Origin of the sequence: Paenibacillus filicis, from assembly GCF_038070315.1 — a bacterium.
GTDB lineage: Bacteria > Bacillota > Bacilli > Paenibacillales > NBRC-103111 > Paenibacillus_G > Paenibacillus_G filicis.
In genome coordinates, this window is sequence record NZ_JBBPCC010000001.1 from 689,762 (window position 1) to 747,432 (window position 57,671).

Sequence of the window (57,671 nt, forward strand, 5' to 3'; positions counted from 1 at the left end):
CATCAAATTCGGGAGTACTTGCAAATATTGATGCAACTCCTTGAAATGAATCACGACCAGTTAGTATAGGAAAAAAAACTACTACAAAACAAACGAATCCAATATATACAATAAGTAATTTTTTCGAGATTTTTCTTGATAATGAAAAAGAAATGATAAGTATTATTAGTGGCTCTATAAAACTAGCACGTGATCCGTAGATCATTGTAAACAATGTAGCAGGCACAAGATGTAAAGCTATAAACCAATTTATCCTTGTTTTTGTAATTATGAATGCACAAAGAAAGAAAATTACAATATATAGATATATAGTGGACATAATTGCCCAGTAACCAATACCATTGAGTGCAGACATCCTACTCAACCATAAATACTCAAATCCAATAGTTTGTAGTATGTGAATAACCCCAAAAAGATTAATAATAAAAAATAAAAGTAATAACATTCTTGTTTTCAAACAAATTACTATTTGTTTTTTTTTGTTATCAATTACTTCGAAGTTAGCATTGGATTTTAAGATTCCTCTTACCAACACATACAGGACACCAACAACTAGTGTCCAAGCACAAACATAAAGATTAGACAAGATAAAACCTTCTTCAGTACCCATATATCTAGAGTTAATAATGTTATATTTTATTGCTATTCCTCTTCCACTATAGGATAGAATAATTGAAAGCATAAATGTAAACATTAAAATACTCTTGTATTTATAACTAACAATGATAACAAATAATAAGATATTTAGGAAAAAAAGAGAGGTTAGTAATTCCGTCAACTCGAACCTCCCCTAACTACTTCAACTAAAAAATCTACATATGATTGATAAACTTTACTAACCTCTAATCTATTTGCGAGATTTAGAGCATTTTTCTTCATTTTATTTTGAAGATCTACTGAGCTTAACAAGCTGCTTAGCTTTGAAGTTAAGTCCTGAGAACTACCCGCTTCATATACAATACCAGCTTTTTCTTCAATTAATATTTCTCCAACTTCCCCCTCAATACTACATACAATAGGTATACCTACACTCAAATAATCATTGACTTTGTATGGCCAACTTACGATAGTATCTTTTCGAAATGGTATTATTCCAATGCTGCATTCACTAAGACATTTTAACAAACTATTATGGGGAACAATACCAGTAACAGTTAAGTCTACTCCATGTTCCTTTGCCTTTTTTAAAAGTTCTTCTCTTCTTTCTCCATCACCAATTAATTTCAGATGTATCTTATTCTGTGAATTCCTATTAAGCTTAGCTATAGCCTCAAGAACAGTATCAAAATCATAGCTCCAACCAAGATTACCAGCATAACCTATAGTAATTATACTACTATGATCTTTTGTTTCCTCTGCTACATTTTCGGATGGATAGCAGCCAAGTGGGATGTGTCTTGTTAAAATCTTCGATTCAGTTAATTTATTCAAATAGCTCAAATAATTTTTAGAATGTGAGACCAATCCTGATGCATTCTTGTATACATTCTCATTATGCTTATACCAAATTTTGAGTATTGGCTGTAAAACTGTCGTAAGTCTTTTTGGTATAGGCAATGCTTGTGGCCATAAATCTAGAACATCCATAATTAGAGGAAAGCTCTTTTTTTTTGCTATTTTTGATAACTTTTTAGCACTTATAGCAGTTGGTACTGTAACCACTGCTGCATCAAATCCTATTGATTTATTTAATACCTTGTTTATTTTTTTAGCAAAAATATAATTTGATAAGACTCTCATTAACCCTAAGGTTTTTCTGTAACCGAGTACTTCTATTTTAATACAATTGACCCCATGGAAATAACTTAAATCCAAGTTTCTTTTCTTTGCACTATGATCAAAATTGGCTGTAACTAATGTTACATCATGTCCGCTTTCAATTAATTGATTTAATAACCTACCTACACGTGTGTGTACAGAAACATATTGCGCTACTACTAATACTTTCATTTTCCATCTCCTAGATTAAATGTTTCAATAACCCTATTTGAGAAAAATGATTCTTTAAAACTCTCTCTAGCTTTTGTGGTGTTTACCCTAATCATATTTTTCATCGTTGCTTTATCTGTCAGTAATTTTAACAGAGCAGCAGTAACCTCAGATGGACAGTTAGCACTGACAAATATAGCACCTTGATCAGTTACTACTTCAGGTATACCTCTGTAGTTTGTAGTAATAACTGCACAACCAGACCACATTGCTTCTAGCAACGATATCGGTAATCCCTCTTCAACAAAATAAGTTGGTAAAACCCATACATCTGCCCATTCCAATAGATCCTTTTTGTTCTCTCCTCGCACAACGCCTTCATATGTACAATTTCTTAAGTCTTTTGTTTTTTCACTAAACCAAACTTTATCATGTACACTTCCCCATTGCCCAGCGAATCTAAATACAAAATGCTCACCATAACTTTTGTTCAATTCTAGTGCACTATTGACTAAATCTTTATATCCCTTTTCCTCAATTAAATTGCTTAAATACACTACATTTAATTTTTTTGATGATCTTTTTAATTTGCCTTCTACCATTTCAATATTGCAAACCTCATTCTCTTTAACAGCATTATAAATAGTAATAACATTTGTTAAACCGACATTAGTGATACTCCGCCGTTGGTCGTCAGTCAATGCAATAACACACCTGGATTTATTCAATAAGCTAATATATCTATTCTTTAAATACTTAGGCAGGTTATTAATGCTTTCAGCCAATCGTCCTCCATGAACATGAATAACGATGGGCACTTTGTTTAAAACACAAAAACTAATTTTAATCATATCAGCAATTATGCCTACAGTACTTTGTCCAGCAGACATGTACATGCAGTCAATATCAACTTTCCATAATGTCCAGGCTATTTTAAAAATTTCGTTAAAAGTTTGAGCAACCCGGTTAATTGATACTTTACCATCCCAAGTTAAAAATTTACTATTGCCGCTCCCTCTTCTAATTTTAATTACATTAACGTTCCTTTTTTCTAATTCTTCAATGATAATTTCATTAGCAACTCCAACACCAGTTGGAGGAAAAGATAGTGCACCATGCAATAAAATATTCCTCATTTTATTTCAACCTTTTCTTTAATTCTAAAAGGTAGTTGATTAAGTTCCTTTTGAATTAATTCTATTTTTTGCTGACTAACTTCAATAATTTCATGACGATTCTCTTGTAGAACTTCTAATTTTTTCCATAATACTTCTGCTGTCACAACTTCAATATTCACTGAATATTGTTCTAGTCCTAGTAATTTCATTGCACCTACAGTTTTTGGTTGGTAGGCTATAGTTATAGTCGGAACATTTCCTACAATAGCAAATAATCCTGAATGTAATCTACTTGCAATAAAAAATTCACAGCTTCTTATTTCTTCAATATATGCTTTTAAAGAAATGTCAGAAGGAACAAAATTAATAGTAATATTTTTCTTATTTAGAATTTCTGATAATTGTCTAATTGCAGTTGTATCACCTGGAACTCCTCGTTGTTCCTTTACTTGTTCAAAAAGAAAAATTTCGTATTTATCTTTTACACAATCAATAAAATTAGCAATTTCCATTATATATCTCTTCTGATTTTCTTCTCTATTTACCCCTGGCCATTCCCAATTTATCACAGTAATTCCTAATTTATTTTTCTTGAAAACATTTTTTTTCAACTCTGGCAAATCTCCAAACATTAAATCAGGAATCTCTATGATGTTATTCCCATGCATTTTCAAGTCTTGCAAACATGTTTCAACACTTGGTTGATCTCGTGCGACAACAAGATGCACGTTATTAAGTAACTTAGCCACCAAATACTTCCGAAAATTTGTTCTAAAAGGCCCTATACTCTGAGGTAATAATATGACTTTTTTCTTCAATCTTAATGCAAGTAATATTTCAGCACATGCTGCAATAAACCCTGTTGATGCATCATTTAGATAGCCACCTGCACAACTTAATACGACATCAGCTTTTTTTACCGCCCTGAAAGTCCTTTCTTTCCCTAAAAAAGGTATTTCTTTCAAAGTAAATAACACAATCAAAAACCATAAAACGTTCAAAATTAATAAAAATCTCCTTTTAACACCTGAACTATTAATACCTCCTAATATATGCGGCACAACTTCTTTTGCACCAAAAAAGGAAGGATCTTCATCTTGTGGATATAATACCGAAGCAGTAACATCACTATCTGTTCCAAATGCTTTTCGAGCATGGTCTATGGATAAGCTCAATAGTGCATGATCACCACGATTCATCGTACCATACCCATTAATTATAATCACTCTTGTCTGCTTGCTCACAATAACAACCTCCAAACCCTACATCTATAAATATGGAATATCCGTTAAAAATGAAACTATAAGCTACACCCAGATTTCAATCAACTATAAACTAATGGATGAGGAAGCAATGCTACTAATCATATTACGTATCCGTCAATAATTCATTAATGTTGGTACTTAAGGACCTGTTTAGAACATATCACATCAAGTCGATATTCAATCGCTACTAGATGTAGATTTGCTCAACTGCAATGTCTAACTATAATGTGGTCTCTACGATCACCATAACAGAAAGTCACATTTAATAGCTTAAAAAACAAGCTAACGGATCTAATGATAATCATATGGTTTAATAAATTATTTCCATCTAAATAGCGATCGTATACAAATTAAATTTCGTTACCCCTTAATTCTTTTCCTCATTGTTACTAAAATCTGTTTTTTATAAATCATCGCTAGAGGAATTAAACAAACTAATGTATAAAAAGAGATTCCTAACAATAAATGCAAAAATACATTCTCTATAACAAAGTAATAACTAATAAGTTTTACAACTGCAATAGCAAAAACTGCACTGCATAAGGTTACTACTGGCAATTTCCACTTCACACTCCAATTTAAGAGCTTTCTCCCAGATAGATAACCAAATATGCTATATAAAAAATAGCAGATCAATGTTGTCCAGGCAGCTATTTTATAACCAAAAAAAGGAACAAGTAATACATTTAAGATAATATTAATCAAAGCTATAAAGATAATGAGCAACATGATATTAGTCGTTTTTTCATAAAATTCAAACGGCTTATGTGCATAATGAGCAAATGACATAAATACCATACCTGCTAAGGCAACTGGCATTATTGAAGATCCCACCCTAAAATTTTCTCCTAAAAAAATTTCAGCTATATCAACATAAAACAACCAACACCCCCCCAGTAACACAATACCAGAGGATAGAATCATTGCAGAGACAGTTCCCAACCAATGGACAACTTCGCCCTTATGCCCTTTTGACCATGCACTCATTAGAAATGGGTATGCTGCTATTGAGACTGGCATTGAAATGAGTCCGATTGTACCACTAACCAGATTATAACTTGCAGAGTAAATACCAACTTCTTCTGACCCTCTAAAAATATTTATTATTATTCTATCGCTGATGCTTAAGACACTAGAAGCCAAAAACCAAATCATCATAGGTGTTCCGTACATTAGCATTTTCCTGCTACTATGCAGTAATTCTTTAACCTTATACATCTTAACTCTAACTGTAAGCACTACATCAGACTTTAATCTTCTCAACAAAGGAAAGAAAAGCAACATCCATGCTGCAATCGCTCCCCAAAGTAAAGCTACAGGAGATTTTGATAAAGAAAATGCAAATAAAACACTAAAAATAAACTTAAAAACATTATTAAGAACTTCTATTTTTGAATAATAAGCTGATTGTAATTGCGATTGTAATATAGCACTCATAATAGAAAAAGTTATACTTAAAATCCCAAATATCCCGGAAGGTATTAAATATTCACGGTAATCAAGGAAAAACTTATTATTGAATAGTAATAATATAACTGTTGTTATCAACACACTAACCAAAATAAGCCCATAGAATGTTAATGTTAGTATTTTTTCAATTTCCTCTTCTTTTCCTCCAGAAGCATATCTTACAATTGGTTGTTTAAACAACTGACTTAGTACTGTTGTGACTATCCCAACAATAGAAAAGACGCTAGCATAAATACCATATTCATTTATCTCAAACAGACGAGTGAAAATCGCTGAAGAAAGTAGTGATATTAATGCTGGAATAGCAACTGCAATTGAGTAGTGCTTGATTTGAGTAACAAGCCCTCTCATTGACTCTCTTCTTTCATTCTTTTTACTCTGAATAAGTTCATCCGCTGACATTCTATCACACTCAATATATTTTGTATTAGTTTAGCAATAAAACTTAGTATCATAATAAAGTAGTTTGTATAAGATGTATATTTTATTCAAGACACATTTAAAAATGTCGGTACCATACTCTTCAAACTCTCCCTAATCTCAGCCCGATCCCCGCTCAAGCTCTTCTCCAGCATCTTCAACTCCAACTCGAACTGAGCCTGGTTCACCAACGTCGGCTTTCCGATAAATATCCGGTCATGCACCGTTGATCCAATGCCTTCCTCATCCGTCAAAAGCTCCTCATACAGCTTCTCTCCCGGGCGAATGCCGCTGAATTCAATCTCCATCTCCTCATACGGCTCGAAGCCGGACAAGCGGATCAAGTCTTCAGCCAGCTTCACAATCCGCACCGGCTCGCCCATATCCAGGATGAAGATCTCGCCACCCTTGGCAAAGGCACCGGCCTGGATCACAAGTTGTACAGCCTCCGGGATGGTCATGAAGTAGCGGATCATCTCCGGATGGGTAACGGTCACCGGACCGCCTAAGGCGATCTGGCGCTTGAAGTGTGGAATAACGCTTCCACGGCTGCCGAGAACGTTGCCGAATCGCACCGCTACGAACTTGGTCTTGCTGGTCTTGCCCAGTGATTGGACGATCATCTCGGCAATCCGCTTCGTGGTCCCCATAATACTCGTCGGGTTCACCGCCTTATCGGTCGAGATCATCACGAACCGTTCGCTACCATAACGATCTGCGGCTTCCGCGACGTTTTTCGTGCCGAACACGTTGTTCTTGATCGCCTCCGCAGGGTTACGTTCCATCAGAGGTACGTGCTTGTGGGCAGCTGCATGGAAGACGACCTCAGGTCGGTACATCTGGAACACTTCATCGATTCTTTCTCTATCCTGTATATCAGCGATAACGGTCTCGATCGGGATTTCCGGAAATTTCGTACGCATTTCCATCTCGATATTGTAAATACTGTTCTCACCATGCCCGAGAAGTACCAAGCATTTGGGCTGGAAGGGTGCGATTTGTCGGCATAGCTCGGAGCCGATAGAGCCTCCGGCTCCCGTGACGAGGACCGTTTTGTTTTCAACGTAATTAGCGATTCCCTCCAGATCCACATTGACAGGATCACGCCCCAGCAAGTCTTCGACTTCTACATCGCGAATTTGCTTGACGGTTACTTTTCCATGGATCAGATCCGTGAGGTTCGGAATGATTCTTAGCTTGGCCTTCGTGCCCTTGCATACTTCAATGATCTCAGCTGTCGCTTTCCTTGATACGGAGGGCATTGCGATAATAATTTCTTTTATTTCCAAAGAAGTTGCCGCTGCAACTATATGTTCACGTGAACCTACAACGGGAAGATTATGTATATGCTGTCTATGCTTCATTGGGTCATCATCGATGAATGCTACGGGATAGATCGTTGCGTCCAACTGGCTGAGCATTTCTTTCGCTATCAGTGCTCCGCAATCCCCTGCGCCGAAGATCAGCGCGTTTTTATGGACTGGCTTCTTCTTAACCAAATAACGGTCCCGCAATACCCGCCACAGAAAGCGCGATCCTCCTACACAAAGCAGAAGTGTTTCATAATGTCTTAGCAGGATGGACAACGGCACTCTTTCCATCGTAATCAGGTATGTTACGAGGTAGGAGAGAATGACCCCGATCGTGACGGACTTGAAGATCGCGACGATCTCCCCGATACTGGCATACTGCCAGACCCGGTTATACAGCTTGAAGTATCGCATCGTCAGGAAGCAAATAACGCAGGATACGGTCCCATAAATCAAAGCCTGAACAGTGAAGGAGGATGGGATACTGCCGTCAAAGCGAAGTACATATGCGGTTAAAATGCTGAACCATACAATCGCCATGTCCAGTATAACGAGCAGCGAATGTCTTTTTTCGTAACTCATGTCCATCCTCCATTACATGCCGAGCTGTTATTTTTGGGACTCACTGGTCCCGTAGTAATAATAGTAATAGGATTCCGCATTCTTACGGTCCATGTTATTCAGAACGACCCCCAGGATACGGGCTTTGACATGATCCAGGTTGGCCTTGGCCTTGATTGCCATATCGCGTTTCACCTTGCCTGAGTCTACGACGAGAATGACACCGTCACACTTGGTCGCTACGATCTGGGAATCGGTTACGGCCAAGGTCGGAGGAGCATCGACCAGGATAATATCGAAAGATTGCTTCAAATCCTCCAGCAAAGCAGTCATGCGCTTGGAAGCGAGCATTTCGGAGGGATTGGGAGGAATCGGCCCCGATGTGATCAAGGACAGATTGTCCACATACGTCTGCTGTACAACCTCATTCAGCTTGGCTTGGCCGGATATAATCGAAGTCAGTCCCCATCGGTTCGTTACGGAAAACGTGTGATGCATCGTAGGCTTGCGTAAATCCGCGTCGATCACAACAACCTTCATATCGGTCTGGGCGTAAGCCACGGCCAGGTTCGTTAAGGTGGTCGACTTGCCCTCGCCCGGACCTGCCGAGGTTACCATGATGACCCGCAGTTCTTCGTCGATAGCCGAGAACTGGATGTTGGTCCGCAGCGTCCGGTAGGCCTCGGAAATCGGGGATTTCGGATTCTCATGTGTAATGATCGGCCGGCGGTTATTGGTTGATGGAAGCACGGGTCGGTTCACCTACTTGTCCAGGTTTGGATGACGAAGTCGCTTTTGTCGCAAGCATATCTTCGTCCTTGATCTTGGCAATCATCGCCATCGTAGGAAGATCCAGATACTGTTTGATATCTTCCTCTGTCTTAATGGAGTCATCCAAATACTCCATCAGGAAGGCAAGCCCGATCGCAAGCATCAGGGAAACGACAAAGCTAATGGCGATATTCAGATTCGGATTAGGCTTGACTGGAGTTGGATTCTCCAGATAAGTCGCTTCATTAAGCAGGGACACATTGTCTACCTTCATAATGGAAGGAATCTGATCCTGAAACACCTTGGACACCGCATTCACGATGTCTGCCGCTTTATTGTAGGAGTTGTCCTGGACAATCAGGGTCATGACCTGCGTGTTGTTCACAGAACTAACTCGTACCTTCTTGATCAGCTCATCGGCGCTGAGGTTAAACTGCGGGTAATCCTTGGCTACTTTATCCATAATACGAGGCGTCTTGATGACTTCTTTATACGTATCGATCAGCCGGATGTTCAAGTTGACCGAGTTGATGTCCACCTGCTGCATACCCTGCTGTTCATTGGATTTATTCACGATCAGCTTCGTGGATGCCTCATAGACAGGCTCCATGAAGAAGTAGCTGACAACTCCTGTAGCGAGTGTGCAGAGTAAAACAAAGGCAAGGATTAGCCAGATCCGCTTGCGAATGATCTTGATATAATCCTTCAAATCGAGTTCCATTATGTTCCTCCATCCATAGAAAGGCAGCATTGAGTGCGTGAGTAATCGTGAACAATCAAAACCGATACCTCCCCCCGCGAGGAGAGGAGGTATCCGATTGTAAGACAGATTACTTATTCAGCAAACGGTAGATCACTACAGCTGCTTGAGCACGTGTAGAGTTAGCATTCGGATTGAACTTGTCGCCTTCTTCTCCGACGATGATGCCTGCGGAAGCAGACAAGGCAACGCCCGATTTCAGAGACTCATTGACATCTGCTGCGTCTACGAAGCCCTTCAGTGCAGCATCGGCATCCTTCACGGCAGCCAGATCTTTGACCGAAGTCAACGCTCTTGCAGCGATCGTTGCCATCTCAGCGCGAGTGATCTTGCCGTTTGGCTCAAACTTGCCCTCGGAACGGCCATTCACAAGTCCGTGCTTGACAGCGGAAGCGACATAAGGCTGGAACCAATCGCTATCGTTCACATCGTCGAAGCTTTCGGATGCATTTGCAGCCTGCAGGCCAAATGTGTTGACGATCATCTTGGCGAACTCGGCACGCGTTACGTTGTCATTCGGCACGAACTGCTTGTCTCCACGGCCTTCCACGATGCCTTTGGCCGCAGTAACTTCGATCTGGCGTCCGGCCCATGCTTGTACGGAAAGCGTGTCGTCGAACGTTACGTTGTTTTCAACAACCGTATAGGACGAGAACGAGCTGCGATTTTGCGACAGTTGCTTCGTCGCTGCATTGTACAAGCCGCCATAGTACTCCAGCTTGCCGCCAACAATCTTAGCAAGCGTCAGCTTTTCTTTGTCGAACTTGGATACATCATCTACCGGCAAGCTCAGGACGATCGGAGCGGAGAAGGTAGAGACCGTTTTACCGTCAACCGTGATGGTAAATTCATATACTTTGGAAGCAACCGGCAGGTCAGTAACGTCCTTAATGGCCGAAGCATCCTGAGTTTGAATAGCCAACGTCGTATCTGCATTGAAAGCAGAAGGTTGAAGAGCAACACCAACGCCGTTCACTTGAATCGCAACGTTAGCGAAATTTCCGTTCTTTGCTGCTTCCAGCACGGATTTGGCGAGAGGGAGAGAGATTGCAGTTGCATTGACCGTACCCAAGTTAAGTTTAAGCTCCAGCTTCTTGCTCAAGTCAGCTTTCGCACCCAGCTTGTCCAGCTTGTCGCCAAGCAGCTTCACTTGGTCAAGTACATTTTTGATTTGCTTCACCAAATCAGCCGCATCAAGCTTCAGCTCCGCTTTGCCATCAGTTACGACGATTTTGTTGGAAAGATCCAAGTTCGCCGCTTTCGCTACAGCTTCCGCTGCTTTTGTAACCAGACCGTCCAGGTAAGCTTGCTTGGCATTTCCCTCCAGCTTCGCCAGCTCTGCTGCCGCATTGTCGAGCTCTTTGCTTACAGCGTCAACGGCAGGGTCGTTGCTGCTGGAGAAACCACCACCACCGCCACCACCACCGCCGGAGCTCTTCTCTTCTTCCTTGGAGACAGTCACGGTTTTCTTAACAATGAGCTTCTTATCCAATTCCGTAGCGCCAAGCTTCAGACGGCCGTATACTTCGCCCGTTACAGAGGCTCCAGCTTGAGTTACTTTAGCTGTAATTATCCCCGAATTATAGCTAACAGCAACCCCTCTATCAGAAGGAGTAAATCCTACTTCAAGCAGGGAATCGGGAATTTTAATTCCTTTTACATCAAAGCTGATACTATATGTACCACTGGAAGTCGAATATGAAGAATTACTGGATTGAGCAATTTTATAACGAAGCGCTGCCAAACCCAAGCTGTAAACAGCTGCGTTCTCAGGATCTACTTCTTTAATAAAGTTTAAAGAAGTTTGTGCAAGCTCTTCAGCACCGATTTCGAGTCCTTTAAGCAGATCGTTGAACTTATTGTCTCGATCTAAAACAGCCTGAGCCGATTCCTTGACGATTTTTTTCAATTCTTCTTTGTCATTGGTTGCCAGCTTAGCCAGGCTCTCAATATCTGCTGTCGCAAGTCTAGTCAAGAGCTCCGACTGGAACAAGCTTACATAGTTCAACACATCATCTGTAGTAACTTCAGATTGCAGCAAATCAACATCCGCTGCTTCTTGAAGCTTGGTTAAAGTTGCGCGAACCTCTTTGTTGTTCAAATAAGCTACCAAGGAAGCCTTATTCGTTTTAAAGAACGGATCAAGCTGGGTGAACAGCTTAAGCACAGCCTTTTTATCACCATCGTCTACCAGCTTCTTAGTAAGCAACTCGACAAGTGCAGGATCAGTCAACGTCTTCAGCTTAGCATCAGCCGCTTCTACCGCCGCCTTCTCTCCTTCTTCCCAATCCAGATACGATTGCAGCAATTTAAGTTTAGCCTCTACATCATCCAGCGTAGCAGCATGCGCCGTACTGCCGAACCCGGCTTTCTCAAACAATCCTTTTTGGCTAAGCGGCAATCCTGCGAAGGATGCCACTGTCAAACTGGCGGCTACGGTGGTGGCAAGTATTTTTTTCTTCACTAGTTACATTCCTCTCCTTATCAAACCATATATTTTATAAAGAACATATAGAAGAGAGGCGGCCTCTCTGTGCTGACTGTAGTATATAACGAACACGGCCCTATCTCTTCTATGTCTTTATCTTCAGGTTAAAGATCTTTGTATAGATCTTGTATAGATCTTCCACGTACAAAATGAAATGTTACAGGAAGATCAAGAAATGGTCAATTCTTTTACCTATTTTCACAGACAATCTAAAGGATTCTTTAACTTCCCAGAAAACCCCATTACTTAAAACGTTTCACCAAACCTTCCACCATTGCTTTCTCCTGGCTTGTGGCGCCGACAGAAAAGGGATCTCTTCCCGCTCCAATAGCCGCTCGGCATTGTCCCTGAGATATTCCTCCATCGTTCTCCCGCACTCCCGCCCAATAAGTGAATAAGCCTGTCCAAGTCCGAAGGCCCGGTTCCCCAGATTATGCGCATCGGAGGAAACAAACTGAGCCAGCCCCTGACCGCACCAGTCGAGACAAAGCTTCTGCAGCTTGCGCCCGAACGCTCCGTTAACGGAATGGGAAGTCAATTGGGATAACGCTCCGGCTTCGATCAAGTGCGCCAGCTTGTCCGGATGGGCGGCAAGCACGGAGTTGCGCTCCGGATGGGCGATGATGGGGATACGGTGCTGGATGCGAAGCTCATGGATCAGTTCCTCTGTATAGGAAGGAACATCGGAGGTCGGAAGCTCCAGCAGGAGATACTGCGTATCGTGAAGGCCGATCGTCCCGCCTGCTTGCAGATCGTCTAGCAGCTCGCGGTTAATCCGCACCTCCTGGCCGGCAAGCACCTTCACGGCCACTCCTTGTGCCTCTAGGAGCCGGTTTAACGTGTCCACATCGTGGCGCACATGCATACCCGGGTTGGAATATTTGCCGTTGGCATGGTGAGGGGTGGCGATCAACGTATGGATCCCTTCTTGCTGGGCAGCCTGGGCCATCTGGACGGCAAGCGCCTCGTCTGCAGCGCCGTCGTCGATTCCTGGAAGAATATGCGTGTGTATGTCGATCAAGATGCAGTCTCCTATCCTGACAAATTCCTTCTTTCTAGTATGTATGACTTTCCCTATGACATTCCCTATGACAAATTATAAAGAAAAGATTGATTTTTGTCATGAGCATATAATGTGAACTTTTTCACCAAAAAAATAAGCCCCTGGTTCCAGGGTCTATCATTTACTTCATAATTCGACAAGAGCTATAATGATAGGATCATTCGAGCACAGCTGGCTCAGCAGCGCACAGCACGCTTCCCCCGGAAGCCTTGGAACCTGCTATCCGACTATACAGCTCCTGTAGCCGGCTGCCGGGCTTCATTTCTGGTAAGTCGATATACTCACACCTGGATAAACGTATGGACCCAGATACACGCTTTACTCCTCCTTGTTATACGCTTACACATTTAACTAGGATACGGGCTCTCATCCATGCTATAATGAACCGAACGCGACAGGCAGGTGATTTCATTTCATGCAGAAAATACCAGTTGTTCGTCATAAAAAAAGCTCTGAAATTCTAATTATCCCGTCGGATGAAGTCGTCAAGATCGAGTGCATCCGCGATAAGGAATATATCATCCATACTGTGAACGAACAGTTTTATTGGGCCGCTTCGCTAGAGGCATTCGAGGAATGGCTGTACGAAGAAGGCTTCCGCCTTATCGACCGGATGAATGTGGTCAATATGAATCATGTGACCGAGTATGAATCGCGCAAAGGCTCCGTCAAGCTTCAAGTCAGCCCCCACTCTCCCTCCAAAACTGCGTCGGCAGCCTGGATCCACAGCGAGCATATCACGAATGTGATCAATCTTTTACGCAAAATGAAGGAACTGGATCATGGTCTCCCCGCAGAAGAAGAAGATCTCTTCGAGACCATTCTCGCTCAGGAGGAGGATCACCGCTTCGCGCGCTCCTATGCGATGATCCAGGCGCTTTACGAGAAGCGCAAGGCAGAAATCCTCCTGGAGGAAAGCGAGCTGCGCTACAAATCGCTGTTCGAGCATAACCCGGACCCGATCTGCTCCTTCAATCTGAGCGGACAGATTACAAGCGTCAACCCGGTCATGTTCGCAGCCACAGGCTTCACCGAGCAAGAGCTGTTGAACAAAACGATCGACGTCCTGCTGTTTCCCGAACATTACGCGATCTGGGCAGCCAATTTCCTCGGTACGCTGAATGGTTCCCCTTCCCATTATGAGGTGGCGTTCCGTCATAAAAACGGCAGCCGGATTGAGCTGAGCATCCACAACTTCCCGATCTTCGTAGGCAAGCAGATTGCCGGACTGTTCATGATCGGCCAGGATATCAGCGAACGCAAGCGGGCCGAGGAGATGCTGCTCCGCTCCGAGAAGCTGTCGATCGTCGGTCAGATGGCTGCAGGGGTCGCCCACGAGATACGTAATCCGCTTACGTCACTGAGGGGCTTCGTGCAGCTCATGCAGTCCCGGGTTAACGGCTTCGATCATTATTTCAATATTATGCTGGAAGAGCTGGATCGCATTAATTTCATCGTTAGCGAATTTCTGGTCATTGCTAAGCCCCAATCGGTAGTCTTCCAGCCCAGAGACCCGTCCGCGATCCTGCACAATACGATTATGCTGACTGGCTCCCAGGCTATGATCCGCAAAGTGAATATCGTCACCCAGGCAGAGCCGGGACAGCTGCTCATCAACTGCGATGAGAACCAGATCAAGCAGGTATTCATCAATATTTTGAACAATTCGGTGGATTCTATGGAAGATGGAGGAACCATCACCGTTGACTTCAGGCTCCATGAGGACGGCCGGGTACGGATGCGGTTCGCCGATGAAGGCTGCGGCATTCCTGAGGACCGGCTTCCACGCCTCGGAGAACCATTCTATACGACCAAGGAGAAGGGCACAGGGCTCGGGCTGATGGTAACCTTCAAGATTATCGAAAATCACGGAGGCGAGATGAAAATCCACAGCGTGCTGGGTCAAGGCACGACGGTAGACATCTACATGCCTCCCGTCCCTGCCTCAACCTCTTCCCCATAGCAGAACATGCTTACCGTTAAGGACAAACGAGTATGAGGCTGCGTAAGAAGGACCCCCACTCCACCTGGCCGGTGAATTTGGAGGCCTTTTTTTATCTATATTTTACCGTGTAATCATTCATCTGCAAGAGTGCCAGATTTCACGTCTACCGATTGAGCAGACTGCCTACATACCGGAGCAGTTCGTTGGCCGAGGCCGTCGTATAGCCGTGCTCCTCGACCAGGCGCTTAATCACCTCATTAATGCGCTTGAGCTGATTCTCATCCGGCGTCTTCGTCGATGTCGTAATCTTCACGATATCTTTCAGATCGGCAAAAAGCTTCTTCTCAATCGCTTCGCGCAGCCGCTCGTGGCTGCTGTAATCGAACCGCCTTCCTTTGCGGGAATAGGACGACATACGGATCAAAATTTCTTCGCGGAACGCTTTCTTCGCATTCTCCGAGATGCCGATCTGCTCCTCGATCGACCGCATCAGCCTCTCATCCGGGTCCATCTCCTCGCCGGTTAGCGGATCCTTGATCTTAGCCCAGTTGCAATAGGCTTCGATATTGTCCAGATAGTTATTAAAGAGCGTCTTAGCAGATTCATCGAAGGAATAGACGAACGCCTTCTGCACTTCCTTCTTGGCCAGCTCGTCATATTCCTTACGGGCGATGGAGATGAAGTTCAAATACCGCTCCCTCTCCTCCTTCGTAATCGACGGATGCTGATCCAGACCGTCCTTGAGCGCCCTGAGCACATCCAGGGCATTGATAAATTCCAGATCATGGCGGATCAGCGCACTGGAGATCCGGTTGATAACATAACGCGGATCGATACCCGTCATGCCTTCCTCCAGGTACTCGCTCTGCATCTCCTTCAGATCTGCTTCCTTGTAGCCCTCGACTTCCTGACCATCGTACATGCGCATCTTCTTCACCAGATCCATGCCCTGCTTCTTGGACTCCTTCAGACGGGTCAGAATCGAGAAGATGGCGGCTGCCCGCAGCGAATGCGGAGCGATATGTACGTGCTTCATGTCACTTTGCTCGATAAGCTTGGTATAAATGCGCTCTTCCTCCGACACCTTGAGGTTATATGGAATCGGCATGACGATCATACGCGATTGCAGCGCTTCGTTTTTCTTATTGGCGATAAATGATTTATACTCGGATTCATTCGTATGCGCAATAATCAGCTCATCCGCGCTGATCAGCGCAAAACGCCCGGCCTTGAAATTACCCTCCTGCGTCAACGACAGCAGGTTCCACAGGAACTTCTCGTCGCACTTGAGCATCTCCTGAAACTCCATCAGTCCGCGGTTGGCCTTGTTGAGCTCCCCGTCGAACCGGTAAGCGCGCGGATCGGACTCCGAGCCGTACTCCGTAATCGTGGAGAAGTCGATACTGCCGGTCAGATCGGCGATATCCTGTGACTTGGGGTCCGACGGGCTGAACGTCCCGATACCGGTCCGGCTATCTTCGGAGATGAACACCCGATCGATGATGACATCCTCAATCCGCCCCCCGTATTCGTCGCGAAGACGAATCTGGCAGGATGGGCAAAGATTGCCTTCGATCTTCACCTCGAATTCCTGCTCCACCTCGTGACGCAGCTCATGCGGGATCAGATGCAGCGGCTCCTCGTGCATCGGGCAGCCCTTGATGGCATAGACAGCTCCGTCGTCCGTGCGCGAGAACTGTTCCAGCCCCCGCTTGAGCATCGTAACGAGGGTCGACTTGCCTCCACTCACCGGACCCATTAAGAGCAGGATACGCTTGCGCACGTCGAGACGTCTGGCAGCAGAATGGAAGTATTCTTCCACCAGCTTCTCCACGGAGGCATTCAGCCCGAAAATCTCCTTCTCAAAAAACTGATACTTCCGTTGCCCGCCTTCGTCGGTGATGCCGTGAGAGGCGATCATTTCGTAAACCCGCGAATGCGCCGTCATGGCAAGGCGAGGATTGTCCCGCAGCTTTTGCATGTACTCGGCAAAGGTACCGGACCAGGCCAGCCTTTCCGTCTCCGTGCGATAATCGGCGATTTTTTTGAAAATATTCATGTTTCTTACCTCCTCCGGGCTTTGCTCAGCAGGCAAAACCAGCTTTCAAGAATATCGGCACAAGCAAGGGCGGTCGTGGACTTGTCGTAACAGGAGAGCGCTCGTCTGAAATCCGAAGTGTATTAAATACCTATGCATGAACTCGTACGAAGTTGCCCGATATTTTAACGTAAGCTTTAAAAAGTCAGCACGGCCGCATCATAAGGGAGAAAACAAGAGATAAGGAGATAAATTGGAGGGAAATCAAGCTGACTCACTGCTTGCTGCGTGCAAGCCATGACAAACCTCCTGAAATCCCCTATAATGGTGGGTACTCGATGTGAGCGGGTAAGGAGTGTGAACGGGGTGCCGATCAAAAGCGAAACGGAGCTATACGCTCCGGTGAAAGCCTATCTGGAGCTGCAAGGCTATGAGGTGCGCGGAGAAGTGCGGCACTGCGATCTGGTCGCGATCCGGGGCGAGGAGCCGCCGCTGATCGTGGAGCTGAAGCGGACCTTCTCTGTCCCGCTGCTGCTGCAGGGCATTGACCGCCTCAGGCTGTCCAGGACGGTCTACGTCGCCTTCGAGCGTCCCAATAAGGGCAAAGCTCCACATGGAGCCAGCTGGCCGGAGCTGCGGCGTCTGTGCAGCATGCTGGGATTCGGCCTGATCACGGTACAATTCTACCGGACCCGCAAGCCGCGTGTGGAGGTCGAGTGCCATCCTCCAGGAATTGCGGATGCCGCAAGCGGCTCCGCCAAACTGCCGAGACGCAGCAAATACGCCGCCGGCAAGCTGGAGCAGGAATTCCGGGAGCGTGAAGGTGACTACAATGTGGGGGGCAGCTCCAAGCGCAAGCTGGTCACAGCTTACCGCGAGAAATCGCTGCAGCTGGCCCTTTTGCTGCAGGAGCACGGACCGCTGTCTCCGCGCAAGCTGCGTGAGCTAGGCGGCAATGGAAAGGCCGCGAGCATGCTGCAAAATAATGTCTATCTCTGGTTCCAGCGCGTACAGCGCGGCGTCTACAGCCTGACGCCTCAGGGGGAGGAGGCACTCATCACCTTCGCCCCGGTCGTAGATGCACACCGGGCCAAGCTGCTGGCCGCCGCATCGCGGGCCGAACAGGCAGCTGAGGGCGGAGCTGTCCTCCCGAGTCTTCCGGAGGAGCAGACGGAGCCCGCAGCGGCCCCTGCCTCCCTGCAAGCGTCGGGACAGAAAAACTCCGCCAAGGGGCGCAGAAAGCGCACCGTGGCAAGCACTTCTTTTCAATAAGAAGAAAAGGGGAGAACTTGTTCACTCATACGCGGCGACGGGAAAGCGCCTTGTGCATCCAGATCGCCGCCTGCGCCCCTTCCCCCATCGCGATGACGGACTGCTCGGCATGAACGCCGATATCCCCCGCCGCCCAGACGCCAGGCACATGCGTCATCTTCGTCCGAGGATCGGTGACGATGTGACGATTCTCCATACGCTCGATTCCCAGGTTCATCGCCCAATCCGAGGCCACCTTATTGCCTCCGAAGGCTAGAAAGCCCCGATCCGCCCTGATGATCGTTCCATCCTTGAGCCGTACACCGCCAAAGGAAGCCTGTGGCGGCCAGTTCTCATGCCCATCAGCCGGATCGCTCCCCTTGGCCCGTTCCTCATCTGACTCCTCTCCATCCGTACCATCCAAAATCTCCGCAATCTCCATCTCGATATAGGCAATTCCCTGCTCCTCCAGCCGCTCTAGCTCCGCACTGCCGATAGCCTTGCGCTCATGGTTGATGTAGATCAGCTCATCACACCAGTGGCGGAGCGTCAGAGCCATCTCGGCACCGGGCGTTCCCGAGCCCAGCACGACCGTCCTGCGGCCTGCAGTCTCGTAGCCGTCGCAATCCGGACATACATAGATACTATAGCCGAGCTTCTCCTCCAGATGAGGAAGCGCCGGATAGCGGTCGGAAACCCCGGTCGCGATCAGCAGCGTCCTTCCACGGCAGGCCCCGCCGCCGCTGCCCAGCGCCAGCTCGAAGCCTTCGTCGTCGCGGGCAGCCGCTATGACCTCATCTTCCAGAAAGCTGACGCCATAACGCTCTGCCTGCATTCGCCCCAGGCGGCGCAGCTCGGCACCGGACACGCCGTCCGGCCATCCGATCATATTGCGGTAGCAGCCGCAAAGTGTGGAGCGGCCCTTGCCTTTATCCACGACAAGTACCGAGTAGCGGTAGCGGCCTAGCTGAATAGCCGCCTGGAGCCCGGCAAAGCCGCCTCCAACGATTAGACAATCGTACATGGGGGATTCCTCCTTAACCTCTGCCGATCGGCTCTCTGAGGCAATGATTGTTAACAGTGTCCCCCTGTACCCGGCCGAAGCATGCATCCTTGCTCCAATTCCTTGCATTGAAAAAAGAGAGTGAGCTTAGGCTCACCCTCCTCTATTCATGCTCTGATCGCTGGTCCGGCTCGTCAAGCGCATGAATGCACTCAGCCTGCCACGTTCACCTTAGCTTCCCCTTCGCAGGCTGTCGGGTCCCGGTCGATTAATTTGTACATCAGGAATTGCAGCAGCGCTCCTCCCAGAACGATCCAGGGCAGCCACTCGAAGCCGAAGCTCTCGGAAATCACCACAAACGACAAGATCGAAACCACACGTCCGGTATTCATGGAGATTTCCCGGAGCACGATAGATTCCACCCTCAGCTCACCGCGAAGCGGCAGGTCGCCAATTAACCGGTAGAAGTAGGAGCTGACCGTATTGCCCTGCACAGGCGAGCACAGTGAGTAAATAATCATAAAGATCAGCACCGTTGTCAGGGAAATATCAGCCTGCAGACAAAGCGCGCCTATGACGAAGCCGATCGAGGTGTACAGGATAAAGGCCCTGGACCGCTCCTCCGTGCCGAACCTAGAGATAAAGAAGCCCGCCCCGATGCTGAGACCGGCAAACAACACGCCCAGATAACCGACGATATCCTCCCTGCCCACGATCCGGAAGAGCAGAATATTGGGCAAGAACAGCATGATCCCCTGCTGCAAGCCTAGCGTGAAGAAGGACAGCAGCGATTTCGTCCACCGCCTGTGCTTGCGCAGCAGCAGATTCGTATATTTTAAATAGTAGGTTTTGTGATGAGAGCTTTTCGACTGAATGCGCAGGCTGCCGATACTGGCGATCAGAAACATCGCACAGGCCGTGCCGAACACCAGTGTATACCCCTGCAGCCCGTCGTTAGAGCGGATCAGGAAACCCGCGAGCGCCGGTCCGATCAGGCCCCCGAGCGTGAACGTAATCGTATTGACCGCCAGATAACGGATCCGGTTGCGGTCTGTGGAGACATCATACATCAAGGTCAAGTACCCGACCCAGTAGAAAGCGCTCGCAATTCCGTTGCAAATGGCAAATAGTACATAAAACGTAGCTACGCGCTCTCCGGCAAATACGACGGCCAAATAAAAAATGGCGTTCATCGCGATCCCGATCCGGTAGACCACCATCCGGTCCTTGCGCTTGATCAGCCACCCTCCAAGGACAAAGGCGGCAGCTATCGTCATGTAGTTCACGGCGAAATAAATGCCGTTGATAGCCATGCTCTGCGTCAATCTCCATAAATACAGCGTCAGAAAAACGCCGGACATCGAGGCTCCGAATTGAAAGCAAAAATGAATAAACAGCGATACGCCCGCTTCCCTCGATAATTGCTTGTCAGGCGGGATCGCCATCCTTCTCGATTCCAACCAATCCGTGAGCGCAGCTCCGAATTTTGAACCCATCCGCCACCATTCCGCCTCTCTCATCCTCAAGCTGTCTGTTAAGTTGCAATTAGGTCCATTGTATCAATGACGAATGCGGTTGCAAAACGATAAAAACCCGCTTTAAGCACATATCCGCTCATAATCGGGCAGGAACCGCGTTCTCCGCTTGAGAAAGCGACTATCTGCTGGGATTCCTCCCCGAAATCAAGCAAAAACGCCGCCCTCTTGATTCGGGCGGCGCTGCCTGGCAAATGACTTATTTTTTCTTCAAGCTGTCCCAGGTGTCCTGGAACTCCGCAAACATTTGATCCTTCGTTTTTTGCTTCGCCGCATAGGCCTGCATCGTAGACGCGAACTTCTTGCTGGATGCTTCGCCGCCAGGGAATTTGAACCAGTTCCAGCTCAGCGTTTTGTTGTCCTTGCTGTATTTCATCAGATCGGCAGCCAGAGGCCCGAGGACGCTCTCGTCCGCTGTGACCGATTTGAAGGCCGGGATGAACTTGAATTCATTGACCATGTACTTCTTGCCGATATCGGAGGTGACGAGCCAGTTCAGGAACTTCTTCGCCTCTTCCTTATTCGCCGAGTTCTTATTGATGACCCAGTTGTTCGGTACGCCTACCGGCAGCTTGTCGCTGGCCGCTGCGTCGTCTGAGATCGGCATCGGCAGGAAGCCGACCTTCAGGTTCGGATTGGTCTGCGTCAATTGCAGCTGCGTCCAGTTACCTTGCTGCGTCATCGCGGCCTTGCCTGTCGCAAAGTCGGTCACTTGCGTCTTATAGTCGGTTTGGAGCGGGTTTTTGTTGCCATATTGCAGCTGCAGGTCGAACAGCTTTACCCAGTTCTCGAAGACAGGGTTGCCCGCGATCTTGGCGGAGCCGTCGTTCAGACCGGCGATGAATTTGTTCGGGTCCTGCTGATAGGCAAACGGCAGGTTCACGAAGTGGTTACCGAGCACCCACCATTCGGCGTAGCCGTTGACGAACGGCGTAACACCCTTGGCCTGGAGCTTCTTGGCCGCGTCCTCCAGCTGCGTCAGCGTTTTCGGCAGCTCGGTGATGCCGGCTTGCGCGAACAGATCCTTGTTATACAGGAAGCCATAGCCCTCCAGGTTCAGCGGCTGTCCGTACAGCTTGCCGTCCTTGGTCATCGGCTCCTTGGCTACCTCGACCAGATCGTTCACCCAAGGCTCGCCGGAGAGGTCCTCCAGATGCTCGATCCATTTATCCAGGTCGGAGAAACCGCCGTTGTTGAAAATATCCGGCTTGTCGCCCGAGTTGAACTTCGCCATCAGCGCTGCGCCGTAATCCGCGCCGCCGCCGACAGTATCGATCTGAATTTTCACGCCGGGATTCGCCTTCTCGTATTCGGCGGCGAGCTTAGCGAGCGGCTCTGCGATTTCTACTTTGAACTGAAACATTTTCAGGGTAACATTTTTGGCTCCTCCAGCCGTACCACCGTTTGTACCTCCGCCCGGAGCAGGCGTTTCTTCCTTCTTGGCACATCCCGCAGCAGCAGTCATCGCGAGTGCGGCAACCAGACCCAGGCTAACGATTTTCTTTGCTTTCATGTAAGTAACCTCCCTTATTTGTATGAAAACGTTTTATTGGGCTACCTCTGTATTGTATTACAAGCTCCTTGGCTCCTTACACTCATTAAATTGATCGAAATAGTGTAAGATGTTGACACGAACCTTAGCCTTTCACGGAGCCTGCTGTGATGCCTTCAATGATATACTTCTGCATCGACAGGAAGAAAATAATGATCGGGATGACACCGAGCACCAGTGCAGCGAGCGCCAGATCCCATTGCTTGGTATATTGGCCGAAGAAGGAATACGTCGCTAGCGGAATCGTCCGCAGGTCTGGACTGTTCAGTACCAGAAGCGGCAGCAGGAAGTCATTCCAGATCCACAAGCTGTTCAGCAGCACGATCGTCACGGACATCGGCTTCAGCAGCGGGAACACAATTCTCCAGAATACACCATACGGCGAGCAGCCGTCCACCCGGGCCGACTCCTCGATCTCTCTCGGTATCGACTTGATGAAGCCGTGATATAAGAAAACGTTGAGTGAGACGCCGAAGCCGAAGTAACAGATAATCAGGCCCAGCCGGCTGTCCATCAGACCGACCTGGCTGGCCACCTTGACCAGCGGAATCATGATCGACTGGAACGGGATGACCATAGCCGCGACGAATGCCAGGAACAGCAGATTATTGAATTTGGACGGGTATCGGACCAGACGGTATGCCGCCATGGAGCTGATGACGACCAGTCCCAGGTTGCTGAATACCGTGATCAGCAACGAGTTGCTGAATACCCTTGGAAACTTCATAATCGTCCAAACCTTGCTATAGTTCGCAAGATTGAAAGACTGCGGCAGGTTCGAGGAATTAACCAGCAGTTCCCCGAATGTCTTCATGGAATTGACGATAACGAAGTAGAACGGCACCAGGAACAGCAGCCCCAGAATAATAGCCAGCACCTCAAGCGAGAATAAGCGGAAGCTGTAAGATTTGCTCGTTTCCATTAGGCCTCCACCTCCCTGCTTTTCGTAACCCGGACCTGAACCATCGTAATGATGGCGACGACGACAAAGAACAGAAATGCCTTGGCCGTGCCCAGCCCGTACCGGTTATTGCGGAAAGCCTCTTCATAGATGTTCAGTGCAACCGACTGCGTCGAGTTGAACGGCCCGCCCTGCGTCAGCGAGACGTTCAGATCATACATCTTGAACGCCCAAGAAATCGCGAGGAACAGACAGACCGTGACAGACGGCATAATCAGCGGCAGCGTGATGTGACGCAGCGATTGCCAGCGGGTAGCTCCGTCGATGTAAGCCGCTTCTTGGAGCTCCTTGGGCACATTCGCAAGACCGGCGATGTAGATAACCATCAGATAACCGGCATGCTGCCAGACGCTGACGATGACCAGAGCCCAGAAGGCGGTTGGCGCATCGCCGAGCCAAGGAAGCTGGAAGAAGGCCCAGCCGGTCAGCTCTCCGATGTTGGAGAAGCCTTTGACGAAAATAAACTGCCAGATAAAGCCGAGCAGCAGGCCGCCGATGACATTCGGCATAAAGAACACGGTGCGCAGCGCATTGCGCGTCTTCAGCCCCTTCGTCAGCAGCAGCGCCAGCCCGAAGCCTACCAGGTTGGACAACACAACCTCCGTCACCGTGAAGCGTGTCGTGAACCAGAATGATTTATGGAAATCCTTGTCGCTCGTAATAATCTGCTTGAAGTTATCGAAGCCGACCCATTTGACATGAGAGGTTACGCCATTCCACTCGGTGAACGAGTAGTACATACTCATGATGAAGGGAGCAATCACGATGACGGCGAAAAAAACGAAAGCCGGCCCGACGAATACGAGCTGCTGAAGCGCCGCTGAGAACCTCCGATTAGCTTTCATGGGAACCTCCTCCTTTTCTGTATTAAAATCTTCATTCGCTTGATAAAGTATACCTTTAGTATAGAAACTGGCGGCTGGCTTGAACACGGAATCTCGTGACGTAACAGGTGGAATTTATTGATTAATGTTGTTACAATTGATCCTTGGAGCGGATGCTTGCGGATGCAGCTTTCGCCCGAAAAGCCTGGAGGTGGTTCTCTTTGATCCGCAACAGCATCCGCAATAAGCTGATCCTGTTCCTGCTGGCCGCTACGATCCTGCCTCTCTGTACCTCGATCGTCGTGACTTACCTGGTGACGGAGCAGAAGGTGATGCGGGAGACCATCCAGACCAATTCCAATCTGATCTATCAAGGTAAAACCAATCTGGTCAACTACCTGGAAGGCATCAAGCAAGCCTCCCTGCTCGTCTACAACGATACGTCCTTCTTTACCGTGATCGAGGAGGGCGCAACCACGTACAACAGCAGAGGGGAGATTGTCCGGGGACTCCAGAGCATCGCCAACACGATCAAGGAGATTCATCAGGCCTACTTATATATAAAGAAGACGGATAAAGCCTATTTATATACAAAGGGGAGTCTCAATCCGCGCAGCGAAGGGGAATCCAAGTACATTCCGGACATCGGCAAGGGCGACCTTCGGTTCGAAGCCACCCATCCAAGTCACACCTATGGCATTCAATCGGTCAATGTCCTGCCTTCCTCCATCGTCTTTACTCTGCATCGCTCCATTCTTAACGCTCTGACCATGGAAGAGCTGGGGTCGATCTCGCTGGATGTCAATATCGGATTTATCAATTCCATCAGCGACCAGTTGTATGCCCAAGGCGAGGAATTGTACGTGCTGGACGGCACCGGGACTGTCGTCTATGGCTCCAAGCCCGTGCTCCGCGGTAAGAAGCTGGACGAGCCGTGGGTGACGGAGCTGCTCGCCAGGACGGATGCGAACGGCAGCTACGCCTGGAGCGATTCGGCGTTCAAGGGGATTCATATTTACGAGCGCATCCAAGAATCCTATGTGAATTGGACAATCGTTAAGCGAATTCCGAACGAACTGCTTTACCAGCATGCGAGGCAATTGACGTTCGCCAACGCGATGATTCTGCTCGGCTTCATGGTGATCGTCATCGTGGGAACCGTATATGTCTCCTTCCGGTTCACCGCCCCGATCAAGAAGCTGCTCGGCTACATAGGAAAAATCCAAACCGGCAACATGGAGGTCGATATTCACGTCAAAAGCAATGACGAGTTCGGCATTCTCGCTCACCGCTTCCGGATCATGATGCAGACGATCAATCAATTGATCACGAAGGAGTACAAACTGGAGATTGCCAACAAGACCAATCAGCTCAAAGCGCTGCAGGCCCAGATCAATCCTCACTTCCTGTACAATGCGCTGCAATCGATTGGGACGCTGGCCTTGCAGCAGGAAGGGCCGAAGGTTTACACGCTCCTGTCTTCACTCGCCAGGATGATGCGCTATGCGATGAATACGAATGAAACGCTCGTGCCGCTGAAGCGCGAGGTCGATCATGTCCGCTCCTATCTGGAGCTGCAGCTTCAGCGGTTCGCCAGCGAGCTGGATGTGGATTATCAGGTGGAAGACCAAGCTGCGGTCATGCTGGTTCCCAAGATGATACTCCAGCCGCTCGTTGAAAACTACTTTAAGCATGGGTTCGATACCCGGGTCCAGGCGGGGCGCATTGCAATCTCGGCGAGATGCGATGCGACGGGATCACTCGTGCTGAACGTAGCGGATAACGGACGGAGCGTCAGTGAGGAGCAGCTCGATGCGCTGCGGCGCAAGCTGAAGCATCCGGCAGACGGAATTGGGGATGGAGACAGTATCGGTCTGCAGAATGTGCTGGCCCGGCTGAAGCTGTACTACGAGGATGGGGTTCAGATGATTCTGGAGAACCGTGGCCCTCTGGGCGGCTTCCAGGTCACACTGCGAATCCCCGGCAAGCGAAAGGAAGAGGATGAACCATGATTGCTCTGATCGTTGATGATGAGAAGCATGTCCGAGACGCCATCAAGCTGCTCGTGCCCTGGTCCGAATTCGGCATCGATACGCTGCTCGAAGCGCAGGACGGCGAGGAAGCGGTTAGGCTGATGCAGGAGCATCGGCCTAACCTGGTGTTCACGGATATGATGATGCCGCTGATGGACGGCAAGGAGCTGATGGTCTGGCTGCACGATCAGCTTCCCGCGGCCAAAACCATTGTGATTAGCGGGCATGAAGAGTTCGAGCTGGTGCGCCACGCGGTCAAGTACGGCGGTGTCGATTATATTCTGAAGCCGATCGATGCGGAGCAGTTAGTCGAGACGGTATCCCGAGCCGTCCAGCTGCTCGAAAGGGAGCAGGCTGAGCGCCAGCAGCAGCAAGAGCGCAATATCGAGATGAACCAGATCAAACCCGTCTATTGGGATACGATTTGGTCGAATCTGGTATCGGAGCCCAAGACGTTCGACAAGTACGCCAAGGAGATCGCGGGCGAATTCGGCATCATTCCCCAGGGCCAGCATTGCCGGCTGGCCGTGCTCAGTCTGGATACGATCAGCGGCAAGCTGAAGGACAGCTTCTGGTCCCAGTGGGACCTGGTCTACTTCTCCCTGATCAACGTGTGCAACGAGGTGCTGACAGAGAAGCGCTCGGAGCGGGTAGGCCTGGCCTTCCGCTACTGGAACAATGATAATGAAATCGTCCTGCTTCTGCTAAGTAGGCTGGAGCAAGCCGATGCTGTCCTGCAGCATGTACAGACCTGCATCGCGAATACGTTTCAGAGCTCGCTGGACATGGGCGTCAGCAGCAAGCTGCCTTTCCCCGACGCCCTGCGTCAGGCTTATGCCGAGGCCAAGCAAGCGCTCCGGCGGCGCAACCTGCTTGTGAAGGAGCAGCGAATTCACGAGTACAAGGAAGATACGGCTTACGCCCCCGCTCAGTTATCGATGAGCGAGCATGCCGAAGGCATCCGTCTGGCGCTCCGAAGCGGAAGCGAAGAACAGATCCGGAAGATTGTCGGAACGTGGATGGAAGCCGTCCGCAGCCTGCAGACGATCGACAGCGAGCAGCTCGAGCTGTGGTGGCATGAGTACAACGGCTACAAAAACCGCTGGGTGAACGAATGGTTTGGGGATAACCCAACATCTGACCGGCTGAGGGATGAGTCTCACTTCCACGTACCGACCGATGACGCAGGCCGGCTGGCCGTCGACTTGTGGGAGCAGCAGCTTATCCGCAGCCTGACGGAGCTGTCGAGACAATTGCTCCAGTCTCAGCGCCAGGACAGCAATGTGATGTTCGAGATCGCCAGATATATCCGCAATCATTATCATCAGGACATAAGCCTGCAGGAGATCGCCAACCATTTTTACTTGAGCCGTGAATACATTTCCCGCAAATTCAAACAGGAGTTCGGTGAAAACTTATCCGATTATTTGAGCGGCGTTCGTATCGAGAAAGCGAAGCTGCTCCTGCTGAATCCCCATCTGCGCATCGCTCAGATCGCAGCCATGGTGGGCTACGACGATGAGAAATATTTCAGCAAGGTGTTCAAGAAAACGGTAGGCGTCTCTCCGAACGAGTATAGGAAGGGGAGAGAGTCTTGAATACAGAGTTTCAACCGGCCACAGATCTGGCCGCACAGCAATCGCGAATCCGCGGAGAAAAGCCCCGGAAGTCAAGGAAGAAGACCTACTTGCTGTTGTTCGTTATTTGGGGGCTGCTCGTCGGACTCGGCGGGTGGGGCGCGAAGGTCTACACCGACCGCCTGCAGCAGCAGATGAAGGCGGATATCGCCACCCAGACGGAAGAACAGCTGGCGCATATCCAGGAGCAATACAAAGCCCAGATCGGAGAGCTGCAAACTCAAGTCAGTACGGATATGAAGCAGCTTCAAACCAAGATCGATGCCGTCAATGAATTGCTCTCCTTCACCAAGGACAGCGCCAGCAACAAAACCGACAACAGCAATCAATTGTATACGCAGTTATCCGAGGTGACCAAGAAGCTGGACGAGCTGAAGAAGCAGCTCGACGCGCTGCAGTAAGAGGAGGATTCGATCATGACTGTGAATCCAGTGCAGCGCATCAACCGCTTACTATTGCTGGCCATCGCGCCCTTTCTCGGAGCCATCGGCCTGCTTCTCTGGAGCTCGCCGGTTGTCACGCTCGACAAGCCTGCCGATAGACCGGCTGTGAGCCTGCAGCAGCAGGAATCTGTTCAAAGCGCGCTGTCCAAGCTGGACCGTGTCAACAGCGACGCTGTACTGACGCGGGATACCATCCAGAAATACTACGAGCTATACGCCAAGAGCGCGGGCGAAGCTGCTGGCATGTCCAAGCTGGCCGAAGCCGCGGCAGCCCGTCCTGCGGCAGTATTTGACTCGCGAATAGCGGCCAAGCTCGGGGGCAAGGTCAGCCGCTCCGCCACCTCCGGCAATGTGGATCTGAAGCTGTATACCTTCTCCGAGGACCGTTACAAGGGCTATGCGTTGAAGGTTAACCTCAAGACGGATAAAGGAATGAAGATGGTGCTCGGAGGCGACAAGGTCGGAGGCAGCGAGACCACGCTGCAGGCGGTCCAGCGCTATGGAGCCGTGGCCGGGGTCAATGCGGGGGGCTTTGCGGATGATAATCGTACAGGCAAGCGCTATCCCTTAAGCACGACGGTTGTAGGCAGCAAGTATGTGTACGGCTTCGAGCCGTCCTTCGAGGATCTCACCTTCATCGGTCTGAGCACCGACCGCAAGCTGATCGGGGGCAAGTTCTACAAGCAGGAGGATCTGGACAAGCTGAAGCCGTCCTTCGGGGCTACCTTCGTGCCGATTTTGCTGCAGGGCGGCAAAAAACAACCCATTCCGGCCCAATGGGTCACCTCTCCTTCAAGGGCGCCCCGGACGGTTGTCGGCAGCTTCAAAAACGATCAGCTGCTGTTCATCGTCACCGATGGCTACGATGAGCGGGGCAACTCGGGAGCTACCCTTGCGGAGCTGCAGGACAAGCTGGCCGCGCTCGGAATCAAGGACGCCTATAACCTAGACGGCGGTGGCTCGTCTAGCCTGATCTTCGACGGACAAGTGATCAATCGGCCGTCGGACGGCAGGCTGCGCACATTAGCTACCAACTTCTTGTTTTTCAAGTAAATGCCCGGCACTAGGGGGACTTTTGTACCCTCTGACGTTCACAGATTTATTCGTTTTCTTTTTTCAGCTGGTTGGGTATAATACAAATTGGGAGGTGCTGCACATGTCCGCAACATTCTGGTTGATTGTTACTGTATTCGCCATGTTCATCACAGCAATGCTTACTTCTGCCTACAACGAAGACAAGACAAAGGGCCTGTAAGTCTTGCTGCAACAAATGACGGGTTGAACGAAGGTATCGGATTTGATTACCGATGTCTGCGTTCAACCCGCCTCTGATTTTAAGAAATTGATTATATCCATCTAATTTGATACAATTTGTATCAAATTCAAACAAACAAGTACACTCCCCTACTTACCATCTCCACCATCATCGCTATCATCTTCTTGCACCAGCTTGTCTCTGACAACGTCAATCAAACTCAGACTTTTCCAGCGTTCAGCGTCCAAGCCCAATTGCTTGATCAACTTGTAGATATCCAGCTCAATAGGGTTCTGATTTGCTGTAGTCATAACGGCTAGTCCCATCCTTTATAAGCTGATATTTGACTCCAATTCCCTTTACTGTGAATATTACCATATCGGCCGTTACAGAAAGGTTACAAATTTACTATTATTCACGTTATTAAGCCGTTATTATTATTATTTTCAAAGATTCTTTGGTATACTTTCTTGAGACCTAGTCCTTTTATCCTACAAATCCGAATGACATTAGGAGGACTTTGGGCTTATGTTTTTTTTGACGAGCGGTTACCGTATGTATTATGAATGGAGCCCCCATCACGACGTGACAGCGCGGACGATCGTGCTCATTCATGGCGCAGGCCTGTCCTCCGCCCTATGGCGACCGATCCTCCCCTTCCTGTCCTGCAACTACTCTATCCTGACCTTCGATATGGCTGGACATGGACAAAGCGAGGCTGACAGGTCTCCGCCATCCTTTGAATCGACGGCGCATGATTTGCATTTGCTTCTTCAGTCTTTATCTCTGAGCCGTGTTATCCTGGCTGCGCATGACACGGGTGCAGCCGTAGCTGAACGGTTTGCAGCCTTATTCCATATGGAAGTGGACTGCATCGTCATGCTTGCCCCTGTCTGGCCGCTTCCCTTGGCCTCTGTGCAGCAGCTTGTGCGCGCGAAGCTAGGTCAGCTCGAGCTAACAGGAAACATGCAGGAATTCGCCTATACCCAGCTTCCGGCGCTCACCGCCTCGGCTACAGATTCGTGGCTGAGCGAGGAGGTGGTCGGAGCATTTGCACGGGTATCCAAGCGACTGTACAAGCAAACGATAGAATCTGCTGCCTTCGGGAGTACAGGGCCGATGCCGGTTGCTTTCCATAAACCGCTGCTGCTGATAGCAGGCGAGCAGGATCCGGGGTTCCCCCCAGCCCTTGCCCATGTGATCTCCAAACTGTTGGATGGCACGTCGCTTCTCATCGTTCCCGACTCCTCCAATCTTGTATTCGCAGATCAGCCTTTCTATACAGCGGATTTTATCAACAGATTCATCAACCGGCAGAAAGCAGGCGATCCACGGAAGCCGAGCCCTGTAGAGCTGGAGATGAACGCCATGTTCCGCTCCTATTGGGAGCATAGTATCTCTCCTGCAGCGTCAAGGCGTCATTCCATCCGGATCCGCTGCATCGGCCAATTCGAGGTCACCGTAGGGAACCGGGTCCAACAGCAGGGCTGGAACACGCGGCACGCCAAAAGCCTGATGATTTATCTGGCCTTCCACCGCAGCGCTACGCGGGAGCAAATCTGCGACGCCTTGTTTTCAGACACGGATTTTCACAGGGCGATGAATAATCTGCGCGTGTACTTAAGCCACTTTGCCAAGCTGCTCGAATCTGAGGATGTCGATTTTCCCTGTCTAACCATTGAGCGGGATATGGTCAAGCTGAACTATGAGGTAGACTGTGATCTAAGCAGTCTGTTGAAGCAGCTTCAATTAGCATTGGATATGGAAGATAACGCTTACAGATATTCCATGTGTCAGCTTCTGCTAGAGAAACTGCAAGGGAAAATGTTGCCGGGCTGCTACGATCCCTTCTCGCTGCAGCTTACTGAAACCGTGGAGCAGCTATGGGAAAGCTTATCTCTATGGGCTGCCGATTACGCCTGCAGGCAGGAACTCTACGCCGAGGCTGTCTCCTTTCTCCAGAGTGGTCTGCAGTATAGCACAGGAGATGAGCTGTTATTCTACGACCGGCTCATTGTCATCTATGTGCGTACAGGAAATAGGAAGGAACAGCGAAAATGGATGCGGATCAGGGAAAAGATGCTTCGTTCCGAATGATGGGAGCGCTCCGCAAATAAGAGAAAGAACAGGCCTGCGCGGTCCGAATCCGGCAAGCCTGTTCTCTATAACTTGGATTATGCCTGTGCATCGCTTGGTCTCAGGTGATACATCTCACCTAAGCATGCAGAGCATATATGTCTTTCCTTGAAGTCGCTGACTTGCTCCATTGAACCACAGAAGACACAACGGGGGCGGAATCGTTCAAGAATGATATGATCGCCGCTTACCAATATTTCCACGGGATCCCCTTCATTCATCTGATACCGTTTGCGCAGCGACTTAGGGAGTACGATACGTCCGAGTTGATCAACTTTACGTACAACGCCTGCCGGTTTCATCATTAATTCACCTCACTTTCTACACAACTATAAAACAACAGCCACTTTCCTAAAGATTCGACATCCGTGTGAAAAATCCTTCCGCCCTCTGTTCCTTTTTCTTTCAACAGAGAGCCTATCTTCCTCTCCCTTATACCCGCTTCCGGAAACGATGAATCAGCCTCGCACAAATGTGCAAGCCCGCGTCAGGTTAATCCTGGAAACCCCGTCTGCCTTAAGCCTTCATATAGAATAATCGCTGCAGAGTTGGATAAATTGAGCGATCGGACAGCATCGGTCATGGGCAATCTCATCCAGGAATCCGGATGCTGCGCAAGCAGCTCAGGGTCAAGGCCCCTCGTTTCCCTGCCAAATACTAGGAAATCTCCATCCTGAAACTCCCATTCGGTGTAAATCTTGCTTGCCTTCGTTGTCGCAAATAAAAACCGGCCTTCGGGATAACGATCCTTTACCTCTTGAAACGAATCATGATATTCCAGCTTTACCGAATGCCAGTAATCCAGCCCGGCCCGCTTCAATGTTTTGTCATCCGTGTCGAAGCCGAGCGGGCGCACCAGATGCAGCCAGGTTCCTGTCGCTGCGCATGTCCGGGATATATTGCCGGTATTCGCCGGAATTTCCGGTTCGACCAATACGATATGAAACGCCATACGGTAACATTCCTCTCAAATTTTACACTGGGTTTACTTCATCTTAATACAAGGTTGATAGTTGGTTGAGATAATAGCAAGGTAATTGATGCATGAAGAGCTTGATCCATACCGTCACTATAAACCATGTCACTTAAGATCATAATCCCAAGAACGATGATAATCAACTTTTTTTGATCCCCTGCCGGCCCCGGCCTGCACCCAGTAACCCGCAAAGGAGACTTTCGAAATGATGAAGAAGAAGATTCTTGTCGTGGATGACGAACCTTCGATTTCGATGCTTATAGAATTCAACCTGAAGCTTGTCGGATTCGAGGTACATTGTGTCTATGACGGAGAAGAAGTGTTCACCGCGATTCAAAATTTCAGACCGGATGTCATCGTACTGGACCTGATGCTTCCCAAGATGGACGGTCTGCAGGTTTGCCGCAAGCTACGCAGCCAGAACAACATGGTGCCGATCGTGATGCTCACAGCCATGCAGGACCTTTCCGACAAAATCGCCGGTCTGGATAACGGCGCCGACGATTATATGACTAAGCCCTTCAGCCCGCAGGAGCTGATCTCGCGTATTCAGGCCATTCTGCGGCGTATTCAGATTCTGCCCTCCGCTACGGAAAATGCTCCGGTTGAGATCGGACATATCGTCATCCAGCCGGATCAGCGTGAGGTCAAGGTCAAGGGAGACTCTATCGAGCTGACGCCTAAGGAATTTGATTTGCTTCTCTTCCTCTGCAAGCACCGCGGCAAGGTACTCAGCCGCCAGCAGCTGCTGCATGGGGTATGGGACTATCATTTCCTCGGGGATACTCGCATTGTAGATGTACACATCAGTCACCTGCGGGAGAAGATCGAAGCGAATGCCCGCACCCCGGAGCTCATTGTCACGATCCGGAACGTCGGCTACAAGCTGGCGGAGCCGCGAGCCAAAGAATCACTGGCCTGAGGACTCGCTCACGTGATGACGCCAATCGGCGCATTTCTGCAAAAAGCTTCACTGCTGCCGCGCAGCAGTGAAGCTTTTTGCCATAGATGGATGCCGAACCCGATCATGTGGCCGCACGAAAAAAAGCAGCTTCGCCAAGAACGGGTTTACGTTCTTAACAAAGCTGCTTCTACCTATCTAACACAAATGCAAAGGGTCCATTAACCGTTCCGCTTCTGGAAGTCAGTCATGAAGGCTGCCAGTGCCTGACAAGCCTCGAATGGTACCGCATTGTACGTGGATGCACGAAGTCCGCCGACATCACGGTGACCCTTCAGACCAACGAATCCATTCTGCTCGGACTCCTTGACGAATTTCTTCTCCAGCTCTTCGCTCTCCATGCGGAAAGTAATATTCATCAGCGAGCGGTATTCCGGCTGCACGATGCCCCGGTAGAAGCCGCCGCTGTTGTCGATGGCGCTGTAGATCAGGCTGGTTTTCTCCTTGTTGCGTTTCTCCATCACAGCTACGCCGCCATGCTCCTTAATCCACTTGAGTACGAGGTTCACCATGTACACGGAGTACACCGGAGGCGTATTGTACAAGGAATTGGCTTTGGCATGCGTATCGTAGCGAAGCATCGTCGCTAGGTGCTTCGGCGAGTCCTGGATCAGCTCATCACGAGCGATCACAACGGTTACGCCGGATGGGCCGAGGTTTTTCTGTGCCCCAGCGTAGATCAGCCCGAATTTCGATACATCGAGAGGACGGGACAGGATATCGCTGGACATGTCCCCGACAAGCGGCACATTGCCCGTATCCGGTAACTCCGTGAACTCAGTGCCTTCGATGGTCTCGTTGGTTGTAATATGCAAATAAGCCGCATCGTCGCCGAGCTGAAGCTGGCTAAGGTCCGGAATCCTTGAATATTTTTCTCCCTCCGAGCTGGCAGCGATGGCCGTCTCTCCGAACAGCTTGGCCTCTTTGATGGCCTTGTTGGACCAGGCTCCCGTTTGCACGAAATAAGCTTTCTTGCCTGCGGACAGCAGGTTCATCGGAACCATAGCGAACTGCGTGCTTCCGCCGCCTTGAAGGAACATGACCTTATAGCCATCAGGAATGGCGTATAGTTCCTTCAAGAGGCTTTGCGTTTCTTCATTAAGCTGTTCGTACTGCGAGCTGCGGTGCGAAATTTCCATGATGGACATGCCGATACCCTGGTATTCAACAAGCTGCTCCTGAGCCTTCTGAAGCACTTCCAGGGGCAGCGCTGCCGGTCCGGCGTTAAAATTGTAAGCGCGGTTCGTCACTAGCCTCACACCTTTGCTTTTCATAGGATATCGCTATGATAGCAAAGGTTGCCGCGCCTGTTCAAGTATTAGTTTTATGAATAAGAGTCCGTTTCGTTTTGCAGCCGCTTGCGGGATGGGGGCGGGTTGCCGGGAATCGTCTGGAAAGAGGGATAAAGGGGCAGCCGGTTTAGCGCTCCATCTCGCTGGCGAGATACAAAGGGTTGCTTTCAGGGAGAGCGGTCTTCGTGGGTAGCTCCATTCCGGGAGTAACATAGCCCGCTGTTTCAAACGCCAATAACTCCATGGCTTTGATCGGATTTATTCCCATTTGCTGCAGCGCGTGCTTAATGTCCAATGATATGGTTGTTTCCATAGATACCTCTCTCTCCGTTCATCGTTCAAGACTAACAGTATACTCCGTATCCTTGTAACGTATTTTATCGGGAATTGACCCATTTTTTGATAGTCTGAAATAGCTATTTTCCTGTACATTAAGATTTCTTTAGAATTAAAAACTTCATCAATAGGCCCCGTTGTTTGTCAAGTATTGTCACAATATAAGACTTTGCTTACTGGGCATGCTCGTACGAAAGCGGCTCGCGGGACTTCAGTTGTCTAACGATGCGGCGCAGGGAATCCTTGCTCAGCCCGAGCTCATTCAGCTCCTGAATTATTTGTACCCACTCCTGATCGAGAGTCTCGGCCTTGTCGGAAGCCTCATGAAGAATCAGGGATTGCACATTAACACCCAGGACTGGAGCCAGCTTGCGCAAAAACTGTATGGAAGGATTCGACTGAAGATCCCGCTCAATAGAGCTCAGATACGATTTGGCAACCCCTGCCCGAGCGGCAAGTTCCGTAAGAGACATACGCTTCTGGTGTCGAAGGTTTTGAATACGTGCACCGATCATTCGAGGATTCCTCCTAAGTAATGAAAAATGGCAAGGCATTTTCGCTCAATCCGTATACTGATTGTATCATAAAAAAGATACTAATTGTATCATTATTTATGTCCATTAAGCAAAAATCATACTAAAGTCCCTAGTGTTTTCCATTTCTAGTTCTTCACAAACCTTGCTACGTAATGTATAATCAAAACGTAAATGTATCCAACACAATTCGACAATTACATCATTTAGGTACAACTAGTAGTTTTGGAGGGACAGACAGAATGATTATGATCGGGGACAGGATCGCTCTTCTTCGGGAGAAATTCGGCATGACGCAAGAGGAACTTTCCAAGAAGATCGACATTTCCCGTGCGTCGCTGTGCCATTATGAGAAAAGCCGCCGAGAGCCGGATTATGATACGCTGGTTAAGGTGGCCGATTTGTTCCGGGTTACCCTGGACTACCTCATGGGCAGGACGCATGATCCTCACCAAACTTTAGACCCACATATTCGATCGTTTGTCGATCAGCTCGAATTGTCGGATAAGCTGCTGGTGGATCAATTTGCATTGACAGTCGATGGCAAGAAACTTTCCTTCGAAGAAGCCAGACGCTTTATCGCTTTTGTAAGAGCTGAACGGGCTATCAAATAACTCAAAATAGTCTAGGAAGTCCAGCTGTTGAATACAATACTTATTGTAACATATACCAGATACAATTTGTATCACTTTAGGTAAATTTTATACTCTAAAATTTCCTTTGTCGAAATGTCGTTCTCATTCTTCACAAACGACGATACGTAATGTATAATTTAGTTATTCTAAAGCAATAATGATCTGTAGATCCCCCCCTGTTCTTAATGGCTAACGTTCTGTCGTCATTTTTTCAGCAAACATGGACACCATGATTGAAACTGGGGCTATGGGGTGTCAATAGGCGAAAGATTTCTGTGCATGACCCTCATGGAATCATGACGTATGATCCGAAAGACATGGAAATAGGTGCTACGGAACTCATAACCTCTATCTATCGAAGGAATACTTTAACAACCGATTGGGGTGATCACTGTTGGGGCAAATAGGTAATCGAATCGCCGCGCTGCGCGAGAAGCAAGCATTGACTCAAGAAGAGCTTTCCATAAAGCTCGATATCTCTAGAGCGTCTTTGTCGCATTACGAGAAAAATCGGAGAGAACCAGACTATGACACGCTGGTGAAGATTGGGAATTTTTTCAAGGTATCCATTGATTTTTTACTGGGCCGCACCGAGGACCCGGAGATGGTGCTGGATTCAGACGTACGGCAGTTTGTAGACAGTCTCGAGTTATCGGATGATCGCATTATGCAAAACTTCGCGCTTACGATTGACGGCAAGGAATTAACGCCTGAAGAAGCCAAACGGTTTATCGCCTTTGTGAGAGCTGAGCGTTCGTTCTAACGGCGAAATGCCCCCGACTATACGTCGGGGGCTTTATTGTATTTACCACCTGGGATTAGCCGACAACGGCGCAATACCCGCAGATTTCTTCCCAAGACATGCAGAGCCTGATGATGTCCTCCTCCACCAGCTCGCTGCCGCGCTGAACCTCGATAATCTCCAGGTCCGTAATTGCCCGGATGCTGTGCTTCGCTTCATTTGGGATTTTGAGCACGTCTCCGGCCTGTACAGGAAGGAAAGCACCATTGACGACGACCTCGCCTTCGCCGGCGATGATGGTCCAGACCTCGCTCCGTTTATAGTGAATCTGATAGCTCAGATTTTTGCCAGCCGCCACGAAAATCCGCTTCGTCAGCACCTCACTACCATCCGCCTGCTTCTTGTAATCCAGGACCCGGTACGACCCCCAGCGCCGCTCCTCATACATCGGGCGCTGCTCGAAGGCCTGAATCAAATCCTTGACCCGGGGGCTGGCGTTCTTCTCCGCGACGAGAATACCGTCAGGGCTTGTCGAGACGATAATATTCGACAAACCCAGCACGGCTACGGGAATGTCCAGCTCGTTGATCAGATGCGTATTCTGCGAATCCTCGCTAATTGTCCCCCGTCCGATAATTCCCGTCTCGATCTCTTCCGTGAGCGTATTCCAGGTACCTAGGTCCTTCCAGTAGCCATCGTAAGGAAGCACGACGAGATGACCGGCCTTCTCCACAACCTCATAGTCGAAGCTGATTTTCTTCAGCTTGCCGTATTGCTTGAGCATTTCTTCATACTGAATAGGAAGTCCCTGTGCGATCAGGAGCTGGATGATATAGTTCAGCCGGAAGGCAAAAACCCCGCAATTCCAAAGCGCCTGCTGATCGATCAGCTCCTTCGCTTTATCCTCGCGGGGTTTCTCGGTAAAGTGGCTGACAGCCGCATAAGCGCCGTCTTGGCCTTCTTGGGGAACGATATAGCCGTACTTCTCGGACGGATAGGTCGGCCTGACCCCCATTAGAGCCAGATCCGCGCCGGAATCGGCGATGACCTGCTCCAGCTCTTTCACCTTGGCGAAGAACCGGTCCTCGACAAAGGGATCGACTGGCAGCACAGCGACCACTTCGTTCAGGCTGACGCCGACCATCGAGTACAGATAGGTGGCGGCCAAAGCAATCGCTGGGAAGGTGTCGCGACGCTCCGGCTCGATGATGATTGGAGCATCGCTGCCAACTTGGCTCTGGATCATATCGATCTGGGACTTACCGGAGGCGATATAGGAATCATGAGCAAGACCTTCGCGTCCAAGCTGCCGCCATACCCGCTGTACCATCGACTCGAGCTCCTGCTCGTCATTTTTCAACACCTTAAGAAATTGCTTGGAACGGGAATCATTGGATAGAGGCCACAGTCTCTTCCCGGAACCGCCGGATAATAGAATTAATTTCATCTCTCGATCACTCACTTTCTATATTTATACATGGTTCTGGAATGATCAGTTCTTGGTTGCAGCTACGTACGTGTAAGGGCCGGAATCCGTCTGCATATGACGTTCGACCAGCGCCATCAATTCGTTCTTGAAGCGCTGCTCGCTGAACTTCTCCGCATGCAGCCTGATACGCTGCGGGCTCCAGCTCATTTGCTCGAAGTCCTTCAACGCAGCCTCCAGCGAGTCCACAGTCTGTTCGGTGAAATAGCAGCCATTCACGCCCGGAATGACCGTATCAAGAGCTCCGCCCCCACGGTAGGCGATGACCGGCCGGCCGCAGGCATTGGCCTCAAGCGGCGTGATGCCGAAGTCCTCCAGACCGGGGAACAGGAACGCCCGGCAATGGCTCATATAGCGGACGACCTCTTCGTCCGAAAGGCGACCGGTAAACTGGACACTGTCGCCTGCCAGCGAACGCAAACGCTCCAGATCGGGCCCTCCTCCGACGACAATCAGCTTCTTGCCAAGCCTGCTGCAGGCCTGAACGGCCAGATCGATTTTTTTATAGGACACGAGGCGTGACACGATAAGGTAATAATCGCCACCAGGCTCAGGGTTCATCTCGTAACGCTCCACATCAACCGGCGGATAGATCTTGACGGACTTGCGGTCGTAGCAAGACTCGATGCGCTGCTGGACGACCGAGGAGTTGGCGATCAAGTGATGTACCCGCCCAGTCGAACGAATGTCCCACTGCTTGAGCAGCTTCACCGTATTGCTCGCGAGCCATTTCAGGGGAGCCGGAACATTCATCCCTTCCATATAAGCGGAGAAGTCCCAGGCGAAGCGCATCGGGGTATGGCAGTAGCAGATATGTATGGTTTTCCCCGAGATCGGCACGCCCTTGGCGTAAGCGCTGCTAGAGCTGAGGACCAGGTCATATTCCCGGAGATCCATCGACTGGACAGCGAATGGATACAACCAAAAATATTGCTTAAACCTCCGAAGCACCCCTGGAATGCGCTGCATCCAGGTTGTGCGTATATCGGCGTCCTGAAGCTCGGCAAGCAGCATATTCCGGTCTACGATGGTCGTATAAATCGGAGCCTCTGGAAACATCTTGTGGAAGACGGCAACGACGCGTTCTGCACCGCCCATCTGATTCAAATAATCGTGTACGATCGCCACCTTGAGAGGCTTCATCGCGAAAACTCCTTCCCTCCGCTCGATGTCAGGCGGTATACGCCTTCTGCAGCCTTCCCCTGTAGACCCGGGATGATCTGCTCATACAAGGCCTCCACCTTCCGGGCCGTGTCCTGGATCGTGAATGCCTCCCGCACGCGGGAGGCGGCACGGCGTCCCATAGAGATCCTCAACGCAGGAGACTGAAGCAGCTTATTCACATGCAAGGTGAGCGTACTCACGTCAGCAACCGGATACAGCAGGCCGCATGAATCGTGGACGACGATCTCGGGTACTCCTCCCGCATTCGTCCCTACGACCGGGATCGACTGCGACATCGCCTCGATCAGTACACGGCCGAACGGCTCCTGATCCGAGCAAAGCAGCAGCAGATCGGCGGCGCAGCAGATTTCCATCACATCCTCGCGGAAGCCTGTGAACCGGACATAAGGCTGCAGCTCATATTCCTCCACCAGCTTGTGCAGATAATCCAAGTAATCCTTGTTCTCCTGACGGAATTTCGCTTCTCCCACGATCCAGAGCTGTGCCTGATGTCCGCTTTTTCGCAGATGCTTCAGCGCATGAATCGCATCTTCCTGACGCTTCCACGGCGCAATCTGGCCGATAATGGCTAGTAACGGTGCATCCTGCGGCGTATTCAGCTCCTCCCGAATTCGCAAGCGATGGGCCTTCTTGGCGTAATCATCGAATTCCTTCAGCGCCACTCCGTTATGGATGAGGTGGAGACGATCGTCCAGTCCTCGCTCGCTGAAGCCCTGACGGACGGCTTCCGAGATGCAGATCAAGGCGGCTGCCGTCCGCCTGGCGGCCAGCCCGATGGCACGGCCGAACATACCCTGTGGCGGGTTATCGCGGACATGCCAAACGATCGGCTTGCGGTGCAACCAGCCGAATAAGGCGGCCATGATGCCGGCACGCAGCGAATTGGCATGAACGAGATCGATCCGGTGCGCCTTGACCGCCCGGGCGAACGCATGACCGGCCCACAGCATCCCGGCCATATCCTTCAGCAGCCGCAGCGGATTTTTCGACATTCTGGCACGGTAGCCTGGAATCTTCACCACCTGAATGCCCATCGTTTCGGCCCGCTCCGTCAGCTCACCTTCCGGAGCGAACAGAATCGCCTGAGCCTGCTCAAGATGTCCGGCGGTCAGCAGCAGACTGATTTCCGCGCCGCTGACCACGCTCGTATGGTTATAGAACGCTACATTCATCGTATCGCCGGCCCCTTCCGTTTATCGCCGGCCTGCTCGAATACCCGCGTGACAGCACTAGCCACCCGATCCCACGTGTAACGGCTTTGCACATAAGCCAGGCACTCGTCCCTGGACGGGATGACAGTGTTGCCCGCCAGTACAGAACAGAGCTTCTCGGCCATCGCTTCAGACGTACTATCGGCAAACAGCAGATCACCGGATAAACCCTCGAGAATTTCCTTCGTTCCTCCATAAGGAGTGCCCATTACAGGCGTACCGCAAGCCATAGCTTCGACGGTCACAAGACCGAACCCCTCCAGTGTTAATGTAGGAACGATGCTAAGGTCGGCCGCTTGATACCAACGTACGAGATCTTCGTTCGACACACGCCCGAGAAAATGGACCGTTCCGCCCAGCCCAAGCTCGGCCGCAAGCTGTTCAAGCTGCCGGCCCATCGGTCCGCTCCCAGCAATATACAGCACCGCATCGGGCGCTTCCCGCTTTACACGCACCATCGCTCGGATCAGGTTATCGATGCCCATCCGAGGAACAAGACGGCGGGCACAGAAGAGCACCGGCTGACCTTGCCGCAAGCCGAGCTGCTCGCGGACCTGACTGCGGTCGGCCGCTGGCCGGAAACGCTCCGTGTCCACAGCTCCCGGTATGACATGAATGCGCTGAGCATCCATCCCGTAATCCTGGGCCAGAATATCCCGGAAGTAGCGGCTCAGCACGATGAAGTGATCGGACCGGCGGTAGGAGAGCAGCTCCACGTTCTTCTTGAGCTGATAGCGCAGCTGCTGCGCCAGCTTCTGGCTGCGGTCCTCCACCATGCCTTCCTGCGCCCAGGGACCATGAAAATGCGTGACGATCGGTACGCCATCCGGTACCAGGTTGCGGGTAATCATCGAGGCATACAGGGCGAAGTGCGGATTATACACATCCGGGCGCTTCTGCTTCGTTTCGGCGGCGAATGCGTGTCGGAATGCCCGCGATCTGGCCCAGGTCCCCACCTCTGCCGGAAGACGCAAGACATCCTCCATATAACCCGGAGCCGTAGTCGGCTCTCCGCTCGCCGTCATCAGTCCCTTGACCTCATGACCGTATTCTCTCATCGCTCTCAAGTAATCGGCAAAATAGCGGTTAAGCCCGCCAGGCGTATGCTCAATCCAACCCATTCCCGTGGCTAAAATATTCATGGCTTCTCAACTTCCTTATATATGATGGCTTTTCGTATCCAGAGTCGGCTTCTTTCTCCGGGATGGCGCGCCCTGCAGCTTCTTGAAGAAATTGCGGACCTCTGCCGTCTTGGCTTCCGTCACCAGCGACAGCATCCAGGCATACAAGCAGATCGCTGCGGCTATGACCAGTCCGAGCAGCAGATGCGGCAGATCCGGATTCCAGGTTCCCCATTTGCCGTCTCCCAGCCAAACTCTGATAAAATTCACAACCGGGTAATGTGTCAGATACAGCGTATAGGAGAAACCGGCCAATACTGCATGAGCTTGCAGCCCCCGCCGGATTTCCAGAGTGGTCGCCGGCCGGTTTAACCCGTGAAGAATCGCATAGATCAGAGCCGCGAAGCCCAGCGAGATGACCAAGGAAACGAGATATACGAGCATGCCCGAACCCTCGCCCTCTCCCGCGATAACCTTGCCTCCCACGAGAAGAGCGACGCATACAGCCACAAGAGTTGGAACAGCAGCCTTCGCCAGCAGTCGCTCAGACAGCTTGGGTGCAGGCAGCAGGGTGAGTGCAGCACCGAGCAGCCAGATCACGAAGTACAGCATGATCGACTTGCCCAGCAGCACGGCCATGAGAAGAGCGACTGCACCGTATAAGGCTCGTTTCCATACTTGCCTGGCCGCAAAGGCCAGAGCGAGGCAAGGAAACAGCATATAGTACCAGAATTCGTAGCATAAGCTCCACAGCGGGATGTTCTCCCCGTAATTCGGCACAACCAGTCCCTGAAGAAACAAGAGATTGCCTACAAAATCCAGCAGCCCGAGCGAATCGGAGAAACGGTCGAATTGAGGAAACAGCATCAGTTGGAATTTGGCCCATATATAGGTCAGTAACAGTGCCGAGATCAGTACCACCCATAGCCGGGTCACACGGTTTAATAAATAAGTCTTCCAGCTCCATGAGCCGGCTGCCACGGATTTCAACACGCTGCCCGCGATTAAGTAGCCGCTCAATACGAAAAATAACATGACGAATTCATTGCCTATACTGGTAGCTGCATACAGTGCCTTAATCAGCAGATTCTTATGCTGCAACTGTTCATAACCCTTGAAGAGTACAGGCCGCAGATGATAAATCATCACGTAAAATGCTGAAAACCACCGCAAAGCGTGCAAATAATATGCGGCTTTGGATTTCTGGCTGATCACAACCAGCCGCCTGCTAAGCGCCTTTCCCATGATTCACACCCCTGCCCGGTTTGCGAGCCGCATGTTCTTGATACAATCCAATCAGCCGACTGACGTGCCGATCCAGGTCATGGCGGGTTTTGACCAGCTGATACCCTGTCTTCCCCATCGATTCAGCCAGAGCCGCATCGTCCGCCAGCGACTGGATAGCTTGAGCCAGTGCAGAAACATCATTCACTTCCACCAGCAGTCCATTGCTTCCATGCTGAACAGACTCCTGCAGTCCTCCGATCCGGCTGGCGATTACCGCCCGGCTCTGGGCCATCGCTTCGAACGGTGTAAAGCCGGCGGGTTCCGGCCAGAGTGATGGAGCGATGACAGCACGGCTACCCTGAATCAGACGCTGCGACTCCGCACCCGTCAGCCAGCCGTGGAAGAAGACCCGGTCTGCCAGACCAAGACTGTCACTAAGTTCCTTGAGTCGCGGGAGGTCGTAGCCTTCCCCCGCCACATCCAGGTGGATCGATTTATCTGTCAACGCCATCGCGCGGATCAGCCACTCCAGCCCCTTGAGCGCTGTGATTCTTCCCAGGAAAACAAAGCGTGGAGGCCCCTCATACAGCGGTTGTGGCGCTACGTCACTCCTAGCCTGCATCGGCAGATGCAGCGTCCTCACCATATCCTGAGGAAATCCCGCATTGATAACCTGACGGCGTAAATATTCGCTGACCGCAATAATCGGCACTTGCTCCATGACCTTCTTCTCCGTAAACAGGTTATGGAAGTTTTCCATAATCTTATGAGGCCTTCGGCTTCCGCATTGGTTGATTAAATGCCCCCACAGGCAGCCCATATAGCTAAACCCGCGCTCGCAAACCTTCTCTCCATTCTTGAAGAACTTGCTTCCGCTCGGGCAATGCAGGCCATGATTATGAATCGTCCGGATCACGGCCGTCCCGGCAGCTTGGACCTCGCTCAGCGAGATGGGGTAATAATCATGAAGATGAAGCACCTCAATACCGAGGCGTTCGCACAAGGAAGCCAACTCTCCCGGAGCGGTAAAACCGTGGTAGGCTCCAAATTTTTCTTCGTAGGGCTTACGGGGCATCTCAGGGGTCAGATAATCCAACATATACACCTCATGCCCCTGCTCCGCCTGAGCCTGTGAGATCGTACGCACGTAAGTTTGGATGCCGCCCTCCCTGAAATAACCGTAGCAATAATGAGCTATACGCATTAGGTTCCCTCCATCCAGCGGCGCTTGAGCCGCAGCACCGTGTCAAACACGGCTCCGGGCAAACAGCTGAGCAGCATACCGCCAATCGCTTTCTGATTTGTCCGTTCCACTGCATAAGCCTGGACAAATGCCTTTCTTGCTTCCTTGCTGCGCCTCCCCTCCATCAGTGCAGCGCCATAACTAATAAAACTCCCTGCCAGCTTCCGGCGTAAGTAAGGCCGGTAAGCAGCAAACGCCGGCTCTTTCAGCAGTTCTTGAAACATCCAGATGTAGCCCGGACAGGTGCGCATCCGGCCTGTAGCTGTTTCGGAGCCGAGATGCATCCGGTAGCGGCTTAAACGTCGCGGGATATAGAAAGCACCCCGTGCTTCCATTGCGAGTTGCACAACCATCCAATAGTCAATGACGCTACCGCTCTCAAGACCTTGTCTCAGCGAAGGCAGAACGCTTCTGCGAAAGATCATAGATACAATATGTATCGGCCTGGACACAACAGCTAACTCGTAAAATGGCTGATGCAATCCAGGCTCCAGCGTTTCTCTGCCCCATCTGCGCGTATTGGCCTGCGTCTCATCCGCCAGTAGTCTGCCGTCCTGATCCATCAGCCAATGATCGGTGAACGCCAGCGATGCCGCTGGTTCCAGCTCGAGCTCCTGTATCGTTGCCTGCAAAAAATCCGGTTCCCATTCATCGTCATCATGAAGGAAAGCGACGTACCGTCCTTGGCTATGCTCGACCCCAAAGTTCCAGTTTGGAGCCATCCCGAGTCGGGTCGGATGACGATAATAGGTGATGCGCGAATCATCGTAGCTGTTCACCAGCTGAGGAGTTTCGTCGATGCTTCCATCGTCCAGCACCAGCAGCTCGAAATCTCTGAACGTCTGCTCCAGCACGCTATCAATCGCCAATTTCAGATAACCAGCCCGATTCCAGGTAGGCATAACGACAGATACAGTCGCCATATCATTCTCTCCCTTATGATGATTTGGACAAGTTCCAGATCGGTAAGAGCAGCTTGGCGTATTCGCTTACTTTGCGGGATACATCATATCCCAAAGCCGTCTCTCGAGCTGCCGATCCTATAGCCATGCGCAAAGCCTCGTTTTCCTTCAGTTCGGCTAGTCTCTCGGCCAGCGCTGCCGCATCTCTTGCCGGCACAACAAAACCGTTTCGGCCGTTCTCGATAGCATCCTTCATGCCAGTGCCTTCAGTTACGACAACCGGCAGCCCGGCAGCCATCGCTTCAAGTGGAGCCAGACCGAAGCCGTCCGAGACGGATGCATGCACGCAGAGGTGAGACCGGTGAAGGGCCGGGAGCGGGTCGCCGGATGCGACTCCAATGTTCAACCCCTGCCGCCGGTAAGTCTCCACAAGCTGACGGATGCCTCTCCAGCCTACACCCCCGAATAGCGTGATCTCCACATCCGGGTCTTTCAGCGAAAGCACAGCCTCCAGCAAATAAGGAAAACCCTTGAGCAGCGAGACTTGCCCGACCGCGATGATGCGGAACGGTTCCCCCTTCTCCCGGCTACGCCGACTCGGCTGCCCTTCTATCGGGGCAAACCGACTGGTATCGACACCTAGCGGTGCAAACAGCAGCTTGTGCTCAGGTACGCCATGCTGCACGAACGTATCCCACTGCAGCTTGGAAGCGACCGTAATATAATCGGCCAGCTCATATTCCCGCAGCACGCGCTTCACCCATGGTCTGGAGAACGGTTCTCCACTCATCCGGAACTTCCTGTGCTCCAACATGGTCGACGCGTACAACTCATGAACATGGGTGGTGGCCGCTTCCAGTACATTAATTCCGCTGTGGCGTCTAACACGGGCAAAGCTTTCCTCGGCGAAGGCCGGAAACGAATGGTAAACCGCCTGTACCCCGGGCATCGCATCAGCGACCGCTTTATCGAATTGCACAGCCCCCATATACACATGGGCCGATGGCTTCCATCTTAACGGCGTATATTTGACATACCGCTGCCAGGAGGGAGATGGTATGCTCGTAAAGCCTGCTCGGGCAGGCGCCTCCCGGCAGTAGACATGAGGACTCACCCCTCCTTCCAGAGCGGCGCGATACACAAAGTCAAGATGTCCTCCCAGTCCGCCGCTGCCCAGCCCAGCGCTGCAGCCTAGCCATACGTTGTTCACGTCACACCCTGCCCCTTCCCGTTCTCTGTTATGGCGATAGAAGTCCGGTGAATAAATCGCGGAGGGACCACCCGATTCCCAAGATGCCTCAGCAGTCGCCCAGCGCCCTTACTCACCGGATTTCTATACGTTCTCGATCACTTGCGTAAGCTTATGTAAGATGGCACGGTCCGAATACGTTTCGCTATATAGCTTCCTGGCCCCATACTCCAGACTCCGGCGCAGTCCGCTATCCGCGCATACACGCAGCATGGCTTCAGCCAAAGCCTCCTCGTCCCGATCCGGAACGAGATAGATATTCTCCCTGTGACGGAAGTCATGATCCGTCTCCGATCCATTGATCGCAATGATCGGCTTGCCGCTTCGCAGATAAGCTGCGATAATGCCTCTACGGCCGGAAGGTCCGCTGGCCTCCACATAGACATTGGCCAGGCTGCCATGAAGCGTATCACTCAGTTCGTCGTCGTCTACGAAGCCCCGGATCACGATCCGTTCCTCTATCCCGAGATCGGCAGCCAGCCGGCGCAGCGCCTCCATCCGAGGAGATCCCGTATCGAAGCCGCCGATCAGCACAAGTCTGATATCCGGCTGTTGCTCAGCTATGGCTGCGAAGGCTGTCACAAGCTGATCCAGACGCTGCAGCTCAGAGATGGTCCCGAACCAGGTGATGTACGGGTAAGCATAATACGGTTTGCGCAGATGATCCGCTTTCCGCCCGCTTACATTGCCTGCCGGAATCCGGTAGACCTTATGGCTCCACAGCCCCCGCTTTAGCAAACGTTCCCGCTTGTTGTTCGTGATAATAAGCGAACGGCTGCTCAAGCCAATCGTCAAAAGCTGCAGCCGATGGCACAAGGCCAGGAGAAAAGGCTTGGGTCTCGTGCTCCAATCGACGAAAAGCTCATGCAGATAAGCGATGACCGGCACTCGGAAGCGCAGCGCGATCCATAACGGCAGCAACGAAGCGACAGGAGCAATGCCTGCCTGCCCCCACATATGAGGAACATACTGGAACAGGACGACATCCGGACGCTCCATCCGGCATACGCGGGCGAACACCCGAAATAGATCCCGGTAGCCGCGATACAAATGGACGGAAGCATGCTGCGCCTCCTCCCCGGGAGGGCCGCTGCTGTCGGCTTGCTCACAAATGACGGATACCGTGTAGCTGCCTTCCCGAAGCAGATTTTCCATAAAGACGGTATGATCCGAAAGCCCGTTGCGTATAGGATGATAGTATTTAGTTAATACGAGTACTTTTTTCATACCGTTATACCTTCCCCTCCGTTTCACCGGCTACGCTCACCGCACCCGAACCGGATTTTCGCTTGAAACGCCCCCCGCCCTGAAGTACGGTTCGATAAAGCGCCAGAAACGACTCGGGATACACATAGAACAGTCTACTCACCGTGAGTCCCATGCCCTTACATTTGACAAGCATGAAGCTCCACTTGACCAGGGCCATCGTCACCACGCCTAGAGCAGCACCCACACCTTGCAAGGGTTGAACCAGCAGCAGCGTCATGCCTACCCCGGAAGCCAGCCCAAGGATTTCGGACAAGGAAACGTAGTGGAACTTACCCTCCGTCGAGACGAAATTGGTCAGTACGGAATACGCGATATTAATGGGCGTGCAGATCAGCAGCACCTGTCCCATCAGGACGGATTCCTTAAAGTCCGCCCCGTAGACCAGCGGGATGGCGAATGGAATGACGCAAGCCGCAGCCGCAGCCATCACCAGCGTGGCATAGAATAATGTGCCATGCATCCGTTCCACCTGCTTCTGGCGGTGATTCAACGCCAAATCCATCAGCTTCGGAAACAGAAAGGTACCGAGCGCACCGGTAATAATCGATGGCAGCATGGAAGCGATGCTGGATGAGACAGTATACAAGCCGAGCATGTAGGTCGTCAGAAACAGCGAGATGATCAGTTGATCCAGATTGCCTCCGAATGCGGATACGAGCCCGACGGAATAAATCTGAATTCCTTTGTTGAAAAGCTCCTTGCCCGTTTGCCACACGCGGGTGACTTTAGGCCGGACGCTGGTATACACCCAGGTGAAGGTCATGAGAAACAGCAGGAAGGACCAGGCCAGACTGCCGATGATGAAATTGCGCACGGTGTAGAGGTCGAAAATCAGAAGACCGGTGATAACCAGCAGAACGCCAACTGGATTCAAGATGCGGAGCAGCAGCACCCGTCGAAACATATTAAGCGTCTGCAAGGTGCCGATCAGCCCATCAGCCAACAGCCCGAAAGGAACAGCCAACATCGAAATCTGTGCAAACCGGACTACATGCTCCTCATGTCCCGAGAGCAGCACAGGTAGCAGAGTTTCCCCGGCCACCAGAGCGATCAGCCCCATGCTGACGCCCAGTACCAGATAAACTCCGAACAGCTCACGCTGCCGGTCCGGGTTTTTTTTGCCCAGAAAGATGACGGCTCCAGGCAGGCCAAGCGTGAAGAGCATCGTCAGCAGCATACTCCAGCGGGTGGCGGTGGCCAATTCTCCGCGTCCCTCCGGACCGAGGTAACGGGCACTGATGATACCCGTTACCAAATTGATCACGATGACCAGTACGTTGATGGAAAGACTTGAGAGAAATAAGCGCTTCATGCGTGCCTACCTTTGCTTTAATGTTTTCACGAGTCGCTTGGCTTCGCCGAGCGGGGTTTCGATGGATTCGTAAATGTTTATCACAAGCGGACTCTCAATTTGATCCGTATACAAGTCACTGAAGGTAAAGCTCTGCTTGGCGCTTACTAGCCGCTTCGCCCCCGTGAAGGTCAGCGTCTCCGCCCCTAGTGTACGGCCGAGTTGATCTTGCAGCTCGACCTTCATCTTGGAGAAATTCTGGTTGACGACGATATTGTCTTCACGGCTTATATCCAGCGTCATACTCATTTTGTAATTGTAGCCGGTGGGATTGAATAGTGGAGAGATCGACCAGTCGGCCAGCTTCACATTGAACGGATAGAAGCGCATGATATCACTGTTGGCCTGCTCCTGAATCTTGGTCTGGAAGGACGCGATCGGAACATAGTAAGGCGCTGCCGTCTTCGCGTCCAAGATATTCATCACCAGATTCTCCCCCTTCTCCTTATTCGGGACGTTGAAGGAGTAACTGACGATATAGCCTAAGTTGGATATCAGATTCTGATCGACCGTAGCCTGACGGGTTCCTAGATAGCTGTATCCGTCGGATGTGCGCAGCTCCGCCTGGAAGTCAGGCAGTGCGACCGGGCTCTCCAGCTTATTGCGCAGCTTGAACTTGGCGACGACTGTCTGGTAGCCCTCGCCTTCCGCACCGTGCATATGGAGCTCGACCAGCGAGATATCAATACCATCGCGGATCAGCTTGTTAAGCGGATCAAAGGCGATCGCAGAGCCGGGCTGATAGGTCTGCAGCCGTTGAATATCATGCTTCTGCCCGCTCCCATCCTGCAAATCGATGACCATCCGGCCGATCGTATAATCCAGGCTGGTTTTGTCCGAATTGACATAGCTTTCCGGGGAAAGCACCACCAGCTTGGTCAGCTCAATCCCATTATCAACAGGGATGGCAAAGTAGATGTACTGCTGCCCTCCGGCCTCCAGCGCATCTGCCGGAACGACGGGCTTCTTGCCCTTAAACCATTTTTTGTCCGCCTGTCCGTCAATCTGCAGCTGAGGCACGGCTTCCTTCTTCGTCCCCTTGTTCTCCACAAGCAGCGTGACGAAGGCCACAGGACCTTCCGGCTGATTCTGGTAGAACAGGCTAACCGGTTTGTATTCGAGCGAGGAGGAGAAGACAGGGAGCGTGAAAGACTCCGTCCAAGGCTTAACCCGTGCGCTATCCGGCACGCTGGAGCCTTCTCCCTTCCACTGCAAGCCATCTACCGGTATACTCAGCACCGTCTTTTCTTTTTGCGGATATTCGAATTCGTCGATTTCGATCCATTCTAGTGCTGACAGCACGACACTGTCGCTTCGCTCGATAGAGATCAGATAGCTCAGCTCGACTTTTTCCTGCGATTGAATGGAAGTGGTATTCGCCGCACTTGGACGCAGTGTGTAGGTTGTGCCCTCTGCCGTTTTAATCCGCAGCTCATAGTCCGGCACACGACGCATCCGGTCCGATGTATTGTGCAGCCTCACGACTACACCGATGCGCGTCTCGCTGCCAGCGTTCTCATTGAGGACGCTTTTGATCTCAGCCTTGATGACATCCGTCAGCTTATAGGATGCAGCCACAGGCGCAGCGGCAGGGGCTGGCGCCTCCGCAGCGGAGACGAGCGATGCTGTCGGAACGCATAGGGCAGCCGACAGCATCCATACAGTCATGTTTCGCTTCCAGGTCTTGTTCACAGATAGATACCTCGCTTTGTAGTTGGTCTGGGCTTAGGGGGTCAGTAGTACCTTATCCTTATCATTCAGATGGTTCTGGCCGGAGATCACGAGCTGCTCGCCTTCCTTGACACCGACGAGCACCTCTTGATTCAACTCATCTTGACTCATCCGGCCGAGCTCGACTCTGCGCCGTTCTGCCGTGTCACCATTCACCACGAAGACAAAGGTGTCCTCCGCCTTCCTTACGATGCTGGCTACCGGCACGGCCAGCGCGATCTGCTGTTGTTCATCAAGCAATTGGACTCTCGTCTTCGTGCCCGGCATCAGCTTCAGCGCTTCGTTAGGTGCCTCCAGGTTCAACTCATAGCCCTTGGCTTGTGCATCGATAACCGGAGACAGGTAGTTGACCTTCCCTTTGACTTTTTCCGTCGTTCCGGGAACATTGAAGGTCATCTCCGTCCTCTCCCGCACCGGCTTAACGTAAGCTTCCGGAATAAAGGCCTTGATCTTGACCGGATTCATCTTCTGAATGACGGCGATGCGTTTGCTGCTATCCGCAACCGCTCCCTTCTCCAGTGTTTGCTCGGTTAGGATCCCGGAGGTGGTCGCCTTGATCACCAGATTGTCCTGAGCGGCATCCAGCTTCTCGACGGCGAGCTGGGCTTCCTTCAACTGCATATTCAGAGCTGTCAAGTTGTCCTGATTGTTTAAGTTCTGAAGCTGACGCTTCAAAAGCTCTAAATCCAGCTTGGCGTTTTTCAGCTTCACTTCCGCTTCCTGCACGCCGGTCTTATTGATACGTCCGGCGTCGTAATCGTTCTTCAGCTTATTGGTGTTGCGGGTCAGATCCGTTAGCGCCTGCTCCGCCTTCAAGATCGAATTCTGCAGGCCCGCTTTTGTAAATTCGCGCTCCTTCTTGGCGCTTGCGATGGCCTCACTGGCATTTTGCACCACCATTGTGGCCTTGCTCCGCTCGTAATCGGCGTCCTTGGAATACAGCCGTGCAATGACATCTCCTTCTTGGACCGCATCGCCCCGGCGCTTCAGCACTTCGGTCACTTCTCCGCCCGATTTGGCGAAAAGCTCCACCTGCACAGAAGACAAGATTTCGGCTACCAGCTCGGGGGGCTCACCCAGCTTGATCTTCTGTAGCTTGGCCACCTTGACGGCTTTGCCAGCCTGCTGTTCATTAGCGGTCTGGACGTCGTTCGAGCCCCAGACGTTGGCGCAGCCGGTGATCATCGTGAAGCTGACCCCGACCGCCAAGACGGCCGTGATGCCATGACGGGTGATCTGCGTGTGTTTCCGCCTTTTTTTTCTCATGTCTGACGAATTCCTCCCTGAGTAAGCGTCAATCTATCCAATACTCCGATACTGAGCCAGATGATGGCGCAAACCGAATAATTGCCTCCATTCGACCAGGCCCCGATTGTCGCGATTAAAATACCGAATACGATTAAAACCGTTGTATTGTGATGACTCATACGGAAGGCCCGCCGCAGTGTTTCCAGCAGAATCAGGCCATAGACGAGACCACCAATAACGCCTGTTGAAATCATCATGTTGCTGAGATCAACCTCAGAGCTGTCGCCGCTGCTCGACATCTTGGCCCCAGCCAGTGTCGTGAAGCCCAAACCATGACCGATCGGGTTCGTAATGCCTTTGATCATGCCATTCACAAACATCGCTACATGGATTCCGGCAGTGGAATGCTCATCGTCTAGCGGGTTGGCAAGCCCGTTTACCTGGTGAGCAATCAGCTCATTGCTGCTCTCAATCTTGCTGATCCACACAAAAGCTCCGGCCAGCATCCCCGCCATAATAATTAAAGCCAGAACGCGGCCCATCTTCGATTTGGCGTGCATAACCGTAATGACTGCTAGCGCCAGGCTTGTCAAAATAACAGGCGTACGGCTGGATTGCATAAACACGCAGTACATGAGCAAGGGAAGGAACAAGACCGCACAAAGCTTCTGTACCACATGCCCCCGAAGCAAATAAACCCACAATATCACAATCGCAACGACCAGAAATGTTGTGTACTCCGCTGCATTGGTGAAGAAGGAGAACGCCCTCGATCCATCCCCTACGATCAATGCCGCATACCCTGCGATATCAATCCATATTTCTTCAAACTGTGTAAATCCCAGATTGATTTGCTTCAGTCCGTACAAGCCGCTGATAACGGCAATGACACAGACCGTTCCGTAGATCCGCCTGAGCCAAGTTTCCGTCATGTGCAAGCGGCCGAGTACCATCCAGAACAACGGCACCACATAGAACATAATGCCTCCGAACCCCGTCAGAATACTGCCCTGCAGCGGGTTTACAACCTGAAGCAGATCGATGATGATCATCCAGCGGACCAGCTTAAATAAGTACGTGTCGTCTTCCTTGTTGATGCCCTGCCTCCGGATATACGTCTTGTACATCCAGAGGAAGCCCATCAACAGGATAATCACCGGACTAAAGACCACCAACGGATCATAGGAGCTCCATCCAGAGACCGGTATCAGCATCCGTCGAAAAAAACCAAGAAACGGTAAATAAATGAGCAGGCTGAACATCAGCACACGTGGATTGCGAATGGCTAGCGGCAAGGCCAGCAGCATCAGCCCCCCGAACATCAACAGGCGGATTTTGCTCGGATCCAAGGACCACTTTCCGAGCAAATATCCTCCGCCAACAGCCACTAACAGAGCCAGCGTCCATCGTACGACACGGTGGTCCTGAATTCTATGGATGAGTACGCTCAATTTCGTAGCCCCTACTTCCGTTTCGTTGTTCGTACATCCTAGCGTACTGATCGTTCATCAGGCTGTACGTGTGATCCCAAGTCAAGGCAGCCACTCGCGCTCTTGCCGCCTCCCCCAGCGCTGTCTGACGGGCCGGATCAGCCAGTACCTCTCGAACGAGCCGGGCGATCTGTTCTCCATCGCGCTCAATCCAGTAACCGTTCACTCCATCCTCGATCAGATCTTCGACTCCGCCGACACGGGTCGATAGCACGACCAATCCGGCTGCTGCCGCCTCATGGACGACGAGTGAGAACGTTTCGTAGCTGGACGGGAAGATGAACAAATCGCTCATCCCGAACCATTCTTCGGGATTCGGACGCTTGCCTGCGAAGCATACACGCTCGCGGGCGAACTCCGTAACCTTTGGCCCATAAGCCTCCGGGTCTCCCTTACCGACGACGATCAGGTGCAGGCTGGGATGTTCCACAGCCAGCCTATTGAAGGCGTCGATGACGAAATCCAGCCCCTTGAGCGGCCAATCGCCTCCCATAAACAGCAGAAACTCACCGTTCACCGGCAGCCCGTGCTTGCTTCGAAGCGCACGCTTCTCCCGCTCAGGCATTGGCCGGAAGCAGCTCGTGTCGACACCGTTCGGGACGACCTCGACCTGATGCCGCTCATAAGGGAATGCGCTGAGCAGCTCCTCCTTGACGCGTCCGGACACTGTGACTAGCCGGCGTGTCCGCTTCGGCTTATAGATCAGCCTCTCCATCGACAAAGCGATGGAAGAGGCCAGCGCGCTGTTCCATCTGCGCAGCAAAGAGCGGTTCAGCTTGGAGCGGGTATTGCCCGTCGCCTGCACATAGCCGGCGTGGCAGAAATGAACGGTCGATACATCCGCCCGGTTCAGGACGATCGCTCCGGTCGTATGCAGCAGGTCCCGCTTGATGAATAACAGCCTCAGCGTAGCCATTATAGCGAACACGATCATCTTGAGCGGCACAGGCTTAGCCATGACGGGAATACGGATAAACCGAACCCCGGCCGGATCGGCCAGCTTCATGGAGGCTGCAACTACGGTCACCTCAGCATCACGCTTCAAACGCATGATGATCTCCTCCAGATGCCGCTCCATGCCACCCCCGCCGCCCACATCATGGGCCACGATGACAATTTTTTTCCTCGCCGTCATCGAGCCGTCCTCCCCGATAGCGTATCGGCCTTGCCTTCGAGCAAGGCTTGCTCGAACGCGTGCGCCAAGCTTCGCTTGCTGTAACGGCGGCTTACCGCCGCAAGACCGATCTCCGCCCGGCGCTCCCGCTCCTCCGGATGCTCCATCAGCGATCCGACCAAGCGAGCGAGCTGCTCCGCATCGCGCTCCGGCACAATCCAGCCGCCGCCAGTCTCCCGGATCAGCACCGGAATCTCTCCGCTGTCGCTGCCCAGTACAGGAACGCCGCAAGCCATCGCTTCCACAATGACGCGGCCGAACTGTTCCTTCCAATTGGGCATCGTCAGCGACGGCAGGGCGAGTACGTCCATCGTATTGATCCAGCGATGGACATCGTTATGCTTGACCGAATCCAGAATCCGGATCAGGCCAGGATGACGAGACTCCATGCGGCGAATTTCCTCCAGCAGATCGCCCTTGCCGATGAACAAGAAGCTAACCGGCCGATCGGCCAGTTGCTCCGCGGCTTCCAGCAAATAGCGGATGCCCTTCTCCTCCACAAAGCGGCCGACAAAGCCAACCACGAAGCGGTCCTCCACGCCCAGCTCCCGGCGAAGCTGCCGCCCCTCCTCATGCATCGGCCTGAACTGTCCCGTATCAACGCCGAGCGGGAACGGAAGCAGGTCGCCCTGGTAGCGCTTCTTACGTAGTACCGAGCCCACGTCCTGGCTGACCACAGCAGCCAGATCCGTTCGCGCCAGTACGTATTGCTCCATCCAGCGGAATGGCGGAGGATAAGGCTTGAGGATGTTCTGCGCGGAATAAACGACCCGCTTCATCGGCATATTCCGCGAAGCGTAGAACGCCTGCCACGCGCTGGTGGAGTAAGGCTCCTCTTCCACGAACAACACATCGGGACGGAACGCCGCAATCGAGGGACGAAGATTGGATTGATAATAATGAAGCGGAATGCTGCGGGAAAGCCCGACTTTGCGCTGCTCGATCGTTCCGGAAAATTCCGGCCAGCGGGATACTTCTACGGCATCCGCCGAATACGTCGTACGGAAGTTGGAAGGCACGATCAATTGTACGACATGACCGAGTGCTTCCAGCTCCGCATAAAATTGCTGATTGACATCGGTAACGCAAGGATGGCTGATCGCCATGATTTTCATTGTCATCTCTCCATCTTACGGATGAACGTGAGCCGGCTGACGGCTGGCGCCGCCCCGGATACCCACACCCCTGTATTCCAGCTCCTGCCCGTATTGGTCTGCGAAAGCATTACGTCCATCGATCCAGAGCGGACGGTCCATCCAGGCCTTCAACTGTTCCGCTCCAATCCCGGCATATTCAGGCCACTCCGTGACCAGCAGCGCAGCCTCGGCGCCGAGCAGCGCTTCCTGCACACTCACGCAGGCTTGAACTCCAACCGGCAGCTGCGGGCGGGACTTCTCAAGCGCGATCGGATCATGGACGCGAACCTCAGCCCCTTCTCGGACTAGCTCCTCAATGATCGGCAGGCTTGGCGCCTCGCGGATATCATCGGTCCCCGGCTTGAAAGTCAGACCCAGCACCGCAATTCGCTTGCCTTGCAGCGAGCCGAGGCTTTCACGGGCCTTCTCGATCAGCTTGAATTTCTGCGCCCCATTGACTTCGATGACAGCAGCCAGCAGCTTAAAGTCATAGCCATTGGTATCCGCAATATGATGAAGTGCACGCGTATCCTTAGGAAAGCAGCTGCCTCCATACCCGATACCTGCATGAAGGAAGGACTTGCCGATCCGGGCGTCGGTACCGATAATATCAGCCACTCGTCTCACATCCGCGCCGACCGCATCGCAGACATTGGCGATTTCATTGATAAAACTGATTTTCATAGCGAGAAATGCATTGGCTGCGTACTTAGCCAGCTCCGCGCTTCGCAGGTCTACAGACATGAAGGGTACGGCTTCAACTCCCTCCGGTCTGGGTGCAAAGGATGGAGCCTCGAACCTTTGCTCCACCAGGACTTCGTACATCCGGCGCAGCGTCTGGACAGCAGCATCCCCGCCCCCCACGACGACTCGTTCGGGGTATAAGGTATCCGCAACGGCGCGTCCCTGGCGAAGGAACTCTGGATTGGAAGCGATGCTTACCCGGTCCTCGAGACCGAAGGCCTTAATTTTATCGGCGATGGTGTCGGCCGTTCCGACCGGCACCGTGCTTTTATTGACGAGAACTGTCGGCGTTTCCTTGCCGATCAGATGCGAAATGACATCATCGGCTGCCCCGAACAAATACGTTAGGTTCGGCGAACCGTCTTCATTGGCCGGTGTGCCAACGGCAAAAATAAGTACTTCGGCCTCGGAAACGGCAGCTTCGTAGGAAGTCGTGAAGCGGATCCTCTCCTCCGACGAATTCAGCAGATCCTCCAGACCAGGCTCATAGATAGGCATCAGCCCCGCCTTAAGCCCGTCGATCTTGCGCTCGTCGATATCGACGCAGGTTACCCGGTGACCGAGGAAGGCAAGCGAAATGCCTGTCGTCAGTCCCACGTAGCCCGTTCCAATGACACTAACGTTCATCATCCATTCTCCTTACCATACCTATAATTGTAGG

General features: G+C 51.1%; 48 protein-coding genes (1 of these 48 cut by a window edge). 10 read left to right on the plus strand and 38 right to left on the minus strand.

The genetic code is table 11. The features are described 5' to 3' along the window. The 10 genes from WMW72_RS03165 to WMW72_RS03210 all read right to left on the minus strand — a co-directional run. Positions 1-778: the 5' portion of a hypothetical protein gene (locus WMW72_RS03165; RefSeq protein WP_341413946.1), read on the minus strand. It extends 467 nt beyond the left edge of the window; only the first 778 of its 1,245 coding nucleotides appear in the window; the start codon lies at positions 776-778; its stop codon lies beyond the left edge, outside the window. Further along, positions 775-1,950 carry a glycosyltransferase family 4 protein gene (locus WMW72_RS03170; protein ID WP_341413947.1) on the minus strand — a complete coding sequence of 392 codons (1,176 nt, stop codon included), beginning with the start codon at positions 1,948-1,950 and terminating at the stop codon, positions 775-777. Before WMW72_RS03170 ends, WMW72_RS03165 begins: the two co-directional genes overlap by 4 nt. Continuing rightward, positions 1,947-3,065, minus strand: coding sequence for a glycosyltransferase family 4 protein (locus tag WMW72_RS03175; RefSeq protein WP_341413948.1), 1,119 nt, complete (start codon positions 3,063-3,065; stop codon positions 1,947-1,949). Before WMW72_RS03175 ends, WMW72_RS03170 begins: the two co-directional genes overlap by 4 nt. Continuing rightward, positions 3,062-4,291, minus strand: a complete 1,230-nt coding sequence (locus tag WMW72_RS03180; protein WP_341413949.1) for a polysaccharide pyruvyl transferase family protein — start codon at positions 4,289-4,291, stop codon at positions 3,062-3,064. The genes WMW72_RS03175 and WMW72_RS03180 overlap by 4 nt, the downstream gene beginning before the upstream one ends. A 381-nt stretch (positions 4,292-4,672) precedes the next feature. Further along, positions 4,673-6,184, minus strand: a complete 1,512-nt coding sequence (locus WMW72_RS03185) for a lipopolysaccharide biosynthesis protein (protein ID WP_341413950.1) — start codon at positions 6,182-6,184, stop codon at positions 4,673-4,675. Positions 6,185-6,270: 86 nt separating this feature from the next. Beyond that, positions 6,271-8,094, minus strand: a complete 1,824-nt coding sequence (locus WMW72_RS03190; protein ID WP_341413951.1) for a polysaccharide biosynthesis protein — start codon at positions 8,092-8,094, stop codon at positions 6,271-6,273. A 27-nt stretch (positions 8,095-8,121) separates the two neighbouring features. Next, positions 8,122-8,823, minus strand: a complete 702-nt coding sequence (locus WMW72_RS03195; protein ID WP_341413952.1) for a CpsD/CapB family tyrosine-protein kinase — start codon at positions 8,821-8,823, stop codon at positions 8,122-8,124. Next, a complete protein-coding gene (locus WMW72_RS03200; RefSeq protein WP_341413953.1) occupies positions 8,804-9,565 on the minus strand; it encodes a YveK family protein in 762 nt (253 codons plus the stop codon). The genes WMW72_RS03195 and WMW72_RS03200 overlap by 20 nt, the downstream gene beginning before the upstream one ends. 109 nt (positions 9,566-9,674) lie before the next feature. After that, the gene (locus WMW72_RS03205) at positions 9,675-12,068 is read right to left on the minus strand and encodes an S-layer homology domain-containing protein (protein WP_341413954.1); all 2,394 of its coding nucleotides are present in this window, start codon (positions 12,066-12,068) and stop codon (positions 9,675-9,677) included. Between the two features lie 280 nt (positions 12,069-12,348). Further along, positions 12,349-13,113 carry a tyrosine-protein phosphatase gene (locus tag WMW72_RS03210; protein WP_341413955.1) on the minus strand — a complete coding sequence of 255 codons (765 nt, stop codon included), beginning with the start codon at positions 13,111-13,113 and terminating at the stop codon, positions 12,349-12,351. 457 nt (positions 13,114-13,570) lie between these two features. On the opposite strand from WMW72_RS03210, the gene WMW72_RS03215 reads away from it, so the two are divergent. Then, entirely contained in the window at positions 13,571-15,118 is a 1,548-nt protein-coding gene (locus WMW72_RS03215) for an ATP-binding protein (RefSeq protein WP_341413956.1), read from the plus strand. 145 nt (positions 15,119-15,263) lie between these two features. On the opposite strand, the gene WMW72_RS03220 is transcribed toward WMW72_RS03215, so the two are convergent. Beyond that, a complete protein-coding gene (locus WMW72_RS03220; protein ID WP_341413957.1) occupies positions 15,264-17,159 on the minus strand; it encodes a PrkA family serine protein kinase in 1,896 nt (631 codons plus the stop codon). 345 nt (positions 17,160-17,504) lie between these two features. On the opposite strand from WMW72_RS03220, the gene WMW72_RS03225 reads away from it, so the two are divergent. Continuing rightward, complete coding sequence (locus WMW72_RS03225; protein WP_341413958.1) at positions 17,505-18,410, plus strand: DUF2161 domain-containing phosphodiesterase; 906 nt, start codon at positions 17,505-17,507, stop codon at positions 18,408-18,410. Between the two features lie 25 nt (positions 18,411-18,435). Here the strand turns inward: WMW72_RS03225 and WMW72_RS03230 are convergent, their stop codons facing one another. The 5 genes from WMW72_RS03230 to WMW72_RS03250 all read right to left on the minus strand — a co-directional run bounded on the left by WMW72_RS03230 (position 18,436) and on the right by WMW72_RS03250 (position 24,285). Then, positions 18,436-19,413 (minus strand): NAD(P)/FAD-dependent oxidoreductase, encoded by a 978-nt coding sequence (locus tag WMW72_RS03230; protein ID WP_341413959.1) that lies wholly within the window; start codon positions 19,411-19,413, stop codon positions 18,436-18,438. 191 nt (positions 19,414-19,604) lie between these two features. Beyond that, positions 19,605-20,888: an MFS transporter gene (locus WMW72_RS03235; RefSeq protein WP_341413960.1), complete on the minus strand. Its 1,284-nt coding sequence runs from the start codon at positions 20,886-20,888 to the stop codon at positions 19,605-19,607. Positions 20,889-21,126: 238 nt separating this feature from the next. Continuing rightward, positions 21,127-22,440 (minus strand): ABC transporter substrate-binding protein, encoded by a 1,314-nt coding sequence (locus tag WMW72_RS03240; RefSeq protein WP_341413961.1) that lies wholly within the window; start codon positions 22,438-22,440, stop codon positions 21,127-21,129. A 124-nt stretch (positions 22,441-22,564) separates the two neighbouring features. Further along, entirely contained in the window at positions 22,565-23,401 is an 837-nt protein-coding gene (locus tag WMW72_RS03245) for a carbohydrate ABC transporter permease (protein WP_341413962.1), read from the minus strand. Next, a complete protein-coding gene (locus WMW72_RS03250; RefSeq protein ID WP_341413963.1) occupies positions 23,401-24,285 on the minus strand; it encodes a carbohydrate ABC transporter permease in 885 nt (294 codons plus the stop codon). The genes WMW72_RS03245 and WMW72_RS03250 overlap by 1 nt, the downstream gene beginning before the upstream one ends. Before the next feature lie 200 nt (positions 24,286-24,485). Between WMW72_RS03250 and WMW72_RS03255 the strand changes: the two genes are divergently transcribed. From WMW72_RS03255 to WMW72_RS03270, 4 genes are read left to right on the plus strand one after another with little or no spacing between them, the layout of a single operon-like run. Next, the gene (locus WMW72_RS03255) at positions 24,486-26,276 is read left to right on the plus strand and encodes a sensor histidine kinase (RefSeq protein ID WP_341413964.1); all 1,791 of its coding nucleotides are present in this window, start codon (positions 24,486-24,488) and stop codon (positions 26,274-26,276) included. Next, complete coding sequence (locus WMW72_RS03260) at positions 26,273-27,895, plus strand: response regulator (protein ID WP_341413965.1); 1,623 nt, start codon at positions 26,273-26,275, stop codon at positions 27,893-27,895. The genes WMW72_RS03255 and WMW72_RS03260 overlap by 4 nt, the downstream gene beginning before the upstream one ends. After that, entirely contained in the window at positions 27,892-28,335 is a 444-nt protein-coding gene (locus WMW72_RS03265; protein WP_341413966.1) for a DUF3810 family protein, read from the plus strand. Before WMW72_RS03260 ends, WMW72_RS03265 begins: the two co-directional genes overlap by 4 nt. A gap of 21 nt (positions 28,336-28,356) precedes the next feature. Beyond that, positions 28,357-29,430 (plus strand): phosphodiester glycosidase family protein, encoded by a 1,074-nt coding sequence (locus WMW72_RS03270; protein WP_341414095.1) that lies wholly within the window; start codon positions 28,357-28,359, stop codon positions 29,428-29,430. Between the two features lie 351 nt (positions 29,431-29,781). On the opposite strand, the gene WMW72_RS03275 is transcribed toward WMW72_RS03270, so the two are convergent. Continuing rightward, positions 29,782-29,943, minus strand: coding sequence for a hypothetical protein (locus WMW72_RS03275; protein ID WP_341413967.1), 162 nt, complete (start codon positions 29,941-29,943; stop codon positions 29,782-29,784). Between the two features lie 217 nt (positions 29,944-30,160). Here WMW72_RS03275 and WMW72_RS03280 point away from each other — a divergent pair, with 217 nt between their 5' ends. Next, positions 30,161-31,729 (plus strand): alpha/beta hydrolase, encoded by a 1,569-nt coding sequence (locus tag WMW72_RS03280; protein ID WP_341413968.1) that lies wholly within the window; start codon positions 30,161-30,163, stop codon positions 31,727-31,729. Positions 31,730-31,806: 77 nt separating this feature from the next. Here the strand turns inward: WMW72_RS03280 and WMW72_RS03285 are convergent, their stop codons facing one another. Both WMW72_RS03285 and WMW72_RS03290 read right to left on the minus strand, forming a co-directional pair. Beyond that, on the minus strand, positions 31,807-32,070 hold the full coding sequence (locus tag WMW72_RS03285) for an AbrB/MazE/SpoVT family DNA-binding domain-containing protein (RefSeq protein ID WP_341414096.1): 264 nt from the start codon (positions 32,068-32,070) through the stop codon (positions 31,807-31,809). A gap of 185 nt (positions 32,071-32,255) precedes the next feature. Then, positions 32,256-32,720 (minus strand): tRNA (cytidine(34)-2'-O)-methyltransferase, encoded by a 465-nt coding sequence (locus WMW72_RS03290; RefSeq protein WP_341413969.1) that lies wholly within the window; start codon positions 32,718-32,720, stop codon positions 32,256-32,258. A gap of 229 nt (positions 32,721-32,949) precedes the next feature. Here WMW72_RS03290 and WMW72_RS03295 point away from each other — a divergent pair, with 229 nt between their 5' ends. Continuing rightward, positions 32,950-33,666 (plus strand): response regulator transcription factor, encoded by a 717-nt coding sequence (locus WMW72_RS03295; RefSeq protein WP_341413970.1) that lies wholly within the window; start codon positions 32,950-32,952, stop codon positions 33,664-33,666. Positions 33,667-33,866: 200 nt separating this feature from the next. Here the strand turns inward: WMW72_RS03295 and serC are convergent, their stop codons facing one another. From serC to WMW72_RS03310, 3 genes are all read right to left on the minus strand, one after another. Further along, positions 33,867-34,955 carry a 3-phosphoserine/phosphohydroxythreonine transaminase gene (gene serC, locus WMW72_RS03300; protein WP_341414097.1) on the minus strand — a complete coding sequence of 363 codons (1,089 nt, stop codon included), beginning with the start codon at positions 34,953-34,955 and terminating at the stop codon, positions 33,867-33,869. 169 nt (positions 34,956-35,124) lie between these two features. Further along, entirely contained in the window at positions 35,125-35,310 is a 186-nt protein-coding gene (locus tag WMW72_RS03305) for a hypothetical protein (RefSeq protein ID WP_341413971.1), read from the minus strand. Between the two features lie 196 nt (positions 35,311-35,506). Next, a complete protein-coding gene (locus WMW72_RS03310) occupies positions 35,507-35,848 on the minus strand; it encodes a helix-turn-helix domain-containing protein (protein WP_341413972.1) in 342 nt (113 codons plus the stop codon). A 260-nt stretch (positions 35,849-36,108) separates the two neighbouring features. Between WMW72_RS03310 and WMW72_RS03315 the strand changes: the two genes are divergently transcribed. Both WMW72_RS03315 and WMW72_RS03320 read left to right on the plus strand, forming a co-directional pair. Next, a complete protein-coding gene (locus WMW72_RS03315; protein ID WP_341413973.1) occupies positions 36,109-36,480 on the plus strand; it encodes a helix-turn-helix domain-containing protein in 372 nt (123 codons plus the stop codon). A 415-nt stretch (positions 36,481-36,895) separates the two neighbouring features. Beyond that, positions 36,896-37,264: a helix-turn-helix domain-containing protein gene (locus WMW72_RS03320; protein WP_341413974.1), complete on the plus strand. Its 369-nt coding sequence runs from the start codon at positions 36,896-36,898 to the stop codon at positions 37,262-37,264. Positions 37,265-37,319: 55 nt separating this feature from the next. Here the strand turns inward: WMW72_RS03320 and WMW72_RS03325 are convergent, their stop codons facing one another. The 16 genes from WMW72_RS03325 to WMW72_RS03400 all read right to left on the minus strand — a co-directional run bounded on the left by WMW72_RS03325 (position 37,320) and on the right by WMW72_RS03400 (position 57,640). Beyond that, positions 37,320-38,690 carry a sugar phosphate nucleotidyltransferase gene (locus WMW72_RS03325; protein ID WP_341413975.1) on the minus strand — a complete coding sequence of 457 codons (1,371 nt, stop codon included), beginning with the start codon at positions 38,688-38,690 and terminating at the stop codon, positions 37,320-37,322. Positions 38,691-38,735: 45 nt separating this feature from the next. After that, on the minus strand, positions 38,736-39,872 hold the full coding sequence (locus WMW72_RS03330) for a glycosyltransferase (protein ID WP_341413976.1): 1,137 nt from the start codon (positions 39,870-39,872) through the stop codon (positions 38,736-38,738). Beyond that, the gene (locus WMW72_RS03335) at positions 39,869-41,086 is read right to left on the minus strand and encodes a glycosyltransferase family 4 protein (protein ID WP_341413977.1); all 1,218 of its coding nucleotides are present in this window, start codon (positions 41,084-41,086) and stop codon (positions 39,869-39,871) included. Before WMW72_RS03335 ends, WMW72_RS03330 begins: the two co-directional genes overlap by 4 nt. Continuing rightward, positions 41,083-42,267: a glycosyltransferase family 4 protein gene (locus WMW72_RS03340; RefSeq protein ID WP_341413978.1), complete on the minus strand. Its 1,185-nt coding sequence runs from the start codon at positions 42,265-42,267 to the stop codon at positions 41,083-41,085. The genes WMW72_RS03335 and WMW72_RS03340 overlap by 4 nt, the downstream gene beginning before the upstream one ends. Before the next feature lie 15 nt (positions 42,268-42,282). After that, the gene (locus WMW72_RS03345; RefSeq protein ID WP_341413979.1) at positions 42,283-43,491 is read right to left on the minus strand and encodes an acyltransferase family protein; all 1,209 of its coding nucleotides are present in this window, start codon (positions 43,489-43,491) and stop codon (positions 42,283-42,285) included. Continuing rightward, the gene (locus tag WMW72_RS03350; RefSeq protein ID WP_341413980.1) at positions 43,475-44,677 is read right to left on the minus strand and encodes a glycosyltransferase family 4 protein; all 1,203 of its coding nucleotides are present in this window, start codon (positions 44,675-44,677) and stop codon (positions 43,475-43,477) included. Before WMW72_RS03350 ends, WMW72_RS03345 begins: the two co-directional genes overlap by 17 nt. Beyond that, on the minus strand, positions 44,677-45,639 hold the full coding sequence (locus WMW72_RS03355) for a glycosyltransferase family 2 protein (RefSeq protein ID WP_341413981.1): 963 nt from the start codon (positions 45,637-45,639) through the stop codon (positions 44,677-44,679). The genes WMW72_RS03350 and WMW72_RS03355 overlap by 1 nt, the downstream gene beginning before the upstream one ends. A gap of 13 nt (positions 45,640-45,652) precedes the next feature. Then, complete coding sequence (locus tag WMW72_RS03360; protein WP_341413982.1) at positions 45,653-46,828, minus strand: glycosyltransferase family 4 protein; 1,176 nt, start codon at positions 46,826-46,828, stop codon at positions 45,653-45,655. A 123-nt stretch (positions 46,829-46,951) separates the two neighbouring features. After that, positions 46,952-48,094 carry a glycosyltransferase family 4 protein gene (locus WMW72_RS03365; RefSeq protein WP_341413983.1) on the minus strand — a complete coding sequence of 381 codons (1,143 nt, stop codon included), beginning with the start codon at positions 48,092-48,094 and terminating at the stop codon, positions 46,952-46,954. Between the two features lie 4 nt (positions 48,095-48,098). Then, the gene (locus tag WMW72_RS03370) at positions 48,099-49,448 is read right to left on the minus strand and encodes an oligosaccharide flippase family protein (RefSeq protein WP_341413984.1); all 1,350 of its coding nucleotides are present in this window, start codon (positions 49,446-49,448) and stop codon (positions 48,099-48,101) included. A gap of 6 nt (positions 49,449-49,454) precedes the next feature. Next, the gene (locus tag WMW72_RS03375) at positions 49,455-51,155 is read right to left on the minus strand and encodes a hypothetical protein (RefSeq protein WP_341413985.1); all 1,701 of its coding nucleotides are present in this window, start codon (positions 51,153-51,155) and stop codon (positions 49,455-49,457) included. Positions 51,156-51,212: 57 nt separating this feature from the next. Further along, the gene (locus tag WMW72_RS03380; RefSeq protein ID WP_341413986.1) at positions 51,213-52,484 is read right to left on the minus strand and encodes an efflux RND transporter periplasmic adaptor subunit; all 1,272 of its coding nucleotides are present in this window, start codon (positions 52,482-52,484) and stop codon (positions 51,213-51,215) included. Continuing rightward, the gene (locus WMW72_RS03385) at positions 52,481-53,917 is read right to left on the minus strand and encodes a hypothetical protein (RefSeq protein ID WP_341413987.1); all 1,437 of its coding nucleotides are present in this window, start codon (positions 53,915-53,917) and stop codon (positions 52,481-52,483) included. Before WMW72_RS03385 ends, WMW72_RS03380 begins: the two co-directional genes overlap by 4 nt. Next, positions 53,898-55,091, minus strand: coding sequence for a glycosyltransferase family 4 protein (locus WMW72_RS03390; protein WP_341413988.1), 1,194 nt, complete (start codon positions 55,089-55,091; stop codon positions 53,898-53,900). The genes WMW72_RS03385 and WMW72_RS03390 overlap by 20 nt, the downstream gene beginning before the upstream one ends. After that, positions 55,088-56,245, minus strand: coding sequence for a glycosyltransferase (locus WMW72_RS03395; protein ID WP_341413989.1), 1,158 nt, complete (start codon positions 56,243-56,245; stop codon positions 55,088-55,090). The genes WMW72_RS03390 and WMW72_RS03395 overlap by 4 nt, the downstream gene beginning before the upstream one ends. A gap of 15 nt (positions 56,246-56,260) precedes the next feature. Then, a complete protein-coding gene (locus tag WMW72_RS03400) occupies positions 56,261-57,640 on the minus strand; it encodes a UDP-glucose dehydrogenase family protein (RefSeq protein ID WP_341413990.1) in 1,380 nt (459 codons plus the stop codon). Positions 57,641-57,671 lie beyond the last annotated feature (31 nt).

What these genes read in the sequence shown, in the direction of transcription:
- WMW72_RS03355 (WP_341413981.1), bottom strand. Translation starts at nt 45,639, where the DNA reads ATGGCGACTGTATCTGTCGTTATGCCTACCTGGAATCGGGCTGGTTAT.
- WMW72_RS03390 (WP_341413988.1), bottom strand. Translation starts at nt 55,091, where the DNA reads ATGACGGCGAGGAAAAAAATTGTCATCGTGGCCCATGATGTGGGCGGC.
- WMW72_RS03215 (WP_341413956.1), top strand. Translation starts at nt 13,571, where the DNA reads ATGCAGAAAATACCAGTTGTTCGTCATAAAAAAAGCTCTGAAATTCTA.
- WMW72_RS03305 (WP_341413971.1), bottom strand. Translation starts at nt 35,310, where the DNA reads ATGGAAACAACCATATCATTGGACATTAAGCACGCGCTGCAGCAAATG.
- WMW72_RS03200 (WP_341413953.1), bottom strand. Translation starts at nt 9,565, where the DNA reads ATGGAACTCGATTTGAAGGATTATATCAAGATCATTCGCAAGCGGATC.
- WMW72_RS03370 (WP_341413984.1), bottom strand. Translation starts at nt 49,448, where the DNA reads ATGAAGCGCTTATTTCTCTCAAGTCTTTCCATCAACGTACTGGTCATC.
- WMW72_RS03175 (WP_341413948.1), bottom strand. Translation starts at nt 3,065, where the DNA reads ATGAGGAATATTTTATTGCATGGTGCACTATCTTTTCCTCCAACTGGT.
- WMW72_RS03350 (WP_341413980.1), bottom strand. Translation starts at nt 44,677, where the DNA reads ATGCGTATAGCTCATTATTGCTACGGTTATTTCAGGGAGGGCGGCATC.
- WMW72_RS03240 (WP_341413961.1), bottom strand. Translation starts at nt 22,440, where the DNA reads ATGAAAGCAAAGAAAATCGTTAGCCTGGGTCTGGTTGCCGCACTCGCG.
- WMW72_RS03295 (WP_341413970.1), top strand. Translation starts at nt 32,950, where the DNA reads ATGATGAAGAAGAAGATTCTTGTCGTGGATGACGAACCTTCGATTTCG.
- WMW72_RS03275 (WP_341413967.1), bottom strand. Translation starts at nt 29,943, where the DNA reads ATGACTACAGCAAATCAGAACCCTATTGAGCTGGATATCTACAAGTTG.
- WMW72_RS03325 (WP_341413975.1), bottom strand. Translation starts at nt 38,690, where the DNA reads ATGAAATTAATTCTATTATCCGGCGGTTCCGGGAAGAGACTGTGGCCT.
- WMW72_RS03395 (WP_341413989.1), bottom strand. Translation starts at nt 56,245, where the DNA reads ATGAAAATCATGGCGATCAGCCATCCTTGCGTTACCGATGTCAATCAG.
- WMW72_RS03245 (WP_341413962.1), bottom strand. Translation starts at nt 23,401, where the DNA reads ATGGAAACGAGCAAATCTTACAGCTTCCGCTTATTCTCGCTTGAGGTG.
- WMW72_RS03345 (WP_341413979.1), bottom strand. Translation starts at nt 43,491, where the DNA reads ATGGGAAAGGCGCTTAGCAGGCGGCTGGTTGTGATCAGCCAGAAATCC.
- WMW72_RS03250 (WP_341413963.1), bottom strand. Translation starts at nt 24,285, where the DNA reads ATGAAAGCTAATCGGAGGTTCTCAGCGGCGCTTCAGCAGCTCGTATTC.
- WMW72_RS03400 (WP_341413990.1), bottom strand. Translation starts at nt 57,640, where the DNA reads ATGATGAACGTTAGTGTCATTGGAACGGGCTACGTGGGACTGACGACA.
- WMW72_RS03315 (WP_341413973.1), top strand. Translation starts at nt 36,109, where the DNA reads ATGATTATGATCGGGGACAGGATCGCTCTTCTTCGGGAGAAATTCGGC.
- WMW72_RS03190 (WP_341413951.1), bottom strand. Translation starts at nt 8,094, where the DNA reads ATGAGTTACGAAAAAAGACATTCGCTGCTCGTTATACTGGACATGGCG.
- WMW72_RS03285 (WP_341414096.1), bottom strand. Translation starts at nt 32,070, where the DNA reads ATGAAACCGGCAGGCGTTGTACGTAAAGTTGATCAACTCGGACGTATC.
- WMW72_RS03235 (WP_341413960.1), bottom strand. Translation starts at nt 20,888, where the DNA reads ATGGGTTCAAAATTCGGAGCTGCGCTCACGGATTGGTTGGAATCGAGA.
- WMW72_RS03290 (WP_341413969.1), bottom strand. Translation starts at nt 32,720, where the DNA reads ATGGCGTTTCATATCGTATTGGTCGAACCGGAAATTCCGGCGAATACC.
- WMW72_RS03365 (WP_341413983.1), bottom strand. Translation starts at nt 48,094, where the DNA reads ATGAAAAAAGTACTCGTATTAACTAAATACTATCATCCTATACGCAAC.
- WMW72_RS03230 (WP_341413959.1), bottom strand. Translation starts at nt 19,413, where the DNA reads ATGTACGATTGTCTAATCGTTGGAGGCGGCTTTGCCGGGCTCCAGGCG.
- WMW72_RS03310 (WP_341413972.1), bottom strand. Translation starts at nt 35,848, where the DNA reads ATGATCGGTGCACGTATTCAAAACCTTCGACACCAGAAGCGTATGTCT.
- WMW72_RS03170 (WP_341413947.1), bottom strand. Translation starts at nt 1,950, where the DNA reads ATGAAAGTATTAGTAGTAGCGCAATATGTTTCTGTACACACACGTGTA.
- WMW72_RS03220 (WP_341413957.1), bottom strand. Translation starts at nt 17,159, where the DNA reads ATGAATATTTTCAAAAAAATCGCCGATTATCGCACGGAGACGGAAAGG.
- WMW72_RS03335 (WP_341413977.1), bottom strand. Translation starts at nt 41,086, where the DNA reads ATGAATGTAGCGTTCTATAACCATACGAGCGTGGTCAGCGGCGCGGAA.
- WMW72_RS03330 (WP_341413976.1), bottom strand. Translation starts at nt 39,872, where the DNA reads ATGAAGCCTCTCAAGGTGGCGATCGTACACGATTATTTGAATCAGATG.
- WMW72_RS03280 (WP_341413968.1), top strand. Translation starts at nt 30,161, where the DNA reads ATGTTTTTTTTGACGAGCGGTTACCGTATGTATTATGAATGGAGCCCC.
- WMW72_RS03185 (WP_341413950.1), bottom strand. Translation starts at nt 6,184, where the DNA reads ATGTCAGCGGATGAACTTATTCAGAGTAAAAAGAATGAAAGAAGAGAG.
- WMW72_RS03380 (WP_341413986.1), bottom strand. Translation starts at nt 52,484, where the DNA reads ATGAGAAAAAAAAGGCGGAAACACACGCAGATCACCCGTCATGGCATC.
- WMW72_RS03375 (WP_341413985.1), bottom strand. Translation starts at nt 51,155, where the DNA reads ATGACTGTATGGATGCTGTCGGCTGCCCTATGCGTTCCGACAGCATCG.
- WMW72_RS03340 (WP_341413978.1), bottom strand. Translation starts at nt 42,267, where the DNA reads ATGAATATTTTAGCCACGGGAATGGGTTGGATTGAGCATACGCCTGGC.
- WMW72_RS03260 (WP_341413965.1), top strand. Translation starts at nt 26,273, where the DNA reads ATGATTGCTCTGATCGTTGATGATGAGAAGCATGTCCGAGACGCCATC.